Genomic DNA, 57,671 nt, shown 5'->3' with positions numbered 1-57,671 from the left:
TTCGCCGACTTCGAGTTGCAGCCCTCTTACGGGAAGGTGGCGCTCCGCTGGCGCTCGCGGTTCAGTGATAAGACCTTCGGCGCGCACCTGACTTCGGACGGCTCGCTGCGCCTTTTCTGTCTGCTCACGCTGCTGAACCTGCCGCCCGAGATGCTGCCGGACGTGATGTTCTTCGACGAGCCAGAGCTGGGCCTCCATCCGCACGCCATCACGCTGGTGGCCGAGATGATGAAGACAATGGCGCACGACCGGCAGGTCTTCATCGCGACGCAGTCGCCCTACATGGTGGATTGCTTTGCGCTGGAGGATGTCATCGTGGCCAGCAACCACGAAGGTGCGACGCAGCTGCGCACGCTTCCACGCGAGCGATACCAGCAGTGGCTTGACGAGGAGTATCTCGTCTCGGACCTGTGGCTCAAGGAGCCTGTCGGGGGTGACGCGTGACGAGGCTGTTGGTGATCTGCGAAGGCCAGACCGAAGCCGAGTTCGTTCGCACATGCCTGGAGCCGCATCTGCGCGAGCATGGGCTGGCCGTGCACCCGTCTTTGCTCAAGACGCGGCCTGGCAAGCAAGGGGGCGGTGCGGTATCCGTCGAACGGGTGGCGCAACACATCCGCTTTGAGTACCACCACTTCGACTGCATCACGACGCTGTTGGACCTCTACGGTTTTGGTCGTGCAGCGGGGCGAGACAAGCAGGCGCTGGAGGCCGCGATCCTTGAAGCCACCACGCGACAGATCCCTGACCTTAGGGAAGATCGCGTGGTGCCTCATGTGCAGCGCTATGAGTTTGAAACGCTGCTCTTCAGCGACATCGAGGCCTTCGAGTGGGTGCAGAACGGCTGGAGCGACGAGACGCGGGCCAAGCTGCAGGCGATCCGCGATCAGTACGAGACGCCGGAAGACATCAACGACAGCCCTCTGACCGCGCCATCGAAACGCATCATGGCTGTGTTCTCGGGCGGGCAGTACGGCAAGGTGGCGCACGGACCGCTGATTGCGGAGGCGATCGGTATGGATCGGATGCGGGCCGAGTGCCCGGGCTTCAATGCCTGGGTGACACGCCTTGAACAGTGGGGCCGGCGCTGACGCGCCCGGACGGATACGCGATGAAGCTCCAGTTTGAACACAACCTTGACTATCAGCTCGCCGCCATCGACGCGGTGTGCGACCTCTTTTCCGGCCAGGAGGTCTGCCGAACCGAGTTCACGGTGACGGCACCGCGATCGGTCTACCTCGGGGAAGGGACGCAAGGCGCGCTACCAGGCATGGCAGGCGACGGCGTGCAGCTGGGCCTGGGCCTGGCCGAGTCAGACCTGGGCATCGGCAACCGCCTCCAGCTGGACAGCCAAGACCTGCTGGCCAATCTGAACAAGGTGCAGCTGCGCCATGGCCTGAAGCCCAGCGACAGCCTGAGCTCGCGTGACTTCACGGTGGAGATGGAAACGGGCACGGGCAAGACCTACGTCTACCTGCGCACGATCTTCGAACTGAACAAGCGATACGGCTTCACCAAATTCGTGATCGTCGTGCCGTCGGTGGCCATCAAGGAAGGCGTCTACAAGAGCCTGCAGATCATGGCGCCGCACTTCCGGTCGCTCTACAGCGGCCAGCCCTTCGAGTACTTCCTCTACGACTCCGCCAAGCTGAACCAGGTGCGCAACTTCGCCACCAGCCAGCACTTGCAGGTGATGGTGGTGACGGTGGGCGCCATCAACAAGAAGGACGTCAACAACCTCTACAAGGACAGCGAGAAGACCGGCGGAGAGAAGCCCATCGATCTGATCCGCGCCACGCAGCCTGTGCTGATCGTCGACGAACCGCAGAGCGTGGACGGCGGACTGGAGGGGCGTGGCAAGGAGGCGCTGGACGCCATGAACCCGCTGTGCACGCTGCGCTACTCGGCCACGCACGTCGACAAGCACCACATGGTCTACCGGCTTGACGCCATCGACGCCTACGAGCGGCAACTGGTCAAGCAGATCGAGGTGGCGTCGGCCGAGGTGGACGGTGGCCAGAACAAGGCCTACGTGCGGCTGCAGGAGGTGCGCAGCAAGGGAGCCAGCGTATTGGCCAGGCTGGAGCTGGACGTGCAGCAAGGCGGCAAGGTGGTGCGCAAGGCCGTGTGGGTGCAGGACGGCGACGACCTGGAGCAACATACCGGCCGGCAGCTATATGCCAACTTCCTGGTGGGCGAGATCCAGGCCAAGCGCGGTGCGCAGCGCGTCGAGATCCGCATGCCCGGTGGCGAGCAATGGCTGGAGGTTGACGGCGCCATCGGCGACATCGACGGCGATGCCATCAAGCGCCAGATGATCAAGCGCACGATCGAGGAGCACCTAAAGAAGGAACTGCGCCTCGGGCCACAAGGAATCAAGGTGCTGAGCCTGTTCTTCATCGACAAGGTGGAGCACTACCGCCAGTACAACGAGGCTGGCGAGCCGGTGAAGGGCAAGTACGCGCTGATGTTCGAACAGGAGTTCGCCCGCCTGGCGCGAAACCCCGATTACCAGAGCCTATTCAACGAAGTGGACCTGACCGTGGCTCCGAGCGAGGTTCACGACGGATACTTTTCGGTGGACAAGAAGGGCACGTGGACCGACACAGCCGAGAACAATCAAGGCAACCGCGACAACGCGGAGCGGGCCTACAACCTGATCATGAAGGACAAGGAGCGGCTGCTCAGTTTCGACACGCCGCTGAAGTTCATCTTCTCGCACTCGGCACTGCGCGAGGGCTGGGACAGCCCCAACGTGTTCCAGATCTGCAACCTGCGCGAGATGAACACCGAGCGCGAGCGTCGGCAGACCATCGGCCGCGGGCTGCGGCTGGCGGTGAACCAGAAGGGTGAGCGGCTGCGCGGCTTCGCGGTGAACACGCTGACGGTGGTAGCCAACGAGAGCTACGAGTCCTTCGCTGAGAACCTGCAGCGCGAGATCGAGCAGGACACCGGCATCCGCTTCGGCATCGTCGAGAGCCACCAGTTCGCGCCGCTCTCCATCGTCGGCACCGACGGACGGCCCAAGCCCATGGGCGTGGACCTGTCCAAGCAGTTGTGGGAGCACCTGAAGACTGCGGGCCTGATCGACGCCCGCGGCAAGGTGCTGGACACCTTGCGCAAGGCGCTGAAGGAAGACACGCTGGTGCTACCTGATGCGTTCACGTCAGCGAGGAAGTCCATCGTGACCTTGCTCCACAAGCTGGCGGGCAAGCTGGACATCAAGGACGCGAACAAGCGCGACACGGTCAAGCTTCGCCGCGGCGTCTACCTCAGCGACGACTTCAAGGCCCTGTGGGACCGTATCAAGCAGCGCACGACCTACCGCGTTCAGTTCGACAACGAGCTGCTAATCAGCCGTTGCGCCAGCACGATCCGCCAGGTGCTGACGGATGCGCCCGTCACACGGACGCGGCTGCGATTTCGTACTGCAACGGTGCTGATCAGCCAAGGCGGCGTCGACACCAAGCAAACAGCGACATCAAACTTTGTCTCGATGACCGAGGGCGACATCCCGCTGCCCGACCTGCTGACCGAGCTGCAGGACCGCACGCAGCTGACGCGCCGAAGCATCGTGCGTATCCTGACCGAGAGCGGCAAGCTCGACGACTTCAAGCTCAACCCGGCGCAGTTCATCGACGTGGCGGCCGAGTGCATCAACCGTACCAAGCGCCAGGCGCTGGTGGACGGCATCAAGTATCGGCGCCTTGGCCAATCGGCCGACGGCAGCGAGATCTACGCTCAGGAGCTGTTCGAGCAGGCGGAGCTCACTGGCTACCTGACCAACATGCTGGAGGTGACGAAGTCAGTCCACGAGAAGGTGGTCTACCAGTCGGACACCGAGCGCAGCTTCGCCGAGGACCTGGAAAAAAACACCGCGGTGAAGTTGTACGCCAAGTTGCCGGCCTGGTTCAAAGTGCCCACCCCGCTGGGCAACTACAACCCAGACTGGGCCGTGGTTGTGAACGCGGACGGCACCGACCGCCTGTACTTCGTCGTGGAGACAAAGAGCACGCTGTTCGACGATGCGCTGCGCGACAACGAGGTGGCTAAGATCGCCTGCGGACGCGAGCACTTCGCGACGATCGCCGAAGGTGCGGATGCGGCCAAGTTCGTGCGGGCGACGAACGTGGGGGACTTCTCGAAGCAGTGGTAGGCGGTCAATCCACGGCACAAATCCGTCACACCAAAGCCAAAGGGGTTAGCTCCAAATGAAGCTAACCCCTTGATTTTATTGGCTCCCCGACCTGGGCTCGAACCAGGGACCTACGGATTAACAGTCCGGCGCTCTACCGACTGAGCTATCGAGGAATCGAGCCGCAGATTATAGCCCGGTTTTCCGGCCGGGCTACAGGTCCACCTGCACGCCCAGCCACGCCGTGCGCGGGCGCAACGGGTACAAGTACACATGGCCGAACTGGAACGGCGACTCGCGCCAGGCGCGCTTGTCGGTGAGGTTGTCGACGCCGGCGCGCCAGGTCAAGGTCTGAGCACCGAACCGCACCGCCTGGCGCGCGGCCACGCCGAGGACGGCGTAGCCCGGGATCGACGCGCTGTTCAGCGGATCCACGTACCGCCGGCTCGTGTACCGGCCCGAGCCTTCGATCACCAGGCCAGGGACCGCGGCCAGGCGGTGCTCGGCCTGCAGCTTGAGCGTGCGCGCCGGGACGTTGTACGGCATGTTGCCGTTCACGCCGGCGTTGGCGCTGCCCTCGCGGCGCGCGCGCAGCCATTGCGCGCCGGCGAGCCAGGTCCAGGCCCCGGTGCGCCAGGAGATGCTGCCTTCGCCGCCCAGGTGTCGCTGCGTGCCGTCTGGCTGGTACGTGCAGGTGCCGGGATCGTCGCAGCTGCCGATGTCCGCCGCGATGTGTTTGACGACATCGAACAGCGCGGCCGACCATTCGAGCGATTCGGTGGAGCCCTTGAGCCCGAGTTCCGCCTGCCGGCTCGTCTGGGTCGAGGCTTCGCCGGCATTGGTGTAGCGCGTGCGGTTCGGCGCCACGCTGGATTCCATGCCGCGGCCCCAGCTGGCATAGACTAGCTGGTCCGGCACATAGGCGTAGCTGAGGGCGACAAAGGGTGTCGTGAACGTCTGCCGGTAGTCGGTCGGTCGCGAGCCGTCGGTGCGCACGCTCTGGCGATGCAGCCGTGTGTGGCGCACACCGAGCCACGCAGTCCAGCGCGCGTCGATCGCGATCGCGTCGCGTGCGTAGACTTCGCTCGTGTGCTCGTCGCGCTGGGTGTTCTCGTCGGTCAGCGTCGGATCGGCCGGCGTCTCGTCGCCCGGACCGACGGTGCCGACGTAGTTGAACGCCTGACGCTGGAAGCGGTTCTTCACGCGGCTGTTCAGGACGCCGAGCGTCAGCGCGTGGGCCCACGAGCCCACCTGCACCCTGCCGGTCAGCGACAGGTCCAGCGCGTCGGTGCGCCGCCGCTCGTTCTCGCTGCGGAAGTCGTACAGGTCGAAGCTGCCGTCCGGGCAGTAGCGGTCCGGGTAGTAGGTGCCGTCGGCAGCGCTGCAGCCGAACGGGAAGGCGATGCGGTCGTCGCTGCGCAGCCGCTGGGTCGCGGCGTGCGCGATGAAGCTCCAGTCGGCCGACAGTGTCTGCCGCCAGCGCAGCGAGGCCGTGTCGCCGTCCAGCACCACGGGCAGGGACCAGCGCTGGTCGTTCAGGTTCCGGCGCGGGTCGACCGGCGCCGGCACGCGGTCGCCCCACATGCTGAAGGCCGCCTGGCTGGGCTGCGAGCGGTGGCTGCTCTCCACCTCGGCCTCGAGCAGCGTGCCCGCGCCGAGCCGCCAGTCGCCGGCGACGGCCAGCATCTGGCGCGAGCCTCGGCTGTCGCGCACCAGCGGGTCGAGGTGCGCCGCGGCGGCATTCAGGCGTACGCCGAATGCCCGCTCCGCACCGAAGCGATCGGAGAGGTCGACGGCGCCGGTCAGCGTCGACTTCTCGCGCCAGTCCACGGCCGCCCGGCGCAGCGGCGTGTCGAGCGGGCGCTTGACGACGAGGTTCACCAAACCACCCGGCGCGCTGGTGCCGGCCTGCATGCCGCTGATTCCCTTGAGCACCTCCACCTGCGCCTTGTTGTCGAGCGGAATCGAGGTCTCTGCGTTGATCGGCAGCCCGTCGCGGCGGTAGTTGAAGCGGTTGTCGATCACGTAGCCGCGCACGGTGAGCTGGTCCCAGTAGCCCTCGGCGTTGTAGGCATCGCTGACCGCGGGATCGAAGTTCGTCAGGTCCGACAGCCGTGTCGCGCCGCGGTCGAGCAGCCGCTCGGCGGTGAACACGCCCGCCTGCAGCGGCAGCTTCGCGAGCGGCACCTCGCCCCAGCCGGCGGCGTTGATGGTGGGCGTGACGCGGCCGGTGATCGTCACCGGGTCCAGTTGCGCCTGGGCAAACGCACCGGCGGTGCTGCAGCCGGCGAGGCACGCCAGCACGAGGCGGCGTGGGCGGAAGTGGCGTCTTGGTGTTGCCATCGTCGTGTCCTTGTCGATGGCAGGTCGGCGGCGCCCGGAGGCGCCAGCGAGCGCGGCGATCCGGACAAGCTTCCCTGCGCGAGGATTACCTCAATCAGGTTCGAAGGGACTCTCTCAGTCGGCCGTCTCGATGCGAGGCGGCCAACACCCCTAGCGGATGCAGCGCGTGGTTGCGCCACGAGCGAATTATCCAGCAAAAAGAAAGGGGCCCGCATCGCGGGCCCCGCCTTCCTTCCTGCCGGCAGGCGCTAATCGAAGTTCGGCGTCTCCACACCCAGCACCTTGTGCAGCTTCGGGCTGGTGGTGGTGTACTGCAGGTGGATGCGCTTTTCCGGGAAGATGTACGGCGCCGCCGCGAAGGCCGCGAGCGCCGCCTCGTGGAAGCCCGACAGGATCAGCTTCTTCTTGCCCGGGTAGGTGTTGACGTCGCCCACCGCGAAGATGCCCGGCGTGCTGGTCTCGAACTTCTCGGTGTCGACGACGAGCTGCTTGCGCTCGATGTTCAGCCCCCATTCGGCGATCGGGCCCAGCTTGGGGCTGAGGCCGAAGAAGACGAGCAGCATGTCCATCGGCACCACGCGTGTGACGCCATCGCCGCCGGTGACCTTCACGCCGGTCATGCGGCCGTCGCGTTCCTCGATGCCGGTGACCTGGCCGACGATGAACTGCATCTCGTAGGCGTCGCACAGCTCCTTCATCTTCGCGACGCTGGCCGGCGCGGCGCGGAAGCCGTCGCGGCGGTGGATCAGGATCACGCTCTCGGCCTTGTTCGGGCCGTCCTGCACGAAGTTCAGCGTCCAGTCGAGCGCCGAGTCGCCGCCACCGACGATGACCAGGTTCTTGCCGGCGAACTGCGCCGGGTTCTTGACGCGGTAAAAGACCTGGCGGTCGTCGTAGGCCTCGATGCCGTCGACCTTCAGCGTGCGCGGCTGGAAGCTGCCCACGCCGCCGGCGATGAACACCGTCTTGGTCAGGAAGCGCGTGCCCTTGCTCGTCTCGACGTAGAAGCGGCCATCGTCCTGCTTCTGCACGACGGTCACTTCCTGCCCGAGGTGGAAGGTGGCGCCGAAGGGTTCGATCTGCTTGAGCAGGTTGTCCGTGAGCTCCTTGCCGGTGCACACCGGCACGGCCGGGATGTCGTAGATCGGCTTGTCGGGGTAGAGCTCAATGCACTGGCCGCCGGGGTAGGCGAGCGAGTCGATGATGTGGGCCTTGATCTCCAGCAGCCCCAGCTCGAAGACCTGGAACAGGCCGACCGGGCCGGCGCCGACGATCACCGCGTCGGTCTCGATCGGGCCCTCGTGTGCACCCGCGGTGCGGGCGACTTCGTCGTTGAACTTCGGTTCCATCATGGCTGCGGCGGCGGACGCCGCGCGTCGGTTTACTTGATCAGTTGGTCGAGCTTGCCGGTGCGGTCCTTCCACTCGTCCGCGTCGGGCAGGGCACCCTTGCGCTTGGTGATGCTCGGCCATTTCTTGGCGAGCTCCGCGTTCAGCTTGATCATGTGCTGCTGGTTGCCCGGCACGTCCTCTTCCGGGACGATGGCGTTCACCGGGCACTCGGGGATGCAGACGGCGCAGTCGATGCACTCGTCCGGATCGATGGACAGGAAGTTCGGGCCTTCGCGGAAGCAGTCGACCGGACAGACGTCCACGCAATCGGTGTACTTGCAGCGGATGCAGGCTTCGAGGACGACGTGGGTCATGGTCTGGCGAATGAGGTGATGGGTGCCGCGGAAGGCGGACAAGCCCGCGATTTTATGCGGCTCGGGTTTCTACCGGGTCCGGAAGCCCTTGCGGGACATCAATGCCGTGGCGTTGCGGGAACACCGGAAGCGCGCCCGCGCCGACCGTGACCACCGCGGGGCGCCCGGCATGCAGCAGGCCCGCCGCGGCCAGGTCGGCCACGCGGTGCTGGCTGTGCAGGCCGTCCGGCCAGCCGGCGCGCGACACCACGCTGGCCGGCGTGTCGGCCGCCCAGCCCGCCGCCAACAGCCGGCGCGCGAGGCCACCGAGCTGCCGGCCGGCCATGTAGAACACCTCGGTGTCGGCCGTGCGCCCGGCCTGCAGGGCGCCCTCGCGCGTCATCGCGGTGGACAGCGCGACGCTGCGACCGCTGCCACGGCGCGTCAGCGGCCGGCGCGTGTCGGCGGCCGCGGCCAGTGCCGCCGTCACGCCGGGCACGACCTCGGCCACGATGCCCGCCGCGGCCAGCGCCTCGAGCTCCTCCTCGAGCCGGCCGAACACGCTCGGGTCGCCGCCCTTCAGGCGCACGACGAGCGCGTTCTCGCGCGCGTGCTTCACCAGCAGCGCGTTGATGGTCGCCTGCCCGGTGGAATCGCAGAAGCCGCGCTTGCCGACGTGGATCCAGCGCGCCTGCGGTGCGAACTCGCGCAGCGCGGGATCCGTCAGCGCATCGTGCAGCACCACGTCGGCCTGGGCCAGGCGGCGCGCGCCGCGCAGGGTGATCAGGTCGGCCGCGCCCGGGCCCGCGCCAACGAAGACGACCCGACCGGTCGGCACACCGGTCATTGCGGCGCCTTCACCAGCAGCGCCCCGCTGGTGCGGTTGCTGGCCGGGTCGACCACGATCAGCGACCCGCCGACGCGGTTGGTCTCGTAGCTCTCCACCGGCAGCGGCTGCTGCGTCTCGACGATCACGTGGCCGATCTCGTTGACGGCCAGCTCGTGCGCGTCGGTCGCCTCCAGCGTGTGGATGTCGAGCCGGCTCTCGATGGCGGTGATGCGCGCCTGCACCCAGCGGTTGCCGTGGCGCACCCAGTACTTGCGGCCGACCACGGCGGGTTCGGTGTCGAGCCAGGCAAGCGTGGCCGAGAAGCGCTGCGAGGGGTGCACGGTGGAGGGCGTCGCGATCCAGTCGCCGCGCGAAACGTCGATCTGGCGGTCCAGCACGATGCCGGCGGACTGCCCGGCCTCGACCACGTCGACCACTGCACCGGCCAGGCGCACCTCGGCCACGGTGGCGCCCTGGCCGCTCGGGAACAGCTGCACCTCGTCGCCGGCCTTGACCCGGCCGTGGGCCACGCGGCCCCACAGCGTGCGCGGCTGGTTGCCGGTGCCTTCGCCCTCGCGGGCCACGTACTGCACCGGCACGAGCAGGTCGCCGTCCTTGCGCTCCTGGCTGGTCGGCAGGCTCTCCAGCAGTTCGAGCAGCGACGGGCCGTCGTACCAGTCGGTTTCCAGCGGCGTGGTGACGTTGTCGCCGCGCAGCGCCGAGACCGGGATCACGCCGGCCACGCGGATGCCCGCGGCCTCGGCGAACCCCAGCAGCGCGTCGCGCACCGCCGTGTAGGCGGCGCCGGGCTGCTCGATCGCGTCGAGCTTGTTGACCGCGAACACGATGTTCGGCACGCGCAGCAGCTGCGCCAGCAGCGCATGCCGGCGCGTCTGCGGCAGCAGCGGCACGGGTTGCTGCGTCGTGTCGAGCTTGGTGATGTCCACCAGCACCACGGCCGCATCGCTGCCCGCGGCGGCAGTGACCATGTTGCGCGTGTACTGCTCGTGGCCCGGTGCGTCGGCGATGATGAACTTGCGCTGGCGCGTCGCGAAGTAGCGGTAGGCCACGTCGATCGTGATGCCCTGCTCGCGCTCGGCCTCCAGGCCGTCGGTCAGCAGCGACAGGTCGATCGGCGCGCCGGCGGCCTTCTTCTCGAGCGTGTCGAGCTGGTCGGCGAGGATGGCGCGGCTGTCGAACAGCAGCCGGCCGATCAGGGTGCTCTTGCCGTCGTCGACGCTGCCGGCGGTCAGGAAACGCAGCGCGCGGTGGTCCTTGCAGGGGGGGGCGGTGTGCATCTCAGAAATACCCTTCCTTCTTGCGCCGCTCCATCGACGCGTCCGAGGTGCGGTCGTCCATGCGGGTCGCACCGCGCTCGCTGATCGTCACCTTCAGCGTCTCGGCCACCACCTCGGTGGCGTTGGCGGCCGGGCTCTCCACCGGGCAGGTGCAGGTCATGTCGCCCACGGTGCGGAAGCGCACCTGCGCGGTCTCGACCGTCTCGCCGGCCTCGGGCGGCGTCACCTCGGTCAGCGGCACCAGCAGGCCCTTGCGGCGGATCACCTGCCGGTCGTGCGCGTAGTAGAGGTCCGGCAGCGGGATGTTCTCGCGCGCGATGTAGAGCCAGACGTCGAGCTCGGTCCAGTTGCTGATCGGGAAGGCGCGCATGTGCTCGCCGGGGCGGATGCGCGTGTTGAACAGCGTCCAGAGCTCGGGGCGCTGCTCCTTGGGCTGCCATTGCCCGAAGCTGTCGCGGTGGCTGAAGATGCGTTCCTTGGCGCGTGCCTTCTCCTCGTCGCGCCGTGCGCCGCCGAGCAGCACGTCGAAGCGGTGCTCCTCGATGGCCTCGAGCAGCGTGACGGTCTGGTGGCCGTTGCGCGATTCGAGCGGATGCGCCAGTCGCACCGTGCCGCGCCTGATCGAATCCTCCAGGTGGCCCACGACGAGCCGGTCGCCCATCTCGGCGACACGCCGGTCGCGGAACTCGATCACTTCCGGGAAGTTGTGGCCGGTATCGACGTGCAGCAGCGGGAACGGCAGCCTGCCCTTGTAGCTGCCGTCGGCCTGGCGGCTCTTGAAGGCCTTCTCGGCCAGGCGCAGCACGACGCAGGAGTCCTTGCCGCCGGAGAACAGCAGTGCCGGGCGCTCGAACGCGGCGACGGTCTCGCGCAGGATGAAGATCGCCTCTTCCTCCAGCCAGTCGAGGTGGGTGTGGTCGAGTTCGGGCAACAGCTGCTCGACCGACAAAGGGGCATTCATCGCGGGGCTCCCAGCATGGTCACGGCGGGCTCGTCTTCCTTGACATGCAGCCCGCATTCCTTGGCCTTCTCGTCTTCCCACCACCAGCGCCCGGCCCGGAAGGGCTCGCCGACGGCGATCGCGCGCGTGCAGGGCGCGCAGCCGATGCTCGGCATGAACTCGTCGTGCAGCGGGTTGTAGGGCACGTCGTTCGTGGCAATGTAGTGCCACACGTCGGCCCAGGACCAGTCGGCCAGCGGATTGAACTTGGTGCGGCCCTTGTCGTCGGGCTCGGAGAAGGGCACCTCGGCGCGCGTGTCGCTCTGCTCGCGGCGCAGGCCGGTGACCCAGGCGGTCTGGCCGTCCAGCAGGCGCGCCAGCGGTTCGAGCTTGCGCAGCGCGCAGCAGGCCTTGCGCAGCTCGATGCTCTGGTACATCGCGCGCTCGCCGTTCTTCCGGACGAACTGGACCACCGATTCGGCGACCGGTTCGTAGGCCTGCACCTCGAGGCCATAGCGCTCGCGGATGCGCGGCAGCAGCGCCAGGGTCTGCGGATGCAGCTGGCCGGTCTGCAGGGTGGCAATACGGATGCCGATGTGGTGGCGCGCGATCAGGTCGGTGATCACCATGTCCTCGGCGCCCAGGCTGGTGGCCTGCACGATGCGGCTGCCGTGCTCGGTCGCCGCGCTCTGCAGCACCGCGACGGCGTGCGCGACACGCTCGTCGAAGCCGTCCTTGCGGCGCGCGTACAGCGCGATCGCCGTCATATCGAGGCCCCCGCGTTGACGAATTCCTGCGCGCGGCGCGCCAGCTGCTCGGCGGTGCCGGCGGGCTGGGCGAACAGCGGCCGGTTGTCGCTCGTGTCGCCCTGGTAGTGCCCGGGGAAGAACGCGAGCGCGCGTTCGGCGTGCTCCACCGACTGGTCGGCGCGCAGCACCACGGCGTCGAAGCCCGTGCGCTGCAGCAGCGGCAGCATGTCCACCAGCACCTCGCCGGTGGCGCGCACCTCGCCCTGGAAGCGGTAGCGCGAGCGCAGCAGGCGCGCCTGGCTGTAGGCGCGGCCGTCCACCCACTTCGGGAAATGCAGCGCGACGAGCGAGAACCGCGGCAGGTCGGCGGCGACGTCCTCGACGTCCTGGTCGTTGGCGAGCTTCAGCCCCACCGGCATGCCGGCCGGCCAGGAGGCACGCACCGCGTGCCACTGGGCCAGGTCGAGCAGCAGGTACGGGTCGGCGTTGATACTGACGGGCGGGCCGTCCTCGCCGCCGAGCGCATGCCAGGCGTCCTTGTACAGGTCGATGAACTTCATGGGGGTCACGCGGCTTGGGCGGTGCTGCGGCGCACGGCGTTGGCAGGGCCCTTGAAGGGCTCTATGCCGACGCGGCGCACGGTGTCGATGAAGCGCTCGTTGGCGGCGCGCTGCGCCTTGTAGGTCTCGATCACGGCCTCCACCGCGTCGGCCACCTCGTCGGCGGCGAACGACGGGCCGATCACCTTGCCGGGCACGGCCGGGCCGGAGAGCGTGGAGCCGTCCGAGCCGCCGAGCGAGACCTGGTACCACTCCTTGCCGTCCTTGTCGACGCCGAGGATGCCGATGTGGCCGCTGTGGTGGTGGCCGCAGGAGTTGATGCAGCCGCTGATGTGCAGGTCGATGTCGCCGATGTCGTAGAGCTCGTCGAGGTCGGCGAAGCGCTCGGTGATCTCGGCGGCGATCGGGATCGAGCGCGCATTGGCCAGCGCGCAGAAGTCGCCGCCCGGGCAGGCGATCATGTCGGTGAACAGGCCGATGTTCGGGCTCGCGAAGCTGGCCGTCTTGGCGGCTTTCCAGACCTCGGCCAGTTCCGCCTCGCGCACCCAGGGCAGCAGCAGGTTCTGGTCGTGCGTGACACGCAGTTCGCCGAGGCTGAAGCGGTCGGCGATGTCGGCGGCAGCCTCCATCTGCTCGGCCGTCACGTCGCCGGGCGCCTGGCCGGCGCGCTTGAGCGAGAGCGTCACCGCCCGGTAGCCGGGCAGCTTGTGCGCGTGCACGTTGCGCTCCAGCCAGCGGCGGAAGGCGGGCGCCGTTTCGCCCGGCGGCGCGCTCGGCGAGACGGCCGCGGCGATGCCCTCGGGCAGCACGAAGCTGGCCTTGACGCGCTCGAGCTCGGAGCGCGGGATGGTGTGTGCCGCGCCGTCGACATCGTCGCGCAGGATGTGGGCGAACTCCTCGGCCACTGCGTCGAAGAACTTCTGGCCCTCGGCCTTGACGAGGATCTTGATGCGCGCCTTGTAGAGGTTGTCGCGCCGGCCGTAGCGGTTGTAGACACGCACGATGGCCTCGATGAACAGCAGGATCTGCTGCCAGGGCACGAACTCGCTGGCCAGCGCGCCGATCACCGGCGTGCGGCCCATGCCGCCGCCGACCAGCACCCTGAAGCCCACCTCGCCGGCCGCGTTCTTCACCAGGTGCAGGCCGATGTCGTGCCAGGCCGTCGCAGCGCGGTCCTCGCGTGCACCGCTGACGGCGATCTTGAACTTGCGCGGCAGGAAGGCGAACTCCGGGTGCAGCGTGCTCCACTGGCGCAGGATCTCGCAGTAGGGCCGCGGATCGACGATCTCGTCGGGCGCGATGCCGGCCAGCGCGTCGCTGGTGATGTTGCGGATGCAGTTGCCGCTGGTCTGGATGCCGTGCATGTCGACGGCGGCCAGCGCGTCCATCACGTCGGCGCTCTTCGCGAGCGGGATCCAGTTGAACTGGCAGTTCTGGCGCGTCGTGAAGTGCGCGTAGCCGCGGTCGAAGTCGCGCGCGATGCGCGCCAGGGTGCGCAGCTGGCGCGACGCCAGCTCGCCATAGGGCACGGCGATGCGTGCCATCGGCGCGTGGCGCTGGATGTACCAGCCGTTCTGCAGGCGCAGCGGGCGGAACTCGTCGTCGCCCAGCTTGCCGGCGAGGTTGCGCTCGAGCTGGTCGCGGTACTGCGCCGCGCGCGCGTGCACGAACTGGCGGTCGAAGTCGGTGTATTGGTACATGGTTCAGTGAATGACCTTCAGCCCCGCCGTCACGAGGGCCGTGCACAGCAGCGCGCGCACCAGCTTCTCGGGCATCTTGCGGGTCAGCTGCGCGCCGAGCCAGATGCCCGGCACCGAGCCGATCAGCAGCCACAGCAGCAGCGCCCAGTCGACATGGCCGAGCGTGGCGTGGCCGATGCCGGCCACCAGCGTCAGCGGCACGGCGTGCGCGATGTCGGTGCCGACCACGCGGTGCGATTCCAGGCGCGGGTAGATCAGCATGATCAGCGTCGCGCCGATCGCGCCGGCGCCGATCGAGCTGAGCGACACCAGCACGCCGAGGATCAGGCCGCACAGCACGGTCAGCCAGGTCTTGCGCGTATCGGGAATCCAGCGCTCCAGGCGCAGGCCGACGGCGTGCCAGGCCTGCTTGTAGGCCACCACCACCGCGGTCAGCAGCAGCGCGATGCCGAGCGAGAAGGTCAGCGTGCTGGCCCAGCCCTTGGTGAGGCCGGTGGTGTGCATCAGCGCGATCGTCGCGGCCGAGGCGGGAATCGAGCCGGCCAGCAGCAGCGCGGTGATGCGCCAGTTCACGTGGCCGGCCAGGTGGTGCGAGGCCGAGCCGGCCGACTTGGTGATCGCGGCGAACCACAGGTCCGTGCCGATCGCCACCGCCGGGTTCAGCTTGAAGACCGACAGCAACAGCGGCGTCATCAGCGAACCGCCGCCCACGCCGGTCATCCCGACGATGGCGCCGACCCCGAAGCCGCTGAGAATGGCGATCCAGTCCATGAAGCTGTGTCCGCAGCCGCTCGAGCGCGACCGTGGCCCGGACTCTAGACGGGCGTCTATATATATGAGAAGAACATATTTCTTGTTTGCTTATCGTTGGGAAGAATATGAGGCTTGACCGACGTCAGTTGCTGGGTGGCGGCCTGGGCCTGGCCGGGTGGCTGCTGGCCGGCTGCCAGACCGCGCCGACGGCCGTGCCGGTGCCCGCGCCGGCCGCCTCGGCGGCGGCCGCCCCGCCGCCGGCACCGCCCAAGCCGCCGAAGATCGGTCTGGCGCTCGGCGGCGGGGCGGCGCGCGGGTTCGCCCACATCGGCGTCATCCAGGCGCTGGAGGAAAGCGGCATCCGACCGGACCTGGTGGTCGGCACGTCTGCCGGCAGCCTGGTGGCCGCGCTCTACGCTGCCGGCCGAAGCGGCGGGGAACTCGCCAAGCTGGCCGACGCGATGGACGAGTCGGCCATCACCGACTGGAGCTTCCCCGGCCGGGGGCTGATCCGCGGCGAGGCACTGGCCCGCTTCGTGCGGGAGCACACCGGCGGCCGGCTGATCGAGCAGTTGCCGCTGCCGCTGGGCATCGTCGCCACCGACCTGGACAACGGCGCGCCGATCCTGTTCCAGCGCGGCGACCCCGGCATGGCGGTGCGTGCCTCCAGCGCCGTGCCGGCGGTGTTCCAGCCGGTCAGGATCGGCGCGCGCGAATACGTCGATGGCGGGCTGGTGTCGCCGGTGCCGGTGCGCTTCGCGCGGCAGATGGGCGCCGAGCTGGTGATCGCCGTCGACATCTCGGCGGTGCCGGACGGCGCGGCCACCGGCGATCCGCTCCGGATGCTGCTGCAGACCTTCGCGATCATGGGCCGCAGCATCAACCAGTTCGAATTGCGCGAGGCCGACGTGGTGCTGCGGCCCAAGCTGGGCGGCGTCTCGGGCGCGGATTTCGCCGGCCGGCGGCGCACCATCGCCGCAGGGCGCGCGGCGGCCCTGACCCAGCTCGCGGAGCTGCGCGGCAAGGTGGCCGCCAAGACCCACTGAGGCACCAAAGAAAACGGCCCGATGGCGAACCATCGGGCCGGCAAGGTACCGGGAGGTACCGAGGAGACAACCTTTCAGGGAGGCTGCGGGCAGGCCCGCAGCACACCGTAGATCAGGAACTCCGCGGCAAGTTCAAGAGTCGGGCCGCTTCTTTGTGACGGCGCGAATCCGGAACCCTCCGGCGCGGTGTTCAGGCGGCGCGCTTGGTCTTGCCGGCGGCCTGGGTCGCCTTGACGGCGGTGGTCGTGACGGCCTGGAAGTTGGCTTCGGCCACGTCGGCGGCCTGCTTGGCGGCCTTCTGCACCGACTCGTAGGCGTTGTTGGCGGCGGCGACGGCCGACTTCACCAGGGCGACGGCGTTCTCGGTGCCGGCCGGGGCGTTCTTGACGGCGGCGTCGAAGGCGGCCATGAACTTCTTCTGCGAGTCGTTCGCGGTTTCCTCGGCGACCTTGGTCACTTCGGCGTTGGTCGCGGCGGCGATGTCGTACAGGTGGCGGCTGTAGGCGGCGGCCTTCTCGGCGGCCGGTTGCAGCAGGCCGGCCTGCAGCGTGAACAGCTCTTGCGCGTCCTTGACCGACAGGGCGGCCTTGGTGGTGTCGGCGGCTTCGGCCAGCGCGGTCTTGGCGACCTGCAGGTTCAGCTCGACCAGCTTCTCGATGCCTTCGAAGGCCTTGTTGGTCAGGCCAAACAGGGTTTCGACGTTGGCTTTGTTGGCGGCGATCACTTGTTCGGCGGTCAGAAAGGACATGAGGGTCTCCGGATCAGGGCTAGGGCAGGGATGCAGCGCATTTGTTGCACTGCAGCATGAGCCAAGTATATCGCTCTGCGCACCAAGTTCAAGCACTTTTTGCTGCGGTGCGTCATACGCGGGTCACATTCCGTCCGGGCGGGCGGTGGGCGTGTTGCCGGCAGAATCGCGCCCGCCACCCCATGCAAGCCTTCTATTCGGACCATTTCGTGCTGCCGCTGCCGGTCGGGCATCGATTCCCGATGCCCAAGTACCGGCTGTTGCGCGAGCGCATCGAATCCCAGCCTGCCTTCCGGCTGCGTGAAGCCGAGCCGGCCAGCGAGGGCGAACTGGCGCTGGCGCACGATCCGGGCTACATCGCCGCGGTGGTGCAGGGCAGCCTGAGCGCGGCAGCGCAACGCGAGATCGGCTTTCCCTGGAGCGAGCGCATGGTCGAGCGCTCGCGACGCTCGGTCGGCGCCACCATCGGCGCCGCGCGGGCGGCGCTGGCCGAGGGCGTGGCGGCCAACCTGGCCGGCGGCACCCACCATGCCGGCGCCGACAAGGGCGGCGGCTACTGCGTGTTCAACGACGCCGCGGTCGCGGCGCGGCTGATGCAGGCAGAGTGGCACCGGCGCCACCCGCCGGGCACGCCCGGCCTGCGCGTGGCGGTGATCGACCTGGACGTGCACCAGGGCAACGGCACGGCGGCGATCTTCCGCGACGACCCGACCGTGTTCACGCTCTCGCTGCACGGGGCGAAGAACTTCCCGTTCCGCAAGGAGACCAGCGACCTGGACGTGGAGCTGCCCGACGGCTGCACCGACGAGCCCTACCTCGAAGCGCTCGACGCGGCGCTGGCCGAACTCTGGCGCCGCCATGCCGGGCAGCCGCCGGGACTCGTCTTCTACCTCGCCGGGGCCGACCCGCACGAAGGCGACCGGCTCGGCCGCCTGAAGATCAGCAGCGCCGGCCTGGCCGAACGCGACCGGCGCGTGTTCGATGCCTGCCGCGAGCGCGGCATCCCGGTGGCCGTCAGCATGGCCGGCGGCTACGGGCACGACATCGCGGTGACGGTGGACGTCCAGCAGCGCACGCTGGAGGAAGCCCTGGCGAGCTGGCGGCAGTGGCAATGGAACAATGCGCGCCATGTCGCACCGACCGCAGCCTGAGCCGCGCAGCGCCTACCGCCGATTCAGCACGATCACCACGCGCTGGATGGACAACGACGCCTACGGCCACGTCAACAACGTCGTCTACTACAGCTGGTTCGACACCGCGGTCAACGGCTACCTGATCGAGGCCGGCGCACTGGACATCGAGGCCGGCGCGGTGATCGGGCTGGTGATCGAGACACGCTGCAACTATTTCGCGCCGCTCGCGTTTCCGCAGGCCGTCGAGGCCGGGTTGCGCGTCGCGCACCTGGGCCGCAGCAGCGTGCGCTACGAGGTCGGCCTGTTCGCGCAAGGGCAGCCGCTCAGCGCGGCCGGCGGGCACTTCGTGCATGTCTACGTCGACCGCGCCACGCGCCGGCCGGTGGATCTTCCCCACGCGCTGCGCGCGGCCCTGCAACCCCTGAGCGCCACCCCATGACCGACCCTTCCACCGCGGCCGAGGCCGTCGATGCCGCCATCGGCTCGCGCCGCTCGATCCGCGCCTTCCTGCCCACGCCGGTGCCGCGCACGACGATCGAGGCGATCCTGCAGGTGGCCGCGCGCGCGCCTTCGGGCACCAACACGCAGCCCTGGAAGGTGCACGTGCTGACCGGCGCGGCCAAGCAAGACCTCTCGCGCCGCATCCGCGCGGCCTACGACGACCCGGCCGAGCGCGCCACGCACCGCGAGGAGTACGCGTACTACCCGACCGAATGGGTCCCGCCCTACATCGACCGCCGCCGCAAGGTCGGCTGGGACCTGTACGGGCTGCTCGGCATCGCCAAGACCGACAAGGCGCGCATGCATGCGCAGCACGGCCGCAACTACGCCTTCTTCGACGCGCCGGTCGGCCTGATCTTCACGATCGACCGCATCATGCAGCAGGGCAGCTGGCTCGATTACGGCATGTTCCTGCAGAACATCATGGTCGCCGCACGCGCGCGCGGGCTCGACACCTGCCCGCAAGCCGCGTTCACGCAGTTCCACCGCATCATCGAGAAGCAGCTCGGCATCCCGGCCACCGAGATGGTGGTGTGCGGCATGTCGCTCGGCCACGCCGACCCGGCGGCGGTCGAGAACGGGCTCGTCACCGAGCGCGAGCCGGTGGCCGGCTTCGCGAGGTTCCACGAATGAGGGCCGCGCGCGGAGCGGCGCTCGCGGCGCTGCTGCTGGCCAGCGGCGGTGCCATGGCCGCCGAGGTCGACGGCGCGGCGCTGGCGGCCTGGTGGGGCATCCCGTTCGCCGGCATGCTGCTGTCGATCGCGCTGATGCCGCTGCTGGCGGCCAAGGTCTGGCACCACCACTACGGCAAGATCGCGCTCGGCTGGGCGCTCGCCTTCATGCTGCCCTACGCGGTGCTGGCCGGCCCCGGTGCCGCGGGCGGCGCGCTGGTGCACACGCTGGTGGCCGAGTACCTGCCCTTCATCATCCTGCTCACGGCGCTGTTCACCGCTGCCGGCGGCATCTACGTGCGCGGCAACCTGCACGGCAGCCCGGCGCTGAACACCGGGTTGATGGCGGTCGGCGCGGTGCTGGCCAGCCTGATGGGCACGACCGGCGCGTCGATGCTGCTGATACGCCCGCTGATCCGCGCCAACGACAACCGCAAGCATGTCGTGCACGTGATCGTGTTCTTCATCTTCATCGTCAGCAATGCCGGCGGTTCGCTGACGCCGCTGGGCGACCCGCCGCTGTTCCTCGGCTTCCTCAAGGGCGTGAGCTTCTTCTGGACCGTGCAGCACATCTTCCCGGAAACGCTGTTCCTGGTCGGCACGCTGCTCGTGCTGTTCTACGCCATCGACACCTACTGGTATCGCAAGGAGGGCGTGCTGCCGCAGGACCCGACGCCCGACACCGCGCGCTTCGGCGTCGACGGCGCGATCAACTTCCTGCCGCTGGCCGCGGTGGTCGGCCTGGTGCTGATGAGCGGCACCTGGAAGCCGGGCATCGCCTACGACGTGGCCGGCACCCCGGTCGAACTGCAGGCGCTGGTGCGCGACGCGGGGCTGATCGCCGTCACCTTCGTGTCGCTGGCGATCACGCCCAAGTCGGTGCGCGAGGCCAACCAGTTCTCCTGGGCGCCGATGCAGGAGGTGGCCAAGCTGTTCATCGGCATCTTCGTGACCATGGTGCCGGTGCTGGCGATGCTCAAGGCCGGCGAGGCCGGCGCCTTCGCGGCGGTGACCCGCGCCGTGACCGGCGCCGACGGCGAGCCGCTGCCCTGGGCCTACTTCTGGTTCAGCGGCTCGCTCAGCTCCTTCCTCGACAACGCGCCGACCTACCTGGTGTTCTTCAACCTCGCCGGCGGCGACCCGCAGGTGCTGATGACCACGCTCGCCTCGACGCTGGCCGCCATCTCGGCCGGCTCGGTGTTCATGGGCGCCAACACCTACATCGGCAACGCGCCGAACTTCATGGTCAAGGCGATCGCCGAGGACCGCGGCATCCGCATGCCGAGCTTCTTCGGCTACATGGCGTGGTCGGGCGCGATCCTGGTCCCGCTGTTCATCGCCATGACCTTCATCTGGTTCCGCTGAAAGGCAAGACATGACCCGACCTGCCGTCCTCGTCGCCCGCGCCGTGTTCGGCGACATCGTCGACCGCCTGCGCGTGCACTTCGACGTCGAGGACAACCCCGAAGACCGCATCTTCAGCAAGGCCGAGCTGGCCGCGAAGCTGGCCGGCAAGGCCGGCGCCTTCATCACCGGCAGCGAGCGCATCGACGCCGAGGTGCTCGACGCCAACCCGCAGCTGCGCGCCGTGTGCAACATGGCGGTGGGCTACAACAACATCGACGTCGACGCCTGCAACGCACGCGGCGTGCTGGCCACCAACACGCCCGACGTGCTGACCGAGACCACCGCCGACTTCGGCTTCGCGCTGATGATGGCCGCCGCGCGACGGCTCGCCGAGAGCGAACATTTCCTGCGCCGCGGCGAATGGACCAAGTGGTCCTACGACATGTTCATCGGCAGCGACGTGCACGGCGCGACGCTCGGCATCCTCGGCATGGGACGCATCGGCCAGGCGATTGCGAGGCGCGGCGCGCTCGGCTTCGGCATGAAGGTGGTCTACCACAACCGCAGCCGGCTCGCGCCCGAGCTCGAGGCGCCGCTCGGGGCGCGCTACGTCGGCAAGGAGCAGCTGATGCGCGAGGCCGACCACCTCGTGATCGTGGTGCCGTACTCGGCCGCCAGCCACCATGCGGTGGGCTCCGCCGAGATGGCGCTGATGAAGCCGAGCGCGACGCTGACCAACGTCGCCCGCGGCGGCGTGGTCGACGACGCGGCGCTGGCCGCCGCGCTGCGCGAGCGCCGCATTGCCGCCGCCGCGCTCGACGTGTTCGAGGGCGAGCCGAAGGTGCACCCGGACCTGCTGACCGTGCCCAACGTGGTGCTGACGCCGCACATCGCCAGCGCCACCGTGGCCACGCGCCGCGCGATGGCCGGCCTCGCGGTCGACAACCTGATCGCCGCGCTGACCGGCGGCACGCCGCCGACGCCGATCAACCCGCAGGTACTGGCGCGCTAGCCGGCCGCGCCGGAGCGGTTGACGAACCGTTTCTCTTCGGTTACCGTAACCACATGGTTACGGTAAGGTTCGTCCGGAGGCGGCGATGAAGGGATCGCCGCTCCTGGTTGCCGCGGCGCTGGCCGACCCGACACGCGAGGCCATCGTGCGCCTGCTGATCGACGGCGAGCGCTCGGTCGGCGAGCTCGCCGAGCACTTGCCGGTCAGCCGGCCGGCGGTGTCCAAGCACCTGCGCGTGCTCGAAGGCGCCGGCGTGGCGCGCGTGCGCGCCGAGGGCACGCGGCGCCTGTATGCGATCGAACCGCAGGCGCTGGCGCAGCTGCGCGACGAACTTGATCGCATGTGGCAGCGGGCGCTCGCGCGGTATGCGCTGCTGGCCGACAACGGGCCCGAAGGCTCGTCTGCGAGGAGGTCCAGGCGATGAAAGACGATGTCCCGCCCCCGGTGCAACGGCAGGTGCGCGTGGCGCTGCCGCCGGCACGAGCGTTCGAACTCTTTACGCGCCAGATGGGGCGCTGGTGGCCGTTTCGCGGCCACAGCTGCTTCGACGCCGAGGCGTGCGACGTGCTGTTCGACGGCCGCGTGGGCGGCGAAGTGACCGAGCTCGCACGCGACGGCCGCCGCATGACCTGGGGCGTGCTCGTCGAATGGCAGCCGCCGGATGGCTTCGCGATGCGTTGGCACCCCGGGCTCGATGCGGCCGAGGCGACGCTGCTGCGCGTGCGCTTCACCGCCGCGGCAGACGGCGGCACCGAGGTGGCGATCCATCACTCGGGCTGGGAGGCGCGCGGCGCCGCGGCAGCCGAGAAGCGCGATCAGTACGACCAGGGCTGGCCGGCGGCGTTGGCGGTGTTTGCCGGGTACGCCGCGCAGGCCGACACCCGGGCCGGGCTACAGGAACCGCTCCAGTAGCCGGCGCGAGCGCCGGTCCAGCGTGCGGGCGTCGGCGATGCGGTAGCCGATGCCATGGCTGTCGGTCACCAGCAGCGCGCTGCCGCCGAGGCGGCGGATGTCCTCCTCGCCCTTGAGCACCAGCGTGGTCGTGCCGCGATCGGTGCGCACGGTCCAGGTGCTCGGCGTCGAGAAGGTCGAGACGTCGATCAGCTGCTCGATCACCGGGGCGAACTCGCGCCGCGCGAGTTCCTCCTCGATCACGCCGCGGGCCTCGGCCGGCAGCCGGGCCGGCTGCTCGATCCACAGGCGCTCGCGCCCGTCCGTGCCGACCAGCGAGAGCGCGCCCTCGGGCGCCGAGAGCGGGAAGGCGCGCACCGGGATCACGCCCACGTGCTCGCTGCCGTCGGCCGTGTGCAGCACCAGGCGGCCATGCGCGTCGCGCCGCAGGCTGAAGGGCAGGGGGTCGTGCGCCGTCATGGTCAGGCCACTCCGGCCGGATGGGCGGCCGGCGCGGCGGCCGGCGGGATGCGTGCGGCGCGCTCGTCGTCGCCTTCGTCCACCTGGCGCGCCTGCGCCTCGTAGAGCCGCCAGTAGGCGCCCTGGCGCGCCAGCAGCTCGTCGTGCGTGCCGACCTCGACGACGCGGCCGCGGTCCATCACCACCAGCCGGTCGGCACGGCGCAGGGTCGAGAGCCGGTGCGCGATCGCGATCGTCGTGCGGCCCTGCACCAGGTTGTCGAGTGCGTTCTGGATCTCCTTCTCGGTCTCCGTGTCCACCGACGAGGTGGCCTCGTCGAGGATCAGGATGCGCGGGTCGATCAGCAGCGCGCGGGCGATCGAGATGCGCTGCCGCTCGCCGCCCGAGAGGCCCTGGCCGCGCTCGCCCACCATCGAGTCGTAGCCGTGCGGCAGGCGCAGGATGAACTCGTGCGCGTGCGCGGCGCGCGCCGCGGCGACGATTTCCGCGCGGCTCGCGTCCGGCTTGCCGTAGGCGATGTTCTCGGCCACCGTGCCGTAGAAGAGGAAAGGCTCCTGCAGCACCAGGCCGATGTGGCGCCGGTAGTCGGCCACGCCGAAGCGGCGCAGGTCCACGCCGTCGACCTTGATCGCGCCGTCGGTCACGTCGTAGAAGCGGCAGATCAGGTTCACCAGCGTGCTCTTGCCCGAGCCGCTGTGGCCGACCAGGCCGATCATCTCGCCGGGCCGGATCTCGAGGTCGAGCCCGCGGATCACCGCGCGGCTGCCGTAGCGAAAGCCCACGCCCTGCAGCGACAGCGCGCCCTCGAGCCGGTCCAGCTTCACCGGCTGGGCCGGCTCGGGCACGTTGGACACATGGTCGAGGATGTCGAAGATGCGCTTGGCGCCGGCGGCGGCCTTCTGCGTCACCGAGACGATGCGGCTCATCGAGTCGAGCCGGCCGTAGAAGCGCCCGATGTAGGCGATGAAGGCGGTCAGCACGCCGACCGTGATCTGGTTGCGGCTGACCAGCCAGATGCCGAAGGCCCACACCACCAGCAGGCCGATCTCGGTCAGCAGCGAGACGGTCGGCGAGAACAGGCTCCAGGTCTTGTTGAGCCGGTCGTTCACCTCGAGGTTGTGGCGGTTCGCGCGGCGGAAGCGCTCGGCCTCGCGCTGCTCCTGCGCAAAGGCCTTGACCACCCGGATGCCCGGGATGGTGTCGGCCAGCACGCTGGTCACCTCGCCCCAGACCCGGTCGATCTTCTCGAAGCCGGTGCGCAGCCGGTCGCGCACCAGGTGGATCATCCAGGCGATGAAGGGCAGCGGCAGCAGCGTCACCAGCGCCAGCGAGGGGTTGATGCTGAACAGGATCACCGCCGTCATGCCGATCATCAGCACGTCGGTGGCGAAGTCGAGCGCGTGCAGCGAGAGGAAGACGCAGATGCGGTCGGACTCGCTGCCGATGCGCGACATCAGGTCGCCGGTGCGCTTGCTGCCGAAGTAGTCCAGGCTCAGGCGCAGCAGGTGGTCGAAGGTGGCGGTGCGCAGGTCGGCGCCGATGCGCTCGCTCACGATGGCCAGCAGCCAGGTGCGCCACCAGCCCAGCGCCCAGGCCAGCAGCGCGGCACCGAGCAGCCCGGAGAGCAACAGCCAGACGACATTGGTGTCGATCTGTTTCCCGTTCTGGAACGGGATCAGCACCTCGTCCATCAGCGGGATGGTCAGGTAAGGCGGCACCAGCGACGCCGCGGTGGCCGCCAGGGTCAGCATGAAGCCCAGCAGCAGCTGCCAGCGGTACGGCCCGGCGAAGCGCGACAGGCGCAGCAGCACCCAGGTCGACGGTGGCGTCGGCGACTCGGCCGCGAAGTCGGCCTCGTCGGCCTCGGGCGGCTCGTCGTCCTCGCCGGGGCCGTGCAGCAGGCGCTGGCGCTGGCGCTCGAAGGCCGCCAGCAGCTTGAGCGCGGCCGGGTCGGCACCGAGCGTGTAGCGCCACACCGCCAGCCGGGCAGCCGCGTCGTGCAGCGACAGCTGGCCGACGCCGCCGTGGTCCGTGTGCTGCAGGGTCAACGGGCTGTCCAGCGCCCAGCCGTGCCAGCCCGCGCCACCCGGCGCGCGCGCCAGCAGCCGGCGCTCGGTCAGCAGCAGCTGGCCGGAACCGAAGCGGTCCTGGGCATCCAGGTCAACGTCCAGGCTGGCCAGCACGTTCTCTCCGGGCTCGAGTGGCGCGGAGACCGCCACGGCAAGTGCGGGAGAGGGAGCGGATGAGGGCATGGGTCGCAGGGGCGGGAGCGCGCGATTGTCGCGTAACGCCGGCACCCGTCCGCCAGCCGACCGCAGGGCGCGAATAATCCGCACTACCGCCCGCCGAACGGCCGCGAGGCCGCCCGAGGATCGATGAGAACTTTCGACGACATCCGCCTGCTGCGCGTGACCTACCTGCGCGGCCCCAACCTCTGGACCTACCGCGCCGCCCTGGAGGTCTGGCTCGACCTGGGCGCGCTGGAGGACCACCCCTCCGACAAGCTGCCCGGCTTCGTCGACCGCCTGGTGGCGGTGCTGCCGGCGCTGGAGGAGCACCACTGCGGCGTGGGCGAACGCGGCGGCTTCCTGCAGCGCCTGCGCGAGGGCACCTGGATGGGCCATGTGCTGGAGCACGTGGTGATCGAGCTGCTCAACCTGGCCGGCATGCCCACCGGCTTCGGCCAGACCCGCAGCACCTCGAAGACCGGTGTCTACCGCATGGTGTTCCGCGCCCGCGACGAGGCGGTGGCGCGCTGCGCGCTGGAGCGCGGCCACCGGGTGCTGATGGACGTGATCAACGCCCGCGCGGCCGACGTGCCGGCCGCGGTGCAGGCGGTGCGCGACGCGATCGACCGCGCCTACCTCGGCCCGAGCACGGCGCACATCGTCGCCTCGGCCACCGAGCGGCGCATCCCGCACCTGCGCCTGAACGACGGCAACCTGGTGCAGCTCGGCCACGGCCGACGCCAGCACCGCATCTGGACCGCCGAGACCGACCGCACCAGCGCCATCGCCGAAGGCATCGCGCGCGACAAGGACCTGACCAAGCGCCTGATCGCCGCCGTCGGCGTGCCCGTGCCCGAAGGCCGCATCGCCGCCAGCGCCGCCGAGGCCTGGGAAGCGGCCGAGGACATCGGCCTGCCGGTGGCCGTCAAGCCGAGCGACGGCAACCACGGCCGCGGCGTGACCCTGGACCTGAGCGCACGCGAGCAGATCGAGGCCGCCTGGGCGCTGGCCGACCAGGAAGGCAGCGAGGTCATCGTCGAGCGCTACATCCCGGGCGACGAGCACCGCCTGCTGGTGGTGGCCGGCCAGATGGTCGCCGCAGCGCGCGGCGAGGCGGCCTGGGTCACCGGCGACGGCCGCCAGAGCGTGGCCCAGCTGGTCGATCAGCAGCTCAACCAGGACCCGCGCCGCGGCGACACCGAGGATCACCCGCTGGGCCGGATCGACGTGCGCGGCGACGGCGCCATCGTCGTGGACCTGCAGCGCCAGGGCCTGGCGGCCGACGACGTGCCGGCCGCCGGGCGCCGCGTGCTGATCCAGCGCAACGGCAACGTGGCGGTGGACTGCACCGACGAGGTCCACCCCGACTTCGCCCGCGTCGCCTCGCTGGCCGCGCGCACCGTGGGCCTGGACATCGCCGGCGTCGACCTGGTCGCCCAGCACATCGGCCAGCCGCTGGCCGGCCAGCAGGCCGCGGTGGTGGAGGTCAATGCCGGGCCGGGCCTGCTGGCACACCTGAAGCCGGCCATCGGCGCGCCGCGCCCGGTCGGCAAGGCGATCGTCGACCACCTGTTCCCGCCCGGCGACGACGGCCGCATCCCGCTGGTCGGCATCGCTGGCGGCGGCGCCACGCACCGCGTCGCGCGGCTGGTGGCCTGGCTGCTGCAGCTCTCGGGCCGCCATGTCGGGCTGGCCTGCCGCGACGGGCTGTTCCTCGGCGCACGCCAGGTCGAGTCGCGCGACGCGCGCGACGGCGCGCTGGCCGAGCGCCTGCTGCTCAACCGCGAGGTCGACACCGCGGTGTTCGAGAACGGCCCGGCCACCATCCTCGACCAGGGCCTGGTGTACGACCGTTGCCACATCGGCGTGGTGACCGACCTGGACGGCGCCGAGACCCTCGAGCGCCACGACATCCGCGAGGCCGACGACCTGCCGCGCGTGCTGCGCACCCAGATGGACGTGGTGCTGGCCGAGGGCACCGGCGTGCTGAACGCCGACGACGAGCGCATCGCGGCGCTGGCGCGCTACTGCGACGGCGGCGTGATCCTGTATGCCACCGGGCCCGCGCCGCTGGCCGCGCACCGCGCCGGCGGCGGCCGCGCCGTGCTGGCCGCGGGCGGGCGACCGGTGCTGTGCGAGGGGCCGGCCGAGATCCCGCTGGCCCTGCGCGGCGGCAGTTCGTTGCCGCCCGCGGTGCTGCTGCCGGCGGTGGCCGCGGCCTGGGCCCTGGGCCTGGCCGCGCCGCTGCTGGCCGCCGGCATCGACACCTTCGACGCCCAGAACCCGGCCCTGAATCCGGCCGACAGCCGCTGAACACCATGGAAGTCACCCGCATCCGCGTGCTGCGCGGACCCAACCTGTGGAGCCGGCACACGGCGATCGAGGCCGTGGTGCGCTGCGCGCCGGAGGAACGTGCGATCCGGGCCGGCGCGCCGCTGGAGCTGCGCCTGCGCGAACTGCTGCACGAGGTGGCGCCGGTGCGCCCGGTCGGCGACGAGGAGGTCGTGCCGCTGGCGCGCTGGCTCGAGCGACTGACGCTGGCGCTGCAGGCGCGCGCCGGCTGCCGCGTCAGCTTCGCGCGCACCTCGGTCGCGCCCGAGGAGGGCGTGTACCAGATCGTGGTCGAGTACACCGAGGAGAAGGTCGGCCGGCGTGCGCTCGAGCTGGCCGAGCAGCTGCTCGCCGCCGTGGCCGCCGGCCGGCATTTCGACACCGAGGCCGCGGTGGCCGAGCTGCGTGCGATCGACGAGGACGTTCGACTCGGCCCGTCCACCGGCTCGATCGTCAACGCGGCGCTGGCGCGCGGCATTCCGTACCGCCGCCTGACCGAGGGCAGCCTGGTGCAGTTCGGCTGGGGCGCGAAGCAGCGCCGCATCTGGGCCGCCGAGGTCGACTCCACCGGCGCGGTGGCCGAGTCGATCGCGCAGGACAAGGACCTGACCAAGCGCCTGCTGGCCGCCGCCGGCGTGCCGGTGCCGCGCGGCCGCCCCGTGGCCGACCTGGAGGACGGCTGGCGCGTGGCGCTGGAGCTCGGCCTGCCGGTGGTGGTCAAGCCGCAGGACGGCAACCAGGGCAAGGGCGTCACCGTCAACATCACCGACCGCGAGCACTACGAGGCCGCCTTCCGCGCGGCCGCGGAGATCGGCGACGTGATGGTCGAGCAGTTCCTGCCCGGGCACGACTTCCGCCTGCTGGTGGTGGGCGAGAGGCTGGTCGCCGCGGCGCGGCGCGACCCGCCCTACGTCATCGGCGACGGCGTGCACACGGTGCGCGAGCTGGTCGACATCGTCAACGCCGATCCGCGCCGCGGCGACGGCCACGCCACGCCGCTGACGCGCATCCGCCTGGACGACATCGCGCTCGCGCGGCTGAAGCTGCAGGGCCTGGCGGCCGACGCGGTGCCGGCCAACGGCCAGCGTGTCGTGCTGCGCAACAACGCCAACCTCAGCACCGGCGGCACCGCCACCGACGTGACCGACGACGTGCACCCCGAGGTGGCCGCGCGGGCGGTGGCGGCGGCACGCATGGTCGGGCTGGAGATCTGCGGCGTCGACGTGGTGTGCGAGAGCGTCGGCGTGCCGCTGGAGCAGCAGCGCGGCGGCGTGGTCGAGGTCAATGCCGCGCCGGGCCTGCGCATGCACCTGGCGCCGAGCTTCGGCAAGCCGCGCCTGGTGGGCGAGGCCATCATCGAGCGGCTCTACCCAGCCGGGCAGGACGGGCGCATCCCGGTGGTCGCGGTCACCGGCACGAACGGCAAGACCACCGTGACGCGGCTGATCGCGCACCTGTTCGCCGCCGCCGGCCTGAAGGTCGGCATGACCAACACCGACGGCGTGTGGGTCGACGGCCACCAGATCGACAGCGGCGACTGCTCCGGCCCGAAGAGCGCGCGCAACGTGCTTCTGCACCCCGACACCCAGGCCGCGGTGCTCGAGACCGCACGCGGCGGCATGCTGCGCGAGGGCCTCGCGTTCGACCGCTGCCAGGTGGCGGTGGTGACCAACGTCGGCGCGGGCGACCACCTCGGCCTGAACTACATCACCACGGTCGAGGACCTGGCGGTGCTCAAGCGCGTCATCGTGCAGAACGTGGCGCCCACCGGCTTCGCGGTGCTGAACGCGGCCGACCCGATCACGCTGGCGATGGCCTCGCACTGCCCGGGTGCCGTGATCCTGTTCGCCGTCGACGGCCACCTGCCCGCGCTGGTGGCGCACCGCGCGCAGGGCCGGCGCTCGGTGTTCGTCGAGGGCGAGGACATCGTCGCCGTCGAGGGCAGCGCGCGGGCCCGCGTGCCGCTGCGCGAGGTGCCGCTCACACGCGGCGGCACCATCTCGTTCCAGGTCGAGAACGCGCTCGCCGCCGTGGCCGCCGCCTGGGGCTGCGGCCTGTCGTTCGACGCGGTGCGCAGCGGCCTGGCGAGCTTCGTCAACGACGCGCACAACGCGCCGGGCCGCTTCAACGTGATGGACTACCGCGGCGCGACCGTGATCGCCGACTACGGCCACAACCCGGACGCGATGCAGGCGCTGGTGGCCGCGGTCAACGCGATGCCGGGCAGGCGCCGCTCGGTGGTGATCAGCGCCGCTGGCGACCGGCGCGACGAGGACATCGTCGCGCAGACCCGGATTCTCGGCGCCGCCTTCGACAGCGTGATCCTGTACCAGGACGCCGCCCAGCGCGGCCGCGCCGACGGCGAGGTGATCGCGCTGCTGCGCGAGGGCCTGAAGGGCGCGCCGCGTACCCGCGAGGTGGAGGAACTGCGCGGCGAGTTCGTCGCGATCGACCGCGCGCTCGCGGCGCTTCAACCGGGCGACCTGTGCCTGGTGCTGGTCGACCAGGTGGACGAGGCGCTCGCCCACCTGGCCGCGCGCATCGCCGAGGGCGGCACGGCGCGCGGCTGATCCGGCCGTCGCTCGTGCCGGCGCTGCGACAATCGCGGCATGAGCGAATGGATGCCCGCGCTGCTCGCCGTGCTGGCGGCGCTGAACCTGCTGCTGCTGGTCTGGCTTGCGCTGAAGAGCGGCGACGCGCAGCGGCCCTTCGGCGAACTGCGCCAGGAGGTGCAGGACAGCGCGCGCGGCACGCGCCAGGAGCTGGCGCAGTCGCTCTCGCTGTTCCAGCAGACCCTGCTGACGCAGCAGGGCGACGTGGCGCGCACGCAGAACGAGCAGATCGACTCCTTCCGCACCCAGCTGGCGGCGATGCAGCAGCTGGTGGCGCAGTCGCTGCACGGCGCGACGCAGTCGCTGGCGCAGCAGTCCCAGTCCTCGCGCGACGCGCAGGACGCGGCGCTGAAGCGCTTTGCCGATGCCTTCGGCGAGCAGATCCAGGCCATGCGCGGCACGGTCGAGCAGCGCCTCGCGGCGATCCAGGCCGACAACGAGAAGAAGCTCGAGCAGATGCGCGCCACGGTCGACGAGAAGCTGCACGCCACGCTCGAGCAGCGCCTGGGCGAGAGCTTCAAGCAGGTGGCCGACCGGCTCGACCAGGTGCACAAGGGCCTGGGCGAGATGCAGGGCCTGGCGCGCGATGTCGGCTCGCTGTCGCGCACGCTGACCAACGTGAAGACACGCGGCACCTTCGGCGAGATCCAGCTCGCCGCGCTGCTCGATGAGGTCTTCACGCCCGAGCAGGTGGGCCGCAACGTCGAGACCGTGCCGGGCAGCAACGCGCGGGTCGACTTCGCGATCCGCCTGCCGGGCCGGCGCGACGACGGTGCACCGCTGTGGCTGCCGATCGACGCCAAGTTCCCGCGCGAGGACTACGAGCGCCTGCTCGAGGCGCAGGAGCGCGCCGACCCGGTGGCCGTCGAGGCGGCGGCCAAGGGCATCGAGACGCAGCTGCGCCTGGAGGCGAAGAAGATCCGCGACAAGTACGTGGCGCCGCCGCACACCGCCGACTTCGGCATCCTGTTCGTGCCCACCGAGGGCCTGTACGCCGAGGCGCTGCGCCGGCCCGGGCTGGCCGAGGCGCTGCAGCGCGAGCACAAGATCATGCTGGCCGGCCCGACCACGCTGCTGGCCACGCTGAACAGCCTGCAGATGGGCTTCCGCACGCTGGCACTGGAGAAGCGCAGCGCCGAGGTGTGGGAGGTGCTGGGCGCGGTGAAGACCGAGTTCGCCAAGTTCGGCACGGTGCTCGCGAAGGTGCGCGACCAGACCCAGTCGGTCATCAAGACGCTCGACCAGGCCGACGTGCGCACGCGCCAGATGACCCGCGCGCTCAAGGGCGTGGAGTCGCTGTCGGACGATCGCGCCCGCGCGCTGCTGCCCGGCACCGAGGACGACGAGCGCCCGCTCGATGCCTGAGCCGGATCTTCGGCCGGGCACGCCGGCGCCGGTCGGCCCGGCGCCGCTGCTGGTCGCGCTGATCGCCGGGCAGATCGGCCTGCACGCCTGCATGACCGGGGTGCGCATGGCCGCGCCGCTGCAGGCGCTGCGCCAGGGCCTGCCGGCCTGGGCGGTGGGCCTGCTGATGGGGCTGTTCGCGCTGGCGCCCATCGTGCTCGCGCTGCAGGCCGGGCGCCTGGTGGACCGGCGCGGCTACCACCGGCCGATGCACGCGGCCATCGTGCTGGCCTGGCTGGGCGCGCTGTGCGCGGCGCTGGCCACGGCGCTGCCGGCCGAGGGCAGCGGTCTCGCGCTGCTGGCCATGGCGCTGGCCGCGGTCCTGGTCGGTGCCGGCGCGAACATCGGCCTGATCGCGACGCAGCGCACCGCCGGCCGCCACGCCCGCGACCCGGCCGCGATGCGGCGCGTGTTCAGCTGGCTCGGCCTGGCGCCGGCGCTGGCCAACGTGGTCGGGCCGGTGCTGGCCGGCACGCTCATCGACCTGGGCGGCTTCCGCCTCGCCTATGCGGCGATGTGCCTGCTGCCGCTGGCCGCCTGGGCCTGCACGCGGCACGTGCCGCACGAGCTGCCGCCGCCGCGCCCGCCCGGGCCGCGCCCGAGCGCATGGGGCCTGCTGCGCACGCCCGGCCTGCGCCGGCTGCTGCTGGTGAACTGGCTGCTCTCCTCGAGCTGGGACGTGCATGCCTTCCTGGTGCCGGTGCTGGGCCACGAGCGCGGCTTCAGCGCCTCGGCGATCGGGCTGGTGCTCGGGTTGTTCGCGGCCGCGGTCGCCGCGGTGCGCCTGGTGATCCCGCTGGTGGCGCACCACCTGCGCGAGGGCCCGATGCTGGCGGGCGCGATGCTCGCCACCGCGGCGATCTTCGCGTTCTACCCGTTGGTGCACGCGGCCTGGCTGATGGCGCTGTTCGCCACGCTGCTGGGCTTCGCGCTGGGCTCGGTGCAGCCGATGATCATGACGACGCTGCACCAGATCACGCCGCACGAGCGCCATGGCGAGGCGATCGCACTGCGCTCGATGACGATCAACTTCGCCAGCGCGCTGATGCCGCTGCTGTTCGGCGCACTGGGGGCGACGCTGGGCGCGTCGACGCTGTTCTGGCTGATGGGCGCGGCGGTCGGTGCCGGCAGCCTGCCGGCGCGCCGCGTGGGCGTCAGAACCTGATCGGCGATTCCGGCGCCGGCGGCGGCGCGGGCGGCGGGGGCGGCGGCGCGACCGGCTTGCGTTCGGTCAGCGGCGTCGGTGCCGGGTACTGGTAGCCCTGCGGCAGGCGCGATTCGCGCGGATAGCCGGCCGAGTCGAGGTAGCCGTTCCAGACCTCCGCGGCCAGGCCGCGCAGCACCTGCGCGCCGACCATCAGCGTGGGCGCCTCGCGCCCGCCGGTCAGGCGCTGCAGCGCCTCGGTGTCCTCGCCGCTCGCGACCAGCTTCTCGTTGAACGGCACGCCGCGCTGGCGCAGCAGCGCCCGGGCGGCGTCGCAGGGTTCGCAGGCGCCGCTGGTGGTGTAGAGCGTCACCGGGTAACGGCCGGCGGCCTGGCGCAGCTCCAGCGGAAGCTGGGTGTCGGCGGCCGCCGCGGCGCCGCCCGCACCGAGCGTGCTGACCTTGCCCTCGCGCGGCGAGGGCGCCCGGTCGGTGTAGGTGACCTTGCCGTCGGGGCCGACCACCTTGTATTGCGACAGCGCCGGCACGGCCGCCAGCGCGGCGAGCGTGAACACGAGCAGCGCGGGGCTCCGGCGCGGGAAAGGTGCGGTCATCTCGGCGCTCCTGGTTGCCGCGCGATGCTAAATCAGGCCAGGCCCTGGTGGCGCAACAAGGCGTCGATGCGCGGCTCGCGGCCGCGGAAGGCCTTGAAGCTCTCCAGCGCCGGGCGCGAGCCGCCGGCCTCGAGCACGCACTCGCGGTAGCGTGCGCCGGTGGCCGGGTCGAGCGGGTCGCCGTCGCCGGCCGCCTCCTCGAAGGCGCTCCAGGCGTCGGCCGACAGTACTTCGGCCCACTTGTAGCTGTAGTAGCCGGCCGCGTAGCCGCCGGCGAAGATGTGCGAGAAGCTGTGCAGGAAGCGGTTGAAGGGCGGCGGCTGCAGCACCGCGACCTCGCGCCGCACCTCGGCCAGCACCGCGTCGACCTGCGCCTCGCTGCCCGGTTCGGCGTGCAGCCGCATGTCGATCAGCGCGAACTCCACCTGGCGCAGCGTCTGCAGCCCGCTGTGGAAGTTCTTCGCCGCCAGCATGCGCTCGAAAAGCGTGCGCGGCAGCGGCGTGCCGCTGTCCACGTGCGCCGTCAGGCGCTGCAGCACGCTCCACTCCCAGCAGAAGTTCTCCATGAACTGGCTGGGCAGCTCGACCGCGTCCCACTCGACGCCGGCGATGCCGGAGACGCCCAGCTCGTCGACGCGCGTCAGCAGGTGGTGCAGGCCGTGGCCGAACTCGTGGAACAGCGTGGTCACGTCGTCATGCGTCAGCAGCGCCGGGCGCAGCTGGCCGTCCACCGCCACCGGCGCGGCGAAGTTGCACACCAGCGTGGCCACCGGCGTCTGCAGCGTGCCGTCGGGGCGGCGCCAACGCGGGCGCAGGCCGTCCATCCAGGCGCCCGGGCGCTTGCCGGGGCGGGCATAGGGGTCGAGGTAGAACTGGCCGACCAGCTCGGCGGCCGCATCCCCGGTGCCGCGGCGCTCGATGCGGAAGAAACGCACGTCGGGGTGCCAGACCGGCGCGCTGTCGGGCCGGATCGTGACGCCGAACAGCGTCTCGATGATGTGGAACAGGCCCTCGAGCACCCGCGGCTCGGTGAAGTACTGCTTCACCTCCTGGTCGCTGAAGGCGTAGCGCTGCTCCTTCAGGCGCTCGCTGGCGAACATCATGTCCCAGGCCTGCAGGTCGGGCAGGCCGAGTTCGTCGCGCGCGAAGGCGCGCAGCTCGGCCAGGTCGCGTTCGGCGCCGGGGCGGGCGCGGCGCGCCAGGTCGCGCAGGAACTCGGCCACCTGCTGCGGCGACTCGGCCATCTTCGGCACCAGCGACACCTCGGCGAAGCTGGCCTTGCCCAGCAGCTGCGCCTCCTCCTGGCGCAGCGCGAGCAGGCGCTGCATCACCGGGCCGTTGTCCAGCGTGCCCGGGCCGAGCTCGCTGGCGCGGGTGACGTAGGCGGTGTAGAGCTTCTCGCGCAGCGCACGGTTCGTGCCGTACTGCATCACCGGCAGGTAGCTGGGCAGGTGGAGCGTCAGCTTGCAGCCCTCGCGTCCCTCGGCGTGCGCTGCGGCGCGCGCGGCCGCGACAGCGTCTTCCGGCACGCCGGCCAGTTCGGCGGCGTCGACGTAGAGCGCGAAGCCGTCGGTGGCGTCCAGCACATGCTCCGAGAAGCTGCGGCCCAGCTCGGCCTGCAGCTCCTGCAGCTGCGCGAAGCGCACCTTGGCCGCGCCCTCGAGCTCGGCGCCGGAGAGCACGAAGTCGCGCAGCGCGTTGGCCAGCGCCTTGCGCCGCGCCGCGTTCAGCTGCACCGCCGCGGGCGAGCCCATCACCGCCTTGTACTTGGCGTAGAGCTTCTCGTCGGCGCCGAGCCGGGTGTGGAACTCGGTGACCTTGGGCAGCGCCTCCGTGTAGGCGGCGCGCAGCTCGGGCGTGTTGGCCACGGCGTTGAGGTGGCGCACCGCGCCCCAGGCGCGGTCCAGCCGCTCGGTGGCCACGTCGAGCACCCGCGCCAGCGCGTCGTAGTCGGCCGGTGTCGCCTCGCTGGTGGCCTGGGCCAGCGCGGCGTCGGCCTCGCGCAGCAGCGCCTCGATCGCCTGCGCGACATGGTCGGGCCGGATGCGGTCGTAGGCCGTCAGGCCGGTGGTCTCGAGCAGCGGATTGGGGTCCATCGACAAGCAGCCTTTCCTCAGGCGCGCGCGGCCGCCTGCGCGGCCTCGAGCGTGTTGACGAGCAGCATCGCGCGGGTCATCGGGCCGACGCCGCCGGGCACCGGGGTGATCCACCCGGCCACCTGCGACACGCCGGCGAAATCGACGTCGCCGCACAGCTTGCCTTCGTCGTTGCGGTTCATGCCGACGTCGATGATGACGGCACCCGGCTTGACCATGTCGGCGGTGAGCACGTTGCGCTTGCCCACCGCGGCAACGACGATGTCCGCCTGCCGCGTGTGCGCGGCCAGGTCCGGCGTGGCGCTGTGGCAGATCGTGACGGTGGCGTTGGCCTGCAGCAGCAGCAGGGCCATCGGCTTGCCGACGATGTTGCTGCGGCCGATCACCACGGCATGTTTGCCGCGCGGATCGCAGCCGATCGCCTCGAGCATCTTCATGCAGCCGTAGGGCGTGCAGGCCTTGAAGCCGGGCCGGCCGATCATCAGCGCGCCGGCGCTGGCGACGTGGAAGCCGTCCACGTCCTTGGCCGGCGAGATGGTCTCGATCACCTTGTTGGCGTCGATGTGCTTCGGCAGCGGCAGCTGCACCAGGATGCCGTGGATGCTCGCATCGGCATTGAGCTCGCGGATGCGCTGCAGCAGCGTGGCCTCGCTCAGGCTGGCCGGGTGGCGGTCGAGCACCGAGCGCATGCCCACGCTCTCGCAATCGGCCACCTTGTGCTTCACGTACACCTGCGAGGCCGGGTCCTCGCCGACCAGGATCACCGCCAGCCCGGGCTGGCGCCCCTGCGCGGCGAGCGCCGCCACCTGCTGCGCGACCTCGCCGCGGACCTTCTTCGCCAGTGCATTGCCGTCGATCAACCGGGCCGTCATGGATGTCCTCGAAAACGACGAAGGCCGCTTCGCAGCGGCCTCGTGGTGGGGGTGGCGGATCAGGCCTTCGCCTGGGCGCCGAGCGCGATCTTCAGCAGATCGGCCACGGTGTTGGCGTTGAGCTTCTCCATGATGTTGGCGCGGTGCGCCTCCACCGTCTTGATGCTGATGCCGAGGTCGTCGGCGATCTGCTTGTTCAGCCGGCCGGCGACGATGCGCTCGAGCACCTGGGCCTCGCGGGTGGTCAGGCGCGACAGCAGCGCGTCGCGGCTGGCCGCCTCCTGGTGCTGGCTGAAGGCGGCGCGCGCCTGGTCGAGCATGCGCTCGACGAGGCCGAGCAGCTCTTCCTCCTTGAAGGGCTTCTCGATGAAGTCCATCGCACCCTTCTTCATCGTCGAGACGGCCATCGGCACGTCGCCGTGACCGGTGATGAAGACCACCGGCAGAGGCGAGCGGCGCTCGACCAGCCGGTCCTGCAGCTCGAGCCCGCTCATGCCGTCCATGCGGATGTCGGCGATCAGGCAGGCCACCTCGCGCGGGTCGAAGCGGGACAGGAAGGACTCGGCCGAGTCGAAGCACTTGACGCGGTAGTCCTTGCCCTCGAGCAGCCACTGCAGCGAATCACGCACGGCCTCGTCGTCGTCGACGACGTAGACGGTGCCTTTTTTCGGGATCAGGCTCATGAGGCGATGCTGGATTGGGGGGTCGCGGGCTTGGTCGGATGCTCGGCCTCGCTGCGCGAGGTGTCGACCGGCAACGTGAAGGAGAAACGGCAGCCGGACACGGAGCTTCCATTGTAGAGGTTCTGCGCCTTGATCCGACCCCGGTGGCTCTCGATGATCGAGCGGCACAGGGACAGGCCGATGCCCAGCCCGTCGGTCTTGGTCGAGAAGAATGCCTCGTACATGCGCGACAGCACCTCCTCCTTGAGGCCCGGGCCCATGTCGGTGACCGTGAACTCGATCACGCCCCCTTCCTCGGGGGTGTGGCGCGGCACCACGCGCAGCTCGATGTTGCGACGCGCCGGCGGCAGCTGCGCGTTGTCGATCGCCTCGGCGGCGTTCTTCACGAGATTCAGCACCACCTGCTCGATCAGGATCGGGTCGACCATCAGCACCGGCAGGCGCTGCGCGACGTAGACCTGGATCGCCACGTTGCGGCGGCGCAGCTCGATGCCGGCGAGCTCGACCGCGTCCTCGACGATCTGGCGCGCCTGCGCCGGCTGGCGCACCGGCTCGCTGCGCTTCACGAAGGCGCGGATGCGGTGGATGATCTGCCCGGCACGCTGCGCCTGGCGCGAGGTCTTCTCGAGCGCGGCGATCAGGTCGTCCTTGGCGATCGCGTCGTTCTTGACGCGCGACACCATGCCGTTGCAGTAGTTGGCGATCGCGGTCAGCGGCTGGTTCAGCTCGTGCGCCACCGAGGAGGCCATCTCGCCCATCGTCACCAGGCGGCTGGTGACCTGCGCCTTCTCGGCCTGATTGGCCGCCAGGCTCTCGGCGTTGCGGCGCGCGGTGATGTCCGTCGCGATCAGCATCTGCGCCAGGCGGCCGTCGGTCCACTGCAGGTAGCGCGTACGCACGTCGAACCACTTGCGCAGCGGCTCGATGAACACCTCGCGCGAGTCGGAGCCGGCTTCTGTCAGTTCGGTGGTCGGCAGTCCGCCGAGCGACTCGATGCTGTCGCCGAACTCGCTGTTGCGGAACGGCCCCGGGTCGCCGCCGGCCAGCAGCGCATGGCCCTGTGCGTCGGCGCCGAACCAGAGCCGGTAGGAGCGGTTGGCGAACAGCAGCTCGGCCTGCTGCACCGACAGCACCGACACCGCGGCATCGAGCCCCTCGAGCACGGTCGTGAAGCGCTCGTGTGAGGCGCTGAGCTGGTCGCGGATGCGCTTGGCCTCGGTGATGTTGGTCATCGAGGTCATCCAGCCGGTCTGCTGGCCCTTGGGGTCGATCAGCGGCGAGACGTACATGCGCGAGTCGAACACCGAGCCGTCCTTGCGCATCACGCGCACCTCGATGCCGCCGGCCGGGCTGCGGCCCTGCAGCTCCTGCTGCAACAGGCGGTTGTTCTCCTCGAAGCGGTCCGGCGGCCAGTAGGGGAAGGGCGGACGGCGGCCGATCAGCTCGGCCTCGAGGAAGCCCGTCATCGCGCAGAAGGCCGGGTTCACGTAGGTGATGCGGCCTTCCAGGTCCATCGCACGCATGCCGGTGAGCATGGAGTTCTCCATCGCCCGGCGGAAGTTGGTCTCGAGGATCAGCGCGTTCTGCATCTGCAGGCGCCGGCGCATGTGGCGCCAGGTGCCCAGCAGCATCCACACCGTCAGCACCGACAGGGCGACGACCATCCAGAACAAGGTGTTGCCGATCAGGCCGACCGAGGTGCGGTAGCCGTGGCCGCGCAGCACCAGGCCGTTGCCGGCCGGTGCCACCGGCACCTCATGCACGAACTGCGGCTTGCGCGACGGGTTGCCCGGCAGGTTGGAGACGGTGCTGGCGAGGATGCGGTCGTTCGCGTCCAGCAGCGTGATGGCGTGCCGGTTCGACACTTCGGCCGGCACGAAGTAGCGCACCAGGGCCTCGACCGAGTACTCGGCCACCAGCGCGCCGGCGAAGTTGCTGCGGTCCAGCAGCGGGACGTGGACCTGAAAGACCGCGTTGTCGAAGCGGTCGTTGAAGGGGCGCGAGTAGACCGGCTGGCGCAGTTCGCGCGCGGTGTCGAAGGCGGCATCGGGCTCGGGGGGCCGCGGCGCGCCGCTGTTGTCCGGTGCGGCCCCCAGCTCGGCCTGGAAGGTGGTGGCCGAGTAGCTCGCCCGGCGCGTGCGGTGAGCGTCGACCCAGACCATGCCGGTCACCTCGGGCCGCTCGCGCGTGAAGCTGGAGGCCTGCTCGAGGAAGTCCTCCTGGTCGATGGTGCGCGTGACGATCTCGCGCGCGATGCGCACCAGCTGCTCCTGGTTCTCGATCAGGCGCAGGCGGATCTGCTGCTGCGCCACCTCGGCGTCGCGTTTCACCGAGGCCTGCTCGCGTTCGATTTCCTCGTTGCGGAGATACCAGAACGTCGAGATGATCGCCGCGAGAAAGAGCAGCACCGACACCAGCGGGCCGAGCGTCGCGAAGCGGTCCTGCCGGGCCGGGGACTGTCGGCGCCACCAGCGGCCGAACAGTCGCTGCACCCAGCTGCGCGCCGGACGCGACGGCGGGGTGGGCAGGGGAGAGGGCTGCATGACGTGATTATCGACGTGGGCGTCCGGCCGGCTCCGGCGGTTCCCTCGCGGGTGGCACGCGGGTGGGGTGGCTTTATTTCATATGGTGGTACGTAGTAGCACTATTTGAAATTTGACGCAGGCTGTGCCACACTCCGCCCCGTCCCGAACAACCCCAGCCCAGGAGACAACATGTCCGCACTGCCCGATTCGTTCGGCGGCGCTGCCGCGAACGATGCCGATGCCCAGGAAACCCGCGAGTGGCTCGACGCGCTGTCGGCCGTCATCGGTGCCGAAGGCAACGACCGCGCCCACTTCCTGCTCGAGGCCCTGATCGACCATGCGCGTCAGGCTGGCATCGACCTGCCGTTCTCGGCCAACACGGCCTACGTCAACACGATCCCGACCGACCAGGAAGAGCGCTCGCCCGGCAACATCGAGATCGAGGAGCGCCTGCGCACCTACATGCGCTGGAACGCGATGGCGATGGTGGTCAAGGCCAACCGCCTGCACCCGGCCGACGGCGGTGACCTGGGCGGCCATATCTCCAGCTTCGCGTCGCTCGCGACGATGTTCGGCACCGGCTTCAACCACTTCTGGCATGCCGAGAGCCCGGGCCACGGCGGCGACCTGCTCTACATCCAGGGCCACAGCGCCCCCGGCGTCTACGCCCGAGCCTTCATGGAAGGCCGCCTGACCGAGGAGCAGCTGCTGAACTTCCGCCAGGAAGTCGACGGCAAGGGCATCTCCAGCTACCCGCACCCGAAGCTGATGCCCGAGTTCTGGCAGTTCCCAACCGTCTCGATGGGCCTGGGCCCGCTGATGGCGATCTACCAGGCGCGTTTCCTGAAGTACCTGCATGCACGCGGCATCGCCGACACCGCCAACCGCAAGGTCTGGGTGTTCTGCGGCGACGGCGAGATGGACGAGCCCGAGTCGCTCGGCGCCATCGGCCTGGCGGCGCGCGAGAAGCTCGACAACCTCGTCTTCGTCATCAACTGCAACCTGCAGCGCCTGGACGGCCCGGTGCGCGGCAACGGCAAGATCATCCAGGAGCTCGAGAGCGAGTTCCGCGGCTCGGGCTGGAACGTCATCAAGCTGCTGTGGGGCAGCTACTGGGATCCGCTGCTGGCGCGCGACAAGGAAGGCATCCTGCGCAAGGTGATGATGGAGGTCGTCGACGGCGACTACCAGGCCATGAAGGCCAACGACGGTGCGTTCGTGCGCAAGAACTTCTTCGGCCGCCACCCGAAGCTGCTCGAGATGGTCTCGAAGATGAGCGACGAGGACATCTGGCGCCTGCAGCGCGGTGGCCACGACCCGCAGAAGGTCTACGCGGCCTTCCACCGCGCCAACAGCCACCAGGGCCAGCCGACCGTGCTGCTGATCAAGACGGTCAAGGGCTTCGGCATGGGCAAGAGCGGCGAGGGCAAGAACACCGCGCACCAGACCAAGAAGCTGATCGACGAGGACGTGCGCGCCTTCCGCGACCGCTTCAACGTGCCCATCCCGGACGACAAGCTGTCCGACATCCCGTTCTACAAGCCGGCCGACGACACGCCGGAGATGAAGTACCTGCACGAGCGTCGCCAGGCGCTGGGCGGCTACCTGCCCAAGCGCCGCACCAAGGCCGACGAGCAGTTCACGGTGCCGGCACTCGACACCTTCAAGGCCGTGCTCGAGCCCACCGCCGAGGGCCGCGAGATCAGCACCACGCAGGCCTACGTGCGCTTCCTGACGCAGCTGCTGCGCGACCAGGCGCTCGGGCCCCGCACCGTGCCCATCCTCGTCGACGAGGCGCGCACCTTCGGCATGGAAGGCCTGTTCCGCCAGATCGGCATCTACAACCCGGCAGGCCAGCAGTACACCCCGGTCGACAAGGACCAGGTCATGTACTACAAGGAGGACAAGGCCGGCCAGATCCTGCAGGAAGGCATCAACGAGCCGGGCGGCATGGCGAGCTGGATCGCCGCGGCGACGTCGTACTCGACGAACAACCGCATCATGGTGCCCTTCTACATCTACTACTCGATGTTCGGGTTCCAGCGCATCGGCGACCTGGCCTGGGCCGCGGGTGACATGCAGGCGCGCGGCTTCCTGCTCGGCGGCACCTCGGGCCGCACGACGCTCAACGGCGAGGGCCTGCAGCACGAGGACGGCCACAGCCACATCCTCGCCGGCACGATCCCGAACTGCGTCAGCTACGACCCGACCTTCGCGCACGAGGTCGGCGTGATCATCCACCACGGTCTCAAGCGCATGGTGGAGAAGCAGGACAACGTCTTCTACTACCTCACGCTGCTGAACGAGAACTACCCGATGCCCGGCCTGAAGCCCGGCACCGAGGAGCAGATCATCAAGGGCATGTACCTGCTGCAGGAGGCGGGCGCCAAGAAGAAGCAGCCGGTCGTCAACCTGCTGGGCAGCGGCACCATCCTGCGCGAATCGATGGCCGCCAAGGAACTGCTCGAGGCCGACTGGGGCGTGGCCGCCAACGTCTGGAGCTGCCCGAGCTTCAACGAGCTGGCCCGCGACGGCCAGGACGCCGAGCGCTGGAACCTGCTGCACCCGACCGAGGCCCCGCGCGTGCCCTTCGTCGCGCAGCAGCTCGAGCCGCATGCCGGCCCGGTGGTCGCGTCGACCGACTACATGAAGGCCTACGCCGAGCAGATCCGCGCCTACATCCCGAAGGGCCGCGCCTACAAGGTGCTGGGCACCGACGGCTTCGGCCGCAGCGATTTCCGCAGCAAGCTGCGCGAGCACTTCGAGGTGAACCGCCACTACGTCGTCGTCGCCGCGCTGAAGGCGCTGGCCGACGAGGGCACGGTGCCGCTGGCCAAGGTCGCCGAGGCGATCAAGAAGTACGGCATCAACACCGAGAAGATCAACCCGCTCTACGCCTGAACAAGAACGGAGACAAGTCATGGCAGTGGTGGAAGTGAAGGTCCCCGACATCGGGGACTTCAAGGACGTGGCCGTCATCGAGGTGCTGGTCAAGCCCGGTGACACGATCAAGGCGGAGCAGTCGCTGATCACGGTCGAGAGCGACAAGGCCTCGATGGAGATCCCGTCCTCGCACGCGGGCGTGGTCAAGGAGCTGAAGGTCGGCGTGGGCGACAAGGTCAGCGAAGGTTCGCTGGTGCTGCTGGTCGAGGCCGAGGGCGCCGGTGCGCCGGCGGCTGCGCCGGCTGCCGCGGCACCGGCCGCTGCCGCTGCCGCACCGGCCCCGGTGGCTCAGGCCCCGGCGGCCGCACCGGCCGCTTCGAGCGGCCCGGTCGAGGTGCTGGTGCCCGACATCGGCGACTTCGACCAGGTCGCGGTGATCGAGGTGTTCATCAAGCCGGGCGACACCGTCAAGGTCGAGCAGAGCCTGATCACGGTCGAGAGCGACAAGGCCTCGATGGAGATCCCGTCCTCGCATGCCGGCGTGGTGAAGGAAGTCAAGGTCAAGCTCGGCGACAAGGTCAGCAAGGGCAGCCTGGTCGCGATCGTCGAGGCCACCGGCGGTGCCCCCGCCGCGGCGGCGCCGGCCGCTGCCGCCGCTGCTGCGCCGGCGCCCGCCAGCGCGGCCGTGCCGGCCCCGGCCGGCAAGACCCCGCCCACGGCGGCGCTGCCGGCCCACGAGCCGACCGCGCCCAAGGGCACACCGCCGCATGCCTCGCCCTCGATCCGCAAGCTGGCGCGCGAACTGGGCGTGCCGCTGGACGAGGTCAAGGGCAGCGGGCCGAAGGGCCGCATCACCGAGGCCGACGTGCAGTCCTTCGTCAAGGGCGTGATGGCCGGTGCGGTGCAGACGCGTGCCCAGGCTGCCAAGGCTCCGGCCGCAGCGGCCGGCGGCGGTGCGTTCCCGGGCCTGCTGCCCTGGCCGCAGGTGGACTTCACCAAGTTCGGCGAGATCGAGCGCAAGGAGATGTCGCGGATCAAGAAGATCAGCGGCGCCAACCTGCATCGCAACTGGGTGATCATCCCGCACGTCACCAACCACGACGACTGCGACATCACCGACCTGGAGGCCTTCCGCGTCCAGCTGAACAAGGAGAACGAGAAGAGCGGCATCAAGGTCACGATGCTCGCCTTCATGATCAAGGCGGCCGTCGCGGCGCTGAAGAAGTTCCCCGAGTTCAACGCCTCGATCGACGGCGATTCGATCATCCTGAAGAAGTACTTCCACATCGGCTTCGCGGCGGACACGCCGAACGGCCTCGTGGTGCCGGTGATCAAGGACGCCGACAAGAAGGGCGTGCTGCAGATCAGCCAGGAGATGAGCGATCTGGCCAAGAAGGCGCGCGACGGCAAGCTCGGTCCGGCCGACATGTCGGGCGGCTGCTTCTCGATCTCGTCGCTGGGCGGCATCGGCGGGCGCTACTTCACGCCGATCATCAACGCGCCCGAGGTCGCGATCATGGGCGTGTGCAAGAGCAGCACCGAGCCGCGCTGGGACGGCAAGCAGTTCGTGCCGCGCCTGATCCTGCCGCTCTCGCTGTCGTGGGACCACCGCGTCATCGACGGCGCGGCCGCGGCCCGCTTCAACGCCTACTTCGGCTCGGTCCTGACGGATTTCCGTCGGGTCATGCTGTAAAGGGGAACCGACGATGGCGACCATCGACATCAAGGTTCCGGACATCGGCGACTTCAAGGACGTCGCGATCATCGAGGTGCTGGTCAAGCCGGGCGACACCGTCAAGGCCGAGCAGAGCCTGATCACCGTCGAGAGCGACAAGGCCTCGATGGAGATCCCGTCCTCGGCGGCCGGCGTCGTCGAGGAGCTGAAGGTCAAGATCGGCGACAAGGTCAGCGAGGGCTCGGTGATCCTCTCGCTCGAGGCCGCCGGCGCGGCTGTAGCGGCGCCGGCAGCGGCGGCACCCGCCCCGGCGGCCGCGGCGCCGGCCGCGGCACCCGTCGCCCCGGCCCCGCAGGCCGCGAGCTACGCCGGCGGTGCCGACCTCGAGTGCGACATGCTCGTGCTCGGCGCCGGCCCGGGTGGCTACTCGGCCGCCTTCCGCGCCGCCGACCTCGGCCTGAAGACCGTGCTGGTCGAGCGCTTCCCGACGCTCGGCGGCGTGTGCCTGAACGTCGGCTGCATCCCGTCCAAGGCGCTGCTGCACGTCGCGGCGGTGATGGACGAGGTGTCGCACTTCGAGGCGCTGGGCGTCACGTTCGGCAAGCCGCAGGTCGACCTCGGCAAGCTGCTCGCGCACAAGAACAAGGTGGTGGGCAAGCTCACCGGCGGCCTGGCCGCGATGGCCAAGATGCGCAAGGTCACGGTGGTGCAGGGCACCGGCGAGTTCGCCGATCCGAACCACCTGGCCGTGACGATGGCCGACGGCAAGAAGCAGACGATCCGGTTCAAGAACGCGATCATCGCGGCCGGCTCCGAGGCGGTGAAGCTGCCCTTCCTGCCCAAGGACGACCCGCGCATCGTCACCTCCACCGGCGCGCTCGAGCTGCGCCAGCAGCCGAAGAAGATGCTGGTGATCGGCGGCGGCATCATCGGCCTGGAGATGGGCACGGTGTACTCGACGCTCGGCGCGAAGCTCGACGTCGTCGAGATGCTCGACGGCCTGATGCAGGGCGCCGACCGCGACCTCGTCAAGGTCTGGCAGAAGATGAACGCCCCGCGCTTCGACAAGCTGATGCTCAAGACCAAGACGGTCGGTGCGGAAGCCACGAAGGACGGCGTGCGCGTGATGTTCGAGGGCCTGGACGGCACCAAGAGCGAGGGTGTCTACGACCTGGTGCTGCAGGCCGTCGGCCGCACGCCCAACGGCAAGAAGATCGGCGCCGAGAAGGCCGGCGTGATCGTCGGCGAGCGCGGTTTCATCCCGGTGGACATCCAGATGCGCACCAACGTGCCGCACATCTTCGCGATCGGCGACATCGTCGGCCAGCCCATGCTGGCGCACAAGGCGGTGCACGAGGCGCATGTGGCCGCGGAGGTCGCGGCGGGTCACAAGGCGGCCTTCGAGGCGCGCGTGATCCCGAGCGTGGCCTACACCGATCCGGAAGTGGCCTGGGTCGGCCTGACCGAGGACGAGGCCAAGGCCAAGGGCATCAAGGTCAAGAAGGGCCTGTTCCCCTGGACGGCCTCGGGCCGCGCCATCGCCAACGGCCGCGACGAGGGCTTCACCAAGCTGCTGTTCAGCGAGGAGACGCACCGCATCGTCGGCGGCGGCATCGTCGGCACGCATGCCGGCGACATGATCGGCGAGGTGGCGCTGGCCATCGAGATGGGCGCCGACGGCGTGGACATCGGCAAGACCATCCACCCGCACCCGACGCTCGGCGAGAGCATCGGCATGGCGGCGGAGGTCTACGAGGGCAGCTGCACCGACCTGCCACCGCAGCGCAAGTAACCGGCGCTCAGCGCGTCGGCGCGTTCTTCATCAACGCGTCGGCGCGCGCGTCGAGCGCGGCCCGGTCGCTGGCGCGGATCTCCACCGCGTCGGCCGGGCAGCGCGCCGGCGCGTCGTCGCCGGCGGTCCAGCCGGCGGCCTGCTCGGCGACGCGGTCGACGCGCGCGATGCCCAGCTGCGTCGACAGCTGCGACATCGCGGCCTGCGCGCGCGCGTAGGCGAGCGCCAGATCGAACTCGGCGTTGGCGTAGGCGCGCCGCGCGGTGTAGACCTCGTTCTCGGCGTTCAGCAGGTCCAGCAGGCTGCGCTGGCCGATGTCGAACTGCTGCCGGTAGGCGTCGCGCGCCTTCTCGATCGCCAGCGTGTTGCGCTCCAGGTAGACCAGCTGCTCGGTCAGCTTGCGCGTGTCGTTGAAGGCGATGGCGGCCACCTGGCGCGTGTCGCGGCAGACGCGGTCGCGCGTGTCGGCGGCCTGGTTGGCCAGGTTGACCTGCTGGCGCACGCGCGCCTGGTCGCTGCCGCCGTTGAACAGGTTCCAGTTCAGCACGATCTCGGCCGTGCTGTTGCGCGTGCGGTCCTCGACGCCGTCGAGGTTGTTGCCCGAGGTGGTGCGCAGGCGCGCCTCGACACGCGGGTGGTACGCGGAACGCGCACCGTCGCCGGCCGAACGCACCGCACGCAGGCTCTCGATGCTGGCGCTGATGGCCGCGCTGCGCGCCAGCGAGGCATTCATCGCCTCGGCAGCGCTGCCCGGCAGGCCGTTCTTCAGCAGCGGCGGGGCACTCAGTTGCGCCGGCGGCGCCTCGCCGACCACACGCAGGTAGCGCGCCGTCACGTCGTGCAGGTTGGCCTGCTCGGTGGCGAGGTTGGACTCGGCCAGCGCCAGGCGCGCCGCGGCCTGCTCCAGGTCGACACCGCGGCCGACACCGGCCTTCACGCGCGACTGGATCTGCGCGAACGCATAGCGATGCTGCACGTAGCTGTCCTCGGCCAGCTGCACCATGCGGCGGAAGCGCTGCACGTCGAACTGTGCGCGGGTGGCCTCGAGCACGGTCTGCTCGGTGGCCTCGAGCAGATCGAAGTAGCGCGCCAGGCGCTCGTGCGTCAGGCGGTCCACGTCGCGGCTGATGCCCAGGCCGTCCCACAGCAGTTGCGTCAGGCTCAGGCCCACCGCCGTGCGGTCGACCTTGCGGGTGGCCGGGCCCAGGCGCTCGTCGCGCTCACGCTCGGTGCCGGCACTCGCGTTCAGGTCCAGTCGCGGGTAGAAGCCGCCGCGGGCGATGCCCACTGCGTCGGCCGCCGCGCGGTAGGCATTGAAGCGCGCCGTGACCTCGGGGTTGGTCGCAACCGCCTTCTCGGCGGCCGCGCGCAGCGGGTCGCTGCCCTGGGCGGCGGCCGGCAGGCTCCAGGCCGACAGCGCCGCGGCCAGGCTGATGACGAGGGACTGCAGTTGCATGCTCTTCCTGTGATTTCTTGTCGTGCCGGCCTGGCGCCGGTCCGGTGCCGGTTCCATGGCGCACCAGGGCGCGGACCTCGGGTGCCCGCAGTTTAGTGAGCCCCCACCGCTGCACTGTCGGCGATGATTTGTCATCTGCAGTTTTTCACGGTCGCGTGTCACGGCGCCGCGTGAATTGCAACAACCGGAAACGCCGCGGCCCGGCGACATCGCGCCGGCGCGCTCAAGTTGACCGCCTCGCGGACGAGAACAGGGCGTTGATCCGTCTGCCGCCCCCCTTGCGTCCCGCCCGTTCCTCCGCCGCCGCCGGTGCCGCGCAGACCCTGCGCCGCGCCGTGGCCGTCGCGCTGGCGGCGCTGCTGCTGGCCGCGGCCCTGCCCGGGCAGGCCTGGGACGCCGCGCTGCTGCTGCAGGCGGCGCAACGCGCCGGCCCGCGCGCGCTGGCGTCGGCCCGCGCGCTGCAGGCCCAGTTGCGCTCCGGCGCCGAGCTCGACGAGGCGCAGCAGATGGTGGCCATCAACCAGTTCTTCAACCGCCGCATCGTGTTCGTCGACGACGAGCAGGCCTGGGGCACGGCCGACCACTGGGCCAGCCCGGTCGAGCTGCTCGACAAGGGGCGCGGCGACTGCGAGGACTTCGCGATCGCCAAGTACTTCAGCCTGCTTGCGCTGGGTGTGCCGCCGGCGCGCCTGCGGCTGGTCTACGTGCGCGCCGAGATCGGCGGTCCCGGCGGCGTGCAGACGCCGCACATGGTGCTGGCCCACTACGCGCGGCCGGATGCCGAGCCGCTGATCCTGGACAACCTGATCGAGGAGGTGCGCCCCGCCTCGCGCCGACCCGACCTGACGCCGGTGTTCAGCTTCAACAGCGAAGGCCTGTGGCAGGGCACCGCCGGCGCCTCCGCCGGCGACCCGGTGGCACGGCTGTCGCGCTGGCGCGAGGTGCTCGCCAAGGCACGTGCGGAGGGCTTCCGGTGAGGTCGAGGGTGCATCATTGGCGCCTGGGGAGGAATGCATGTCGTTGATCCGGCAAATCTGGCTGCTGCTGTTCGGGACGCTGCTGCTCGCGTTTGCCGGCAGCCTGGCGCTGAATGCCGACGCCGCGCGCCAGACGCTGCAGACCCAGCTGCGGGTGAAGAACAGCGACAACGCGACCGCGCTGGCGCTGGTGCTGTCGCAGCAGAAGGGCGACGCGGCGCTGATGGAACTGGTGGTGAGCTCGCTGTTCGACACCGGCTTCTACCGCCGCGTGCGCCTGGTCGGCAGCGACGGCACGGTGCGTTTCTCGCGCGAGGCGCCGGCCACCGCGCACGACGCGCCGGGCTGGTTCGTGCGCCTGCTGCCGATCGATTCGACGCCCGGCGTGGCGCAGGTCAGCGACGGCTGGCGCGCGATCGGGCGCGTCGAACTCGAGAGCCAGGTCGCCTATGCGCACGACGAGCTGTGGCACGGCACGCTGCGCTCGGCGCTGACGCTGGCCGTGCTCGGCCTGCTGGCCGGGCTCGGCGGCGCGCTGGTGGTGCAGCGCATCCGCGTGCCGCTGGAGCAGACGGTGGCGCAGGCGCGCTCGTTGGAACGCGGCGAGTACCTGACGGTGGCCGAGCCGGCGGTGCCCGAGCTGCGCCGGCTCGCGCGGGCGATGAACTCGATGGTCGAGCGGCTGAAGATGGTGTTCGAGGGCCAGGCCCGCCAGGTCGACACGCTGCGCCGCCAGGCCACCTGCGACGCGCTCACCGGGCTGGCCAACCGCAGCCATTTCATGAGCCAGCTCGGCGCGCTGCTGCAGCGCGAGGACGGTGTGGCCGAGGGCGGCCTGGTGCTGCTGCGCGTGCTCGAGCTCGGCGAGGTGAACCGGGTGCTCGGCCATGCCACCACCGACCGCATGCTGCTGACCATCGCGCAGGCGCTGCAGGCCTACACCGCGCGTGTCGACGGCTGCTTCGTCGGACGGCTGAACGGCTCGGACTTCGCGCTCTGCCTGCCCGCCGGCGGCGTGGCCGAGGAGACCGCGCGGGCGCTGGCCGATGCGCTGCGCCAGGTGCTGCCTGCCTTCGGCAAGCAGGCCGTCGTGGCCGCCGGCGCGGTGGAGATGCGCCGCGGCGTGGAGATCGCGCCGCTGATGGGCGCGGTCGACCTGGCGCTGGCGCGCGCCGAGGCGCAGGGACCGTTTGCGGTCGAGACCGCCGTCGAACTCGGCGGCACGCTCGGCCGGCTCGGCGAGGGCGGCTGGCGGCAGCGCCTGCACGAGGCGCTGGCCGAAGGCCGCGTCGCGCTGGTCGAGTACCCGGTGCGCGACCTGACCGGCCGCCTGATGCACCTGGAGTGCCCGCTGCGCCTGCAGATCGAGGCCGACGGCACGGCCGAGCCCGCGGCGCGCTGGCTGCCCCTGGCGGTGCGCGCGCGCCTCACGCCCGCGCTGGACGAACGTGCCGTCGCGCTGGCGCTGGAGGCGATCGCGCGCGACGGCCAGGCACGCGCCGTCAACCTGGCGCCGGCCTCGCTGGCCGACAGCGGCTTCGCGGCGCGCCTGCGCGGCCGGCTGCTCGCGGCTCCGCGCGAGGCGCGCCAGCTCTGGCTGGAGGTCTCGGAAGCCGCCGCGATGGAGCAGTTCGACCTGCTGCGCGAGCTCGGCCGGCAGCTGCGCCCCACCGGCGCGCGCCTCGGCCTCGAACATGCCGGCGAGCGGCTCGGCCGAATCGAGCGCTTGTTCGAGCTGGGGCTCGACTACGTCAAGCTCGACACCGCGGTCACCCAGGGCCTGGCCGGCGACAACGTGCGCGCCGGCTTCGTGCGCGGGCTGGCCACGCTGCTGCACAGCCTGTCGCTGCAGGTGATCGCCGAGGGCGTGGCGCAGGAGGCCGACGCGACCGCCCTGCGCGAGTGCGGCCTGGACGGGCTGACCGGCCCCTGGGTCAGCGCGCAGGCCGCCGAGCCGCGCTGAGCGCGCGGCGGCGGCTGCCGCCGGCGCCTCAGTTGTCGACGATCAGCTTCCCGCGTGTCAGCAGCTCCTGGATGATCTGGTCGTCGCTGGCGCCGCCGGACAGGCCCAGCGCTGTCGGCAGGTTGACGCCTTGCAGCACGATCGCCTGGTCTTCCTGGCCGGGCAGGTAGCCGCCGCCCGCGAAGCCGCCGTTCGAGCTGATGTGGATCGTCGTGCTGGTGACGCCGCCGGTCGTGCTGACGCTGAAGTCCAGGAAGTTGGCCAGGTTGCCGGCAGTGTTGCCCGCGCCGAGCGCGTCGCCGCTGAGCAGGTCGCGCAGGTCGAGCACGTCGCCGCCGGCCGACACCGCCGCCGCGCTGAAGTCGGTGATGGTGTCGGTGGTCGGCGTGCCCCGGGTGCCGGCGTCGGCCAGTGTCCAGGCGAACACGTCGCTGGTCAGGTCCGCCGTGCCGGGCGTGGCGCTGCCGGTCAGCGTGTCGTTGCCGGCGCCGCCGCTGATTCGGTCGCTGCCGCTGCCGCCGACGATCGAGTCGTTGCCGGCGTCGCCGAACAGCAGGTCGTTGCCCGCGCCGCCCTGGATCGTGTCGTTGCCGGTGCCGCCGCGGATCAGGTCGCTGCCGGCGCGGCCGTCGATCGAGTCGTTGCCGGCCTGGGCGTCGATGTAGTCGGCGCGGGTGTTGCTGCCGGTGATGGTGTCGTTGCCGGTGCTGGAACCCGGCGTCGCGGTGGTGTAGTCGGCCAGCAGGGTCACCGTGGTGCTGGTGCTGGCGCTCGAGCCGTTGCTGCCCTCGGTGGCGATGGCGCTCACCGTCAGCGTCGTGCCGGTGCTGGTGTAGCCCGCCGGCAGCGTCAGGCTCAGGTCGGCCAGGTCGGCCGCGCTGACGGTCCAGGTGCCGGACGCGTTGGCGCTGCCGTGGTTCAGCGTGGCGCCGCTCGGTAGCCCGGCGATGGTCACCGACAGGGTCTCCGAGCCGTCCACGTCGAGCAGCGTCGCGAGCACCGGCAGCGCGAGCGTCGGTGTGCTGCCGCTGCCCTGGGTCACCGAGACCAGCACGGTCTGGCCCATGATGGCCGGTGTGTCGGCCACGGCGCGCACCGTCACCGGCAGGCTGCCGGTGGAGCTGGCGGTCGAGCCGTTCGAGTCGGTCGAGGTCGCGGTCACGCTCAGGTTGATGGTGCCCGACACATGGGCCGGCGGCGTCAGGCGCAGGTTGGCGAGCGTCCATCCGGTGATGTCGACGCTGGTCGTGCCGGCGCTGGCGACGAAGCTGTTCGTGCCGTCGGTCAGCGTGGCGCCGACCGGGAGGTTGCCGATGCGCAGCGCGAGCGTCTCCGAGCCGTCGGTGTCGTTCAGCGTCGCGGCGATGGTGCCCAGCGCGATCGAGCCGTCCTCGGGGCCGGTGACGGTGGTCGGGTAGTAGCCGCCGTCGCCGTTGGGCACCATCGAGCCGATCACCGTGCCGCCGAAGGTGCTGGTGTCGCGGTACAGGTTGAAGTTGGTGGTGTTCAGGTCCACCGCCGCCGCGCCGTTGACCGACATCGACAGGTCCAGCGAACCCGGCCCGTTGCCGTTGTAGGCGATGACCTCGAGCGAGTAGTAGCCCGAGACCTCCGGGGTGAAGCTGCTGCCGGTCAGGTTGCCCCAGTTGTTGTAGCCGACCGCGTACACCGAGGTGCCGCCGATCTTGACCATCAGGGTGTCGTCGCGGAAGCCGGAGATGGTGTAGTCCTGGCCCGCCTGCAGGTAGATGTAGCCGGTGAACCGGTAGGCGTCGTCTTCCCCGATCGTCCCCACCGCGACGTCGCTGGCCGAGGTGGTGCTGGTGGCCGTGCTCGACTCGACGCCGGTCTCCACCGCCGAGATGTTGCCGGCATTGGACGTGTTCAACGCCCCGATGTTGTCGTAGTACTGCAGCGTCAGCCCGGTGCTGGCCGGCAGGCCCGGCGTGGTGACCGTGCTGCCGGTGATCGAGGTGCCGTTGATGTTCAGCGTCGGTGCATCGGCCACCGGCGTGATGCTGAGCGCCAGCGTCGAGGTGCTGGAGGCGCTGCCGTCGCTGACGGTGTAGGTGGCCACCGGCACCGCGCCGGCGTAGTGGGCCGTCGGGGTGAAGGTGTATGCGCCGTTGGCGCCGATGCTCAGCGTGCCGACCCCCGCGAGCGTGGCCGTCGCGCCGGCGGCATAGGTGGTGCCGCCGACCACGAATTGCGTCACCGAGAAGGCGGCGGAGTCGATGTCGGAGTCGTTGCCGAGCACGTTGCCGCTGACCGCCGCGTCCTCGTTGGTCGAACGCAGGTCCGCCACCGCCGTCGGCGCGTCGTTGGTACCGTTGACGCTGACGGTGATGGTGCGCGGTGTGCCGTCGGCCGTCGTGACCGTGAAGGTCTCGGTCACGACCGCGCTGCCCGCGAGCGCCTGCACGTTGGCCGCAGCGTTGTTCAGCGTGTAGGTCCACACGCCGGCCGCGTTGATCGCGAAGCTGCCGTAGGTGCCGCTGGTCGACTGCGCGTTGAAGACCGACTGGCCGGCGTCGGCGTCGACCACCGTCAGCGTGCCGCCGGTGCTCAGCGTGACGTCCTCGCGCACCGCGCCGGTGGCGGTGCCGGTGATGGTCGGCACGTCGTTGATGCCGGTGATCGTGAAGCTCAGGGTCGAGGTGTTCGTCGCGCCCGCGGCATCGCGGATCGTCACGGTGAAGGTCTCGATGGCCACCTGGCTGGCGGCCAGCGCGTCGGCCGCCGGGCGGTTGGCGGCGTAGCTGTAGCTGCCGTCGGCGTTCAGCGTCAGCGTGCCGTAGGTGCCGGCCAGCGCCGAGCCGACGCTGCCCGGCGTGCCGGCGAACGCGACGCCGGAGACGCTGCGCGTGTCGCCGCTGTCGACGTCGCTGTCGTTGGCCAGCACGCCGTTGGCGGCGTTGCGCGTGACCGTCGCGTTTTCGTTCAGCGCGGCGCTGTCGGCCGTGGCCACGGGCGCGTCGTTGGCGCCGCGGATCGTCACCGTCAGCGTGGCAGTCGAGGTCTGCCCGGCCGCGTCGCGCATGGTGTAGGTGAAGGTGTCGGTCAGCGTGTCGCCGGCCGTGCGCAGCGCCTGCACCGCGGCCAGGCTGTTGTCCAGCACGTAGCTGTAGCTGCCGTCGGCGTTCAGGGTCAGCGTGCCGTAGCTGCCGGCGGTGGCGCCCCCGAGCGTGCCGGCACCGGTGCCACTGACGGCGGTGACGGTCTTGCTGTCGCCGGCGTCGACGTCGGTGTCGTTGCTCAGCACGTTGCCGCTCGGGTTGGTGCCGGCGCTGCCGTTGGCCACGCCGCCTGCCTCGTCGGCCGTGGCCAAGTCGTTCTGCGCCACCGGCGCGTCGTTGACCGCGCTGACGTCGAAGGTAAGCGTGTTGGGCGTCGGGTCGGTGTCGACACCGCCGTTGGCCGTGCCGCCGTCGTCGCGCACCTGGAAGCTCAGCGTCGCGTAGGCGTTGCCGTTGGCATTGGGTGCCGGGGTGAAGCGCAGCAGGCCGGCGTCGAGCTGGGCCACCGTCACCACGGTCGGGCCGGTGACCGTGACGCCATTGAGCGTCAGCGTACCGGCGCTGGTCGGGCCGACCGTGACCGAGAGGAAGTTGTTGCCTTCGCCCGCCGCGTCGACGAAGCCGAAGGCGGCGCGCGACAGGGTCAGCGTCGCATCCTCGGCCACGGTCAGCGTGGCGTTGCTGCCCGAGGGCGCGTCGTTGACCGGCATGACGGTGATCGCGACCGTGTCGCTGTCGGTCAGGCCCAGCCCGTCGCGCGTGATGACGACCAGCGTGTCGCCGCCGGCGTAGTTGGCATTGCCCTGGTAGCCGAGGCTGGCCAGCGTCGCGTTGATGCTCGCCTGCGTACCGCTGAGGGTCAGCGTGGAACTGCCGTTGGCGCCGGCGCCGACCGTCGTGCCCGGGTCCAGCGTGACCAGCAGCGTGCCGTTGGAGACGCTCAGCTGCACGGTGGCGATCTTCTGGCTGGCCACGCTGCCGGTGTCGTCCGGATCGGCCACCGAGATGCCGGGCAGCGCGGTGCGCACATCCTCCAGCACGGCCACCGGGCCGCCGACGGTGTTGACCGGCGCGTCGTTCAGCGGGTCGATCGTCAGCGTCAGGGTCGACGTGGTGCTGGCCAGACCGTCGCTGACGGTGTACGTCGCCACCGGCACCGGCCCGGCATAGTCGGCGGCCGGCGTGAAGGTGTAGGCGCCGTCGGCGGCGATGCTCAGCGTGCCGATGCCGGCCAGGCTGGCAGTGGTGCCGGCAACGTAGGTGCTGCCGTTGACGACGAACTGCGTGACCACCAGCGTGGTGCCGGCATCGACGTCGCTGTCGTTGCCGAGCACGTTGCCGCTGACGGCAGCGTCCTCATTGGTGGAGCGGGTGTCGGCCACGGCCACGGGGCCGTCGTTGGTGCCGGTGATCGCGACCGTGACGGTGGTGCTGGTGCCGTCGACGCTGCGCACCGTGAAGGTCTCGCTGGGCAGGGACTGGCCCTGGCCGAGTGCCTGCACGGCCGGGTCGGCGTTGTTCAGCGTGTAGGTCCACACGCCCGCGGCGTTGATCGAGAAGCTGCCGTGCGCGCCGGCCACCGCGTTCTGCGGCTGGAAGGCGGCCTCGCCGACATCCGCATCGCTGACGGTGAGCGTGCTGGTGACACTGCCCGGCGCGTCCTCGACGGCGGCGCCGCTGGCGACCCCGCCGATGACCGCGGTGTCGTTGACAGGCGTGACGTCGATGGTGATGCGGTTCGGCCCGGCGTCGAAGTCGATGCCGTCGCCCACCGAGAAGGTGAAGCTGGCGTAGCCGATGCCGTTGGCATCGGGCGCGGGCACGAAGCGCAGGTTGGCGAGGTCGGCCGCGGCGATCACCTGGCCGGTGCCCACCGCGACGTTGCCCAGCAGCAGCTGGCCGGCGGCGGGCAGGCTGTCGATGCGCACACCGGCCAGCGGCTGCCCGTCGGCATCGGTGTAGCCGAAGTCGGCGGCGCTGAACGTGTAGGCGTTGTCCTCGGCGGTGGTGACGGTTCGGTCGGCGCCGGCGGGCGCCGTGTTGACGGCGTAGTCCTGGGCAGCACTGGCGCTGCTGCTGTTGCCGGCGGCGTCGCTGATGGTGATGCTGGCGTCGATGCGGCGGTCGGCATCGGCGGCGAGCGCGCTGCCGGGCACGCTGACGCCGAACACGCCGCCTGCGCCGACCGTGGCGAGGTAGGACTGCCCGTTGATCGTCAACGTGACCACGTCGCCCGGCTGGGCATCGCCGCCGGCCCGGCCGGTCAGCACGACGTTGCCGCCGGCCTCGACGGCGCTCAGCACGTTGTCGGTGGTGACGGCGTCGAGCGTGAGGGTGACGGCGGGTGCGGTCAGGTCGATCGCGCCAGCGTCGTTGGCATTGGCCGAGTTGCCCGCGGCATCGGTGGCGGTGGCCACGACGCTGTAGTTGCCCTCGGCGAGAGGGTTGGGCACATCGACCGAGTAGGTATCACCGGGTTGGACGGTGGCCAGCACGGTCTGCTGAACGCCGTTGGCGTCGGTGACCACCAGGCTGACGGTGGAGCCAGGCGGCAGGTTGGTCGTGCCGGTGATGGTCGGCGTCGAGTCGTTCGTCAGCGCCGGCGCATCGACGGAGATGCTCGGCGCGGTCAGGTCGATCGCGCCCGCATCGTTGGCATTGGCCGAGTTGCCGGCCGCATCGGTGGCCGTGGCCACGACGGAGTAGTTGCCCTCGGCGAGAGGGTTGGGCACGTCGACCGAGTAGGTACCACCGGGCTGGACGGTGGCCAGCACCGTCTGCTGGACGCCGTTGGCATCAGTGACCACCAGGCTGACGGTGGAGCCAGGCGGCAGGTTGGTCGTGCCGGTGATGGTCGGCGTCGAGTCGTTCGTCAGGGCCGGGGCATCGACCGTGATGCTCGGTGCGGTCAGGTCGATCGCCCCCGCATCATTGGCCGAAGCGACATTGCCGGCCGCATCGGTGGCGGTGGCGACGATGGAGTAGCTGCCCTCGGCGAGAGGGTTGGGCACGTCGACCGAGTAGGTGCCACCCGGCTGGACCGTGGCCAGCACCGTCTGCTGAACACCATTGGCATCGGTGACCACCAGGCTGACGGTCGAGCCAGCCGGCAGGTTGGTCGTGCCGGTGATCGTCGGCGTCGAGTCGTTTGTCAGCGCCGGCGCGTCGACGGTGACGCTCGGTGCGGTCAGATCGATGGTGCCCGCATCGTTGGCATTGGCCGAGTTGCCGGCCGCATCAGTGGCCGTGGCCACGACGGAGTAGTTGCCCTCGGCGAGCGCAGTCGGCACATCGACCGAGTAGGTACCACCCGGCTGGACGGTGGCCAGCACGGTCTGCTGCACGCCGTTGGCGTCGGTGACCACCAGGCTGACGGTGGAGCCGGTAGGGAGGTTGGTCGTGCCGGTGATCGTCGGCGTGGCATCGTTGGTCAGCGCCGGGGCATCGACCGTGATGCTCGGCGCGGTCAGGTCGATCGACCCCGCATCGTTGGCATTGGCCGAGTTCCCCGCTGCATCGGTGGCCGTGGCCACGACGGAGTAGTTGCCCTCGACGAGCGCATTCGGCACGTCGACCGAGTAGGTGCCACCCGGCTGGACCGTGGCCAGCACCGTCTGCTGGACGCCGTTGGCATCAGTGACCACCAGGCTGACGGTGGAGCCGACCGGCAAGTTGGTCGTGCCGGTGATCGTCGGCGTGGCATCGTTCGTCAGTGCCGGGGCATCGACGGTGACGCTCGGTGCGGTCAGGTCGATCGCGCCCGCGTCGTTGGCCGAAGCGGCGTTGCCGGCCGCATCAGTGGCGGTGGCTACGACGGAGTAGTTGCCCTCGGCGAGAGGGTTGGGCACATCGACCGAGTAGGTACCACCCGGTTGGACGGTGGCCAGCACCGTCTGCTGAACGCCGTTGGCATCGGCGACCACCAGGCTGACGGTGGCGCCGGCCGGCAGGTTGGTCGTGCCGGTGATGGTCGGCGTGGCATCGTTGGTCAGTGCCGGTGCGTCGACGGTGACGCTCGGCGCCGTCAGATCGATGGCGCCCACATCGTTGGCGCTGGCCGAGTTGCCCGCCGCATCGATGGCTGTGGCCACGACGCTGTAGTTGCCCTCGGCCAGAGGATTGGGCACATCGACCGAGTAGGTGCCACCGGGTTGGACAGTGGCCAGCACCGTCTGCTGAACGCCGTTGGCATCGGTGACCACCAGGCTGACGGTCGAGCCGGCAGGGAGGTTGGTCGTGCCGGTGATCGTCGGCGTGGCATCGTTCGTCAGTGCCGGGGCGTCGACCGTGATGCTCGGTGCGGTCAGATCGATCGCGCCGGTGTCGTTGGCCGAAGCGGCGTTGCCGGCCGCATCGGTGGCCGTGGCCACGACGGAGTAGTTGCCCTCGGCGAGCGGCGAGGGCACGTCGACCGAGTAGGTGCCACCCGGCTGGACCGTGGCCAGCACGGTCTGCTGAACACCGTTGGCATCGGTGACCACGAGGCTGACGGTGGAGCCGGCAGGGAGGTTGGTCGTACCGGTAATGGTCGGTGTCGCGTCGTTCGTCAGCGCCGGGGCATCGACCGTGATGCTCGGTGCGGT

General features: G+C 70.4%; 40 protein-coding genes and 1 tRNA gene (1 of these 41 running past the window's edge). 20 read left to right on the top strand and 21 right to left on the bottom strand.

From position 1 onward, the window contains the following. The 3 genes in view from D9C15_RS29550 to D9C15_RS29540 are tightly spaced (at most 20 nt apart) and all read left to right on the top strand, a layout consistent with a single transcriptional unit that may run on beyond the window. A protein-coding gene (locus D9C15_RS29550; protein WP_128002962.1) for an AAA family ATPase crosses the window boundary here: on the top strand, positions 1-444 show its final stretch. 702 nt of this gene lie to the left of the window's left edge; only the last 444 of its 1,146 coding nucleotides appear in the window; the start codon falls outside the window, past its left edge; it ends in the stop codon at positions 442-444. A gap of 11 nt (positions 445-455) precedes the next feature. Beyond that, positions 456-1,088, top strand: coding sequence for a DUF4276 family protein (locus D9C15_RS29545; RefSeq protein WP_205854942.1), 633 nt, complete (start codon positions 456-458; stop codon positions 1,086-1,088). A 20-nt stretch (positions 1,089-1,108) separates the two neighbouring features. Beyond that, a complete protein-coding gene (locus tag D9C15_RS29540; protein WP_128002958.1) occupies positions 1,109-4,153 on the top strand; it encodes a type III restriction-modification system endonuclease in 3,045 nt (1,014 codons plus the stop codon). A 79-nt stretch (positions 4,154-4,232) separates the two neighbouring features. Here D9C15_RS29540 and D9C15_RS29535 read toward each other — a convergent pair. From D9C15_RS29535 to D9C15_RS29485, 11 genes are all read right to left on the bottom strand, one after another. Continuing rightward, positions 4,233-4,308: transfer RNA gene (locus tag D9C15_RS29535), tRNA-Asn, on the bottom strand. 37 nt (positions 4,309-4,345) lie between these two features. Next, entirely contained in the window at positions 4,346-6,475 is a 2,130-nt protein-coding gene (locus tag D9C15_RS29530; protein ID WP_128002956.1) for a TonB-dependent siderophore receptor, read from the bottom strand. Positions 6,476-6,723: 248 nt separating this feature from the next. Further along, positions 6,724-7,824 (bottom strand): NAD(P)/FAD-dependent oxidoreductase, encoded by a 1,101-nt coding sequence (locus D9C15_RS29525; RefSeq protein ID WP_128002954.1) that lies wholly within the window; start codon positions 7,822-7,824, stop codon positions 6,724-6,726. Between the two features lie 32 nt (positions 7,825-7,856). Beyond that, entirely contained in the window at positions 7,857-8,180 is a 324-nt protein-coding gene (gene fdxA, locus D9C15_RS29520) for a ferredoxin FdxA (RefSeq protein ID WP_112190734.1), read from the bottom strand. A 52-nt stretch (positions 8,181-8,232) separates the two neighbouring features. Further along, complete coding sequence (cobA, locus tag D9C15_RS29515) at positions 8,233-9,006, bottom strand: uroporphyrinogen-III C-methyltransferase (RefSeq protein WP_128002952.1); 774 nt, start codon at positions 9,004-9,006, stop codon at positions 8,233-8,235. Beyond that, on the bottom strand, positions 9,003-10,286 hold the full coding sequence (locus D9C15_RS29510; RefSeq protein WP_128002950.1) for a sulfate adenylyltransferase subunit 1: 1,284 nt from the start codon (positions 10,284-10,286) through the stop codon (positions 9,003-9,005). The genes cobA and D9C15_RS29510 overlap by 4 nt, the downstream gene beginning before the upstream one ends. Before the next feature lies 1 nt (position 10,287). After that, entirely contained in the window at positions 10,288-11,247 is a 960-nt protein-coding gene (gene cysD / locus D9C15_RS29505; RefSeq protein ID WP_128002948.1) for a sulfate adenylyltransferase subunit CysD, read from the bottom strand. After that, positions 11,244-11,993: a phosphoadenylyl-sulfate reductase gene (locus D9C15_RS29500; RefSeq protein ID WP_128002946.1), complete on the bottom strand. Its 750-nt coding sequence runs from the start codon at positions 11,991-11,993 to the stop codon at positions 11,244-11,246. The genes cysD and D9C15_RS29500 overlap by 4 nt, the downstream gene beginning before the upstream one ends. Then, positions 11,990-12,535 carry a DUF934 domain-containing protein gene (locus tag D9C15_RS29495; RefSeq protein WP_128002944.1) on the bottom strand — a complete coding sequence of 182 codons (546 nt, stop codon included), beginning with the start codon at positions 12,533-12,535 and terminating at the stop codon, positions 11,990-11,992. The genes D9C15_RS29500 and D9C15_RS29495 overlap by 4 nt, the downstream gene beginning before the upstream one ends. A 5-nt stretch (positions 12,536-12,540) precedes the next feature. After that, positions 12,541-14,235, bottom strand: a complete 1,695-nt coding sequence (locus D9C15_RS29490) for a nitrite/sulfite reductase (protein WP_128002942.1) — start codon at positions 14,233-14,235, stop codon at positions 12,541-12,543. Between the two features lie 3 nt (positions 14,236-14,238). Then, positions 14,239-15,006, bottom strand: coding sequence for a sulfite exporter TauE/SafE family protein (locus tag D9C15_RS29485; RefSeq protein WP_128002940.1), 768 nt, complete (start codon positions 15,004-15,006; stop codon positions 14,239-14,241). A 107-nt stretch (positions 15,007-15,113) separates the two neighbouring features. On the opposite strand from D9C15_RS29485, the gene D9C15_RS29480 reads away from it, so the two are divergent. Next, positions 15,114-16,034 carry a patatin-like phospholipase family protein gene (locus D9C15_RS29480; protein ID WP_128002938.1) on the top strand — a complete coding sequence of 307 codons (921 nt, stop codon included), beginning with the start codon at positions 15,114-15,116 and terminating at the stop codon, positions 16,032-16,034. A 190-nt stretch (positions 16,035-16,224) separates the two neighbouring features. Here the strand turns inward: D9C15_RS29480 and D9C15_RS29475 are convergent, their stop codons facing one another. Continuing rightward, positions 16,225-16,782 (bottom strand): phasin family protein, encoded by a 558-nt coding sequence (locus D9C15_RS29475; protein ID WP_128002936.1) that lies wholly within the window; start codon positions 16,780-16,782, stop codon positions 16,225-16,227. A 182-nt stretch (positions 16,783-16,964) separates the two neighbouring features. Between D9C15_RS29475 and D9C15_RS29470 the strand changes: the two genes are divergently transcribed. The 7 genes from D9C15_RS29470 to D9C15_RS29440 all read left to right on the top strand — a co-directional run bounded on the left by D9C15_RS29470 (position 16,965) and on the right by D9C15_RS29440 (position 22,358). Further along, positions 16,965-17,933 (top strand): histone deacetylase family protein, encoded by a 969-nt coding sequence (locus tag D9C15_RS29470; protein WP_128002934.1) that lies wholly within the window; start codon positions 16,965-16,967, stop codon positions 17,931-17,933. Then, positions 17,911-18,354 (top strand): acyl-CoA thioesterase, encoded by a 444-nt coding sequence (locus D9C15_RS29465; RefSeq protein ID WP_205854941.1) that lies wholly within the window; start codon positions 17,911-17,913, stop codon positions 18,352-18,354. The genes D9C15_RS29470 and D9C15_RS29465 overlap by 23 nt, the downstream gene beginning before the upstream one ends. Next, a complete protein-coding gene (locus D9C15_RS29460; RefSeq protein WP_128002930.1) occupies positions 18,351-19,049 on the top strand; it encodes a nitroreductase in 699 nt (232 codons plus the stop codon). The genes D9C15_RS29465 and D9C15_RS29460 overlap by 4 nt, the downstream gene beginning before the upstream one ends. After that, positions 19,046-20,452: a sodium:proton antiporter gene (locus D9C15_RS29455; RefSeq protein WP_128002928.1), complete on the top strand. Its 1,407-nt coding sequence runs from the start codon at positions 19,046-19,048 to the stop codon at positions 20,450-20,452. Before D9C15_RS29460 ends, D9C15_RS29455 begins: the two co-directional genes overlap by 4 nt. 10 nt (positions 20,453-20,462) lie before the next feature. Next, positions 20,463-21,446: a 2-hydroxyacid dehydrogenase gene (locus tag D9C15_RS29450; protein ID WP_128002926.1), complete on the top strand. Its 984-nt coding sequence runs from the start codon at positions 20,463-20,465 to the stop codon at positions 21,444-21,446. An 85-nt stretch (positions 21,447-21,531) separates the two neighbouring features. After that, positions 21,532-21,870: an ArsR/SmtB family transcription factor gene (locus tag D9C15_RS29445; protein WP_128002924.1), complete on the top strand. Its 339-nt coding sequence runs from the start codon at positions 21,532-21,534 to the stop codon at positions 21,868-21,870. Then, a complete protein-coding gene (locus D9C15_RS29440) occupies positions 21,867-22,358 on the top strand; it encodes an SRPBCC domain-containing protein (RefSeq protein WP_128002922.1) in 492 nt (163 codons plus the stop codon). Before D9C15_RS29445 ends, D9C15_RS29440 begins: the two co-directional genes overlap by 4 nt. Here the strand turns inward: D9C15_RS29440 and D9C15_RS29435 are convergent. After that, entirely contained in the window at positions 22,338-22,817 is a 480-nt protein-coding gene (locus D9C15_RS29435) for a cyanophycin metabolism-associated DUF1854 family protein (protein ID WP_128002920.1), read from the bottom strand. The two genes, D9C15_RS29440 and D9C15_RS29435, sit on opposite strands and share 21 nt — an antisense overlap. A 2-nt stretch (positions 22,818-22,819) precedes the next feature. Further along, the gene (locus D9C15_RS29430; protein ID WP_128002918.1) at positions 22,820-25,069 is read right to left on the bottom strand and encodes a cyanophycin metabolism-associated ABC transporter; all 2,250 of its coding nucleotides are present in this window, start codon (positions 25,067-25,069) and stop codon (positions 22,820-22,822) included. 123 nt (positions 25,070-25,192) lie between these two features. Here D9C15_RS29430 and D9C15_RS29425 point away from each other — a divergent pair, with 123 nt between their 5' ends. From D9C15_RS29425 to D9C15_RS29410, 4 genes are read left to right on the top strand one after another with little or no spacing between them, the layout of a single operon-like run. Beyond that, positions 25,193-27,358 (top strand): cyanophycin synthetase, encoded by a 2,166-nt coding sequence (locus D9C15_RS29425; protein WP_128002916.1) that lies wholly within the window; start codon positions 25,193-25,195, stop codon positions 27,356-27,358. Positions 27,359-27,363: 5 nt separating this feature from the next. Beyond that, a complete protein-coding gene (cphA, locus tag D9C15_RS29420; RefSeq protein ID WP_128002914.1) occupies positions 27,364-29,946 on the top strand; it encodes a cyanophycin synthetase in 2,583 nt (860 codons plus the stop codon). Positions 29,947-29,985: 39 nt separating this feature from the next. After that, positions 29,986-31,353: a DNA recombination protein RmuC gene (locus D9C15_RS29415; RefSeq protein ID WP_128002912.1), complete on the top strand. Its 1,368-nt coding sequence runs from the start codon at positions 29,986-29,988 to the stop codon at positions 31,351-31,353. After that, on the top strand, positions 31,346-32,557 hold the full coding sequence (locus tag D9C15_RS29410; RefSeq protein WP_128002910.1) for an MFS transporter: 1,212 nt from the start codon (positions 31,346-31,348) through the stop codon (positions 32,555-32,557). Before D9C15_RS29415 ends, D9C15_RS29410 begins: the two co-directional genes overlap by 8 nt. Here D9C15_RS29410 and D9C15_RS29405 read toward each other — a convergent pair. Genes D9C15_RS29405 through D9C15_RS29385 form a run of 5 tightly spaced genes read right to left on the bottom strand, consistent with a single transcriptional unit; the run spans position 32,547 to position 39,343 of the window. Further along, the gene (locus D9C15_RS29405) at positions 32,547-33,149 is read right to left on the bottom strand and encodes a glutaredoxin family protein (RefSeq protein ID WP_128002908.1); all 603 of its coding nucleotides are present in this window, start codon (positions 33,147-33,149) and stop codon (positions 32,547-32,549) included. The two genes, D9C15_RS29410 and D9C15_RS29405, sit on opposite strands and share 11 nt — an antisense overlap. Before the next feature lie 32 nt (positions 33,150-33,181). Next, positions 33,182-35,245: a M3 family metallopeptidase gene (locus tag D9C15_RS29400; RefSeq protein ID WP_128002906.1), complete on the bottom strand. Its 2,064-nt coding sequence runs from the start codon at positions 35,243-35,245 to the stop codon at positions 33,182-33,184. Between the two features lie 17 nt (positions 35,246-35,262). After that, positions 35,263-36,117 carry a bifunctional methylenetetrahydrofolate dehydrogenase/methenyltetrahydrofolate cyclohydrolase FolD gene (gene folD / locus D9C15_RS29395; protein WP_128002904.1) on the bottom strand — a complete coding sequence of 285 codons (855 nt, stop codon included), beginning with the start codon at positions 36,115-36,117 and terminating at the stop codon, positions 35,263-35,265. A gap of 59 nt (positions 36,118-36,176) precedes the next feature. After that, on the bottom strand, positions 36,177-36,800 hold the full coding sequence (locus tag D9C15_RS29390; protein ID WP_112191143.1) for a response regulator transcription factor: 624 nt from the start codon (positions 36,798-36,800) through the stop codon (positions 36,177-36,179). Continuing rightward, positions 36,797-39,343, bottom strand: a complete 2,547-nt coding sequence (locus D9C15_RS29385; RefSeq protein ID WP_128002902.1) for a PAS domain-containing sensor histidine kinase — start codon at positions 39,341-39,343, stop codon at positions 36,797-36,799. The genes D9C15_RS29390 and D9C15_RS29385 overlap by 4 nt, the downstream gene beginning before the upstream one ends. A gap of 171 nt (positions 39,344-39,514) precedes the next feature. Between D9C15_RS29385 and aceE the strand changes: the two genes are divergently transcribed. The 3 genes from aceE to lpdA are packed head-to-tail and all read left to right on the top strand — an operon-like array spanning position 39,515 to position 45,675. After that, entirely contained in the window at positions 39,515-42,226 is a 2,712-nt protein-coding gene (gene aceE, locus D9C15_RS29380; protein WP_128002900.1) for a pyruvate dehydrogenase (acetyl-transferring), homodimeric type, read from the top strand. Between the two features lie 19 nt (positions 42,227-42,245). Beyond that, complete coding sequence (gene aceF, locus D9C15_RS29375; RefSeq protein ID WP_128002898.1) at positions 42,246-43,901, top strand: dihydrolipoyllysine-residue acetyltransferase; 1,656 nt, start codon at positions 42,246-42,248, stop codon at positions 43,899-43,901. A 13-nt stretch (positions 43,902-43,914) separates the two neighbouring features. After that, positions 43,915-45,675, top strand: coding sequence for a dihydrolipoyl dehydrogenase (gene lpdA, locus D9C15_RS29370; RefSeq protein WP_128002896.1), 1,761 nt, complete (start codon positions 43,915-43,917; stop codon positions 45,673-45,675). Between the two features lie 7 nt (positions 45,676-45,682). Here the strand turns inward: lpdA and D9C15_RS29365 are convergent, their stop codons facing one another. Beyond that, positions 45,683-47,131, bottom strand: a complete 1,449-nt coding sequence (locus D9C15_RS29365; RefSeq protein ID WP_128002894.1) for a TolC family outer membrane protein — start codon at positions 47,129-47,131, stop codon at positions 45,683-45,685. A gap of 278 nt (positions 47,132-47,409) precedes the next feature. On the opposite strand from D9C15_RS29365, the gene D9C15_RS29360 reads away from it, so the two are divergent. Next, positions 47,410-48,108 carry a transglutaminase-like cysteine peptidase gene (locus tag D9C15_RS29360; protein WP_240668645.1) on the top strand — a complete coding sequence of 233 codons (699 nt, stop codon included), beginning with the start codon at positions 47,410-47,412 and terminating at the stop codon, positions 48,106-48,108. Positions 48,109-48,145: 37 nt separating this feature from the next. Further along, on the top strand, positions 48,146-50,071 hold the full coding sequence (locus tag D9C15_RS29355) for an EAL domain-containing protein (RefSeq protein WP_128002892.1): 1,926 nt from the start codon (positions 48,146-48,148) through the stop codon (positions 50,069-50,071). Positions 50,072-50,099: 28 nt separating this feature from the next. Here D9C15_RS29355 and D9C15_RS29350 read toward each other — a convergent pair whose 3' ends face one another. Continuing rightward, positions 50,100-57,638, bottom strand: a complete 7,539-nt coding sequence (locus D9C15_RS29350) for a beta strand repeat-containing protein (RefSeq protein WP_259372616.1) — start codon at positions 57,636-57,638, stop codon at positions 50,100-50,102. Positions 57,639-57,671: the final 33 nt, after the last annotated feature.

It is taken from the genome of Piscinibacter defluvii, assembly GCF_004011805.1.
Classification (GTDB): Bacteria; Pseudomonadota; Gammaproteobacteria; order Burkholderiales; family Burkholderiaceae_C; genus Piscinibacter; species Piscinibacter defluvii.
The sequence above is the reverse complement of the archived record's forward strand: the minus strand, read 5'-3'. Positions and strand labels throughout refer to the sequence as shown.

Coding starts and splice junctions, on each gene's coding strand:
- aceE (WP_128002900.1), top strand. CDS start 39,515: ATGTCCGCACTGCCCGATTCGTTCGGCGGCGCTGCCGCGAACGATGCC.
- D9C15_RS29485 (WP_128002940.1), bottom strand. CDS start 15,006: ATGGACTGGATCGCCATTCTCAGCGGCTTCGGGGTCGGCGCCATCGTC.
- fdxA (WP_112190734.1), bottom strand. CDS start 8,180: ATGACCCACGTCGTCCTCGAAGCCTGCATCCGCTGCAAGTACACCGAT.
- cphA (WP_128002914.1), top strand. CDS start 27,364: ATGGAAGTCACCCGCATCCGCGTGCTGCGCGGACCCAACCTGTGGAGC.
- folD (WP_128002904.1), bottom strand. CDS start 36,117: ATGACGGCCCGGTTGATCGACGGCAATGCACTGGCGAAGAAGGTCCGC.
- cysD (WP_128002948.1), bottom strand. CDS start 11,247: ATGAATGCCCCTTTGTCGGTCGAGCAGCTGTTGCCCGAACTCGACCAC.
- D9C15_RS29390 (WP_112191143.1), bottom strand. CDS start 36,800: ATGAGCCTGATCCCGAAAAAAGGCACCGTCTACGTCGTCGACGACGAC.
- D9C15_RS29440 (WP_128002922.1), top strand. CDS start 21,867: ATGAAAGACGATGTCCCGCCCCCGGTGCAACGGCAGGTGCGCGTGGCG.
- D9C15_RS29455 (WP_128002928.1), top strand. CDS start 19,046: ATGAGGGCCGCGCGCGGAGCGGCGCTCGCGGCGCTGCTGCTGGCCAGC.
- D9C15_RS29405 (WP_128002908.1), bottom strand. CDS start 33,149: ATGACCGCACCTTTCCCGCGCCGGAGCCCCGCGCTGCTCGTGTTCACG.
- D9C15_RS29430 (WP_128002918.1), bottom strand. CDS start 25,069: ATGCCCTCATCCGCTCCCTCTCCCGCACTTGCCGTGGCGGTCTCCGCG.
- D9C15_RS29385 (WP_128002902.1), bottom strand. CDS start 39,343: ATGCAGCCCTCTCCCCTGCCCACCCCGCCGTCGCGTCCGGCGCGCAGC.
- D9C15_RS29490 (WP_128002942.1), bottom strand. CDS start 14,235: ATGTACCAATACACCGACTTCGACCGCCAGTTCGTGCACGCGCGCGCG.
- D9C15_RS29510 (WP_128002950.1), bottom strand. CDS start 10,286: ATGCACACCGCCCCCCCCTGCAAGGACCACCGCGCGCTGCGTTTCCTG.
- D9C15_RS29415 (WP_128002912.1), top strand. CDS start 29,986: ATGAGCGAATGGATGCCCGCGCTGCTCGCCGTGCTGGCGGCGCTGAAC.
- D9C15_RS29355 (WP_128002892.1), top strand. CDS start 48,146: ATGTCGTTGATCCGGCAAATCTGGCTGCTGCTGTTCGGGACGCTGCTG.
- cobA (WP_128002952.1), bottom strand. CDS start 9,006: ATGACCGGTGTGCCGACCGGTCGGGTCGTCTTCGTTGGCGCGGGCCCG.
- D9C15_RS29480 (WP_128002938.1), top strand. CDS start 15,114: ATGAGGCTTGACCGACGTCAGTTGCTGGGTGGCGGCCTGGGCCTGGCC.
- D9C15_RS29400 (WP_128002906.1), bottom strand. CDS start 35,245: ATGGACCCCAATCCGCTGCTCGAGACCACCGGCCTGACGGCCTACGAC.
- D9C15_RS29365 (WP_128002894.1), bottom strand. CDS start 47,131: ATGCAACTGCAGTCCCTCGTCATCAGCCTGGCCGCGGCGCTGTCGGCC.
- D9C15_RS29495 (WP_128002944.1), bottom strand. CDS start 12,535: ATGAAGTTCATCGACCTGTACAAGGACGCCTGGCATGCGCTCGGCGGC.
- D9C15_RS29525 (WP_128002954.1), bottom strand. CDS start 7,824: ATGGAACCGAAGTTCAACGACGAAGTCGCCCGCACCGCGGGTGCACAC.
- lpdA (WP_128002896.1), top strand. CDS start 43,915: ATGGCGACCATCGACATCAAGGTTCCGGACATCGGCGACTTCAAGGAC.
- D9C15_RS29460 (WP_128002930.1), top strand. CDS start 18,351: ATGACCGACCCTTCCACCGCGGCCGAGGCCGTCGATGCCGCCATCGGC.
- D9C15_RS29445 (WP_128002924.1), top strand. CDS start 21,532: ATGAAGGGATCGCCGCTCCTGGTTGCCGCGGCGCTGGCCGACCCGACA.
- D9C15_RS29450 (WP_128002926.1), top strand. CDS start 20,463: ATGACCCGACCTGCCGTCCTCGTCGCCCGCGCCGTGTTCGGCGACATC.
- D9C15_RS29435 (WP_128002920.1), bottom strand. CDS start 22,817: ATGACGGCGCACGACCCCCTGCCCTTCAGCCTGCGGCGCGACGCGCAT.
- D9C15_RS29540 (WP_128002958.1), top strand. CDS start 1,109: ATGAAGCTCCAGTTTGAACACAACCTTGACTATCAGCTCGCCGCCATC.
- D9C15_RS29530 (WP_128002956.1), bottom strand. CDS start 6,475: ATGGCAACACCAAGACGCCACTTCCGCCCACGCCGCCTCGTGCTGGCG.
- D9C15_RS29410 (WP_128002910.1), top strand. CDS start 31,346: ATGCCTGAGCCGGATCTTCGGCCGGGCACGCCGGCGCCGGTCGGCCCG.
- D9C15_RS29470 (WP_128002934.1), top strand. CDS start 16,965: ATGCAAGCCTTCTATTCGGACCATTTCGTGCTGCCGCTGCCGGTCGGG.
- aceF (WP_128002898.1), top strand. CDS start 42,246: ATGGCAGTGGTGGAAGTGAAGGTCCCCGACATCGGGGACTTCAAGGAC.
- D9C15_RS29425 (WP_128002916.1), top strand. CDS start 25,193: ATGAGAACTTTCGACGACATCCGCCTGCTGCGCGTGACCTACCTGCGC.
- D9C15_RS29500 (WP_128002946.1), bottom strand. CDS start 11,993: ATGACGGCGATCGCGCTGTACGCGCGCCGCAAGGACGGCTTCGACGAG.
- D9C15_RS29465 (WP_205854941.1), top strand. CDS start 17,911: ATGTCGCACCGACCGCAGCCTGAGCCGCGCAGCGCCTACCGCCGATTC.
- D9C15_RS29475 (WP_128002936.1), bottom strand. CDS start 16,782: ATGTCCTTTCTGACCGCCGAACAAGTGATCGCCGCCAACAAAGCCAAC.